This is a genomic window from Pseudomonas sp. PGPR N4 (assembly GCF_059693665.1).
In genome coordinates this window covers 1,998,369-2,054,498 of the sequence record NZ_JCAUKV010000001.1, presented here as the reverse complement: position 1 = coordinate 2,054,498, position 56,130 = coordinate 1,998,369, and the positions used below count along the sequence as shown (strand labels likewise).

Sequence of the window (56,130 nt, the reverse complement as noted above, 5' to 3'; positions counted from 1 at the left end):
ATGCCTTGCCCGATACGGCGACCATCTGCTCCTGCCACAACGTCAGCAAGGGCGCGGTCTGTGCGGCGATCGACAGCGGCTGCAGCGACCTCGCCGCGGTCAAGAGTTGCACCAAGGCGGCCAGCGGTTGCGGCGGTTGCGCGGCGCTGCTCAAGCAGGTCTTCGAGCACGAGTTGACTGCCCGTGGGGTCACCGTCGACAAGAGCCTGTGCGAGCACTTCGGCTATACCCGCCAGGAGCTTTATGGGCTGGTCCGGGTCGAGGGCATCCGCACTTTCACTGAGCTGCTCGAGCGTCACGGTAAAGGCCATGTCGGCTGTGACATCTGCAAACCGGCGGTGGGTTCGATCCTGGCCTCGTGCTGGAACCAGCCGATCATGGACGCCGCGCTGGTGCCGCTGCAGGACACCAACGACACCTTCATGGCCAACATGCAGAAAAACGGCACCTACTCGGTGGTGCCGCGCATTCCCGGTGGCGAGATAACACCGGACAAGCTGATCGTGATCGGCCAGGTGGCGAAAAAATACGACCTCTATACCAAGATCACCGGCGGTCAGCGCATCGACCTGTTCGGCGCGCAGTTGCACGAACTGCCGCTGATATGGGGCGAGCTGATCGCTGCAGGCTTCGAGACCGGTCACGCTTATGGCAAGTCGACGCGTACGGTCAAATCCTGCGTCGGCAGCACCTGGTGCCGCTACGGCGTGCAGGACAGCGTGGCCATGGCCCTGCGCCTGGAAGACCGCTACAAGGGCCTGCGCTCGCCGCACAAACTCAAGTTTGCCGTGTCCGGCTGCACCCGCGAGTGCGCCGAGGCGCAGAGCAAGGACATCGGCGTGATCGCCACCGACAAGGGCTGGAACCTCTACGTCTGCGGCAACGGCGGCATGCGCCCGCGGCACGCCGAGCTGTTTGCCACCGACCTCGATGACGACAGCCTGATCCGCATGATCGACCGCGTGCTGATGTTCTACATCCGCACTGCCGACAAGCTGCAGCGCACCTCGGTCTGGCGCGAGGGCCTGGAAGGTGGCCTGGATTACCTCAAGGCGGTGATCCTTGACGACAGCCTGCTGCTTGGCGCCGAGCTCGAAGCGCAGATGCAGCACGTGGTCGATCAGTATGAATGCGAGTGGGCCAACGCCCTCAACGATCCAGAAAAACTCAAACGGTTCCGCACCTTCGTCAACGACCAGCGCGCCGACCCGGACGTGCACTTTGTGCGTGAACGCGAACAACGCCGGCCGGTGGCCGCGCTGCACCTGATCCCAACTGTCGAGGAGGCTGTCTGATGAACTCATGCAATGTCGCAGTAGCGCAACAACCCAGCTGGCAAACGGTTTGCCAGCGCGGCGATCTGGTCGCCGATTCCGGTGTAGTGGTGTGGCTGGACGGCGAGCAGGTGGCGCTGTTCTACCTGCCTGGCCAGGCTCAGCCGCTTTATGCCGTGGCCAATCGCGACCCGCGCTCGGGCGCCAATATCATCGGCCGCGGCCTGATCGGTAGCATCGGTGGCGAGCTGACGGTGGCGGCGCCGTTGTACAAGCAGCACTTCAGCCTGCGCAGCGGGCGCTGCCTGGAAGACCCGCAGCAGGCGCTGCGGACCTGGCCGGTGCGCCTGGCAGGGGAGGCTGTCGAGGTGGCGATGCGCTAAGATGGCTGACCGACGCTGATCGCGGGCAGAGCTGCTCTTACGCATGAATCTCGACACTCGAATCAAGTACCGCCACTTGCTGTGCTTTCTGGAAATCGCCCGCCAGGGCAGCCTGGCGCGTGCGGCCGACGTTCTGGCGATCAGCCAGCCAGCGATTTCCAAGACCCTCAAGGAGCTTGAGCAGTTGCTCGAGACGCGGCTGTTCGAGCGCACTCGGTTGGGCGTCGAGCTGACCACCGCTGGCACGCGCTTCATGCGCTACGCTGGCCCCAGCGTGCAGGCCCTGCGCGATGGCGTGAGCAGTGTGCGCGGCGAGGCGCGGGCGCCGTCGCAGGTGCGCATTGGCGTGCTCTCGACCGTCGAAGGCCTGCTCATGCCGGAGGCGCTGTGCCGCCTGCATCAGCGCCATCAGGCGTTGCTGATCAGCGTGAGCACCGGGGTCAGTGCGCAGTTGCTCGGCCAATTGCGCCTGGGTGAGCTGGAGTTGGTAGTCGGGCGCATGACCGACAGCCCGCAGATTCAGGGCTTGTCATTCGAGCACCTGTACAGCGAATCGATGAGTCTGGTGGTGCGTCCGGGCCATCCGCTGCTGGCGCTACAGCCGCTCGAACGCAGCCGGGTTGGCGACTATCCGCTGGTGTTGCCTCCGCTTGGCACCACCATCCGCCAACACGCCGACAGCCTGTTTGTGCAGTGCGGCATCCACATGCCGGCGCAACGTCTGGAGACCTTGTCGCTGGCGCTGAGCCGGCGCTACCTGCTGGGCAGCGATGCAGTCTGGGTCGCCCCGCGTGACGCGGTGCTGATCGACCTGGGCCGCGGCGAGCTGGTCGAGCTGGACCTTGGCATCTACGAACCGGGTGGCTCGGTGGGCATCTGCCGCAATGCCGCGCTGCCGCAGAGCCTTCCGGCGCAGTGGGTGTGCGAGGTGCTGCGCGAGTTGGCCGGGGAGTACCGCGAAGGGCTTTATCCCTGACGGATCTGTCATGTTTCGCAGGGCAGACATAAATAGCCACAATACCCGCCGCAGGTAGCATCTGGGCTCAATACTGGCCAGTGGCTGCAGCGTTGCCATGAACAACCTTTCACCTACTGAACTTACTGCCCGCAAGCGGCTCCTATGCCGGTAGCCATTGGTAACGACCGCCTGCTAAGCTCGCGGCTTTACCCTGATTGCCCTTATGGCGCATGAACAAGGAACTAGCATGAAACAACATCGTTTGGCGGCTGCGGTTGCCCTGGTAAGTTTGGTTCTGGCGGGCTGCGACGCTCAGACCAGCGACGTCGAGCTGAAAACCCCGGCACAGAAAGCCTCCTACGGTATCGGCCTGAACATGGGCAAGAGCCTGGCTCAGGAAGGCATGGAAGACCTTGATTCGAAAGCAGTCGCCATGGGTATCGATGACGCTGTCAGCAAGAAAGAGCAGCGCATCAAGGATGACGAACTGGTCGAGGCCTTCACCGCGCTGCAAAAGCGTGCCGAGGAGCGCCTGACCAAAGCCAGCGAAGAAGCCGCATCGGCTGGCAAGAAGTTCCTCGAAGAAAACGCCAAGAAGCAGGGCGTCGTGACCACCGCTTCCGGCCTGCAGTACGAAGTCGTGAAGAAAGCCGATGGCCCACAGCCAAAAGCCTCTGACGTTGTGACCGTTCACTACGAAGGCAAGCTGATCGATGGCAAGGTGTTCGACAGCTCGGTCGAGCGCGGCAGCCCGATCGATCTGCCGGTCAGCGGTGTGATCCCAGGTTGGGTCGAAGGCCTGCAATTGATGCACGTCGGTGAGAAGTACAAGCTGTACATCCCGGCTGAGCTGGCTTACGGCGCACAGAGCCCGAGCCCGCTGATCCCGGCCAACTCGGTACTGGTGTTCGACCTGGAACTGCTGGCGATCAAAGATCCGAGCAAGCTCGAAGGCGCCGAGCCGCCAGCCGAAGCTCCGGCTCAGTAAGCCTTAGCGTGTCTACAACGCCCCGTCTCGACGGGGCGTTGTCGTTTTTGCGGGCACCTAGACGAACCTCGGCCGGCATTGCTTGTCCGAGATTGGGTGGCCGGTACATGTCTGCCCAATGACGCAAAACGTTTGCGCAGCTGTCACGATTGGGTAAAAAACGCCCGATCTAAGCGCGACCCTTGCCCTGTCGGCACGGGGCGGCGGAAACTGTGCCCTGTTCACAAGGTTATCCACAATAAATGTGGATAACCTCATCGCCCGGAGGCCCCATGAGTGCACCCTGGAATTTCAGCCGATTTCTGCCCCTCGCCGAGCGCCTGCTCAGCCGTGGCCGGTTGCCGGCGCTGTTGTTTGCGGTCGCGCGCAAAGGTCCCAAGCTTGGCCAACTGCGTGAAGACCTGCGCTTGATGCAGAGCCTGTGCCTGGCCTGGTGGCGCGGCGAGTACCGCGCCATCAGCCCGAAGGCGCTGGTGACCATCGTGGCCGGCCTGCTGTACTTCGTCAGCCCGCTGGATGCGATCCCCGACTGGCTGCTGGGCGTCGGCTTTCTCGATGACATCGCCGTGCTCGGCTGGGTATTGAAGACCGTGACTGACGAATTGGGCCGTTTCAAGGCCTGGCGCGACGCTCAGACGCCAGAGCGTTTGCGCGTGGTAGAGCGCCTGCCAGACACCCCCGAGGCCCTGCGCCTGGAGCGCGGTACGCCTTGAATTCAGCCTGATCCGCGCAGACCCTCGCGCTTGGTCATATAATTGGCATAAAGGTTATGCCTAAGGGCTACATGCAGTAGTCCTACGTGAGGGGTTTGCAATGGAAATTCAGGTCATCAGCCGGGACGATAAGCCCGAATACGCCGTCATTCCCTGGGAGCAGTATCAGGCCCTGCTGGTCGCTGCCGGCCAGGCGCCTGCGTCCAGCCCTGCCAAAGCAGAGCAGACGCTAGCAGAGCCTGCTGCGGCGCCTGCCAGCCTGCCGGCAATCAGCGAGCTGGCCCGCCTGCGTGAAGCTAAGGGCCTGGCCCCTGAAGCGCTGGCGCGCAGCGTCGGCATCAGTCCGGCCTACCTGGCCATGATCGAAGCGGGCGAGCGTGAAGCGGGTGCGCCGATCCTGCGCAGCCTGGCCTGGCACCTGGGTATTGCTGGCTGGAGCGAGCCGTCATGAGCGGCGTCAGGATCAGTCGCCAGCATTGGGATGGGCTGCTCGGCGAGCTGGACATGGCCCGCCGCCAGCGCCACCTGCTGACCTACCGTGCCCTGCTCGAGCGTCTGCAGCTGCCAACCCCGGCCATGCAGACGCTGACCGCGGCGCTGGAGCATCTGGCCGCTATCGACGCACGCGCAGAACAGCCGCTGCGCAGCTCGCTGGTGATCAGCCAGGGCGCTAGCCGCCTGCCGCGTACCGGCTTTTTCGAATGTGCCGAGCGCCTGGGCAGGTTTACCGGGCCGGTCGATGGCATGGAAGCAGCCTCCTGGCACGCCTCGGAAGTGGCCAGGGTATTCGAGCACCCCTATTCAGAAGAAGCCTGAGCGCCGCAGGGCGTTTGCCTGAGCAAACTGCAGACAAAGAAAAGGGGTGGACACCTAGGCGTCCACCCCCTTTTTTGCGACTGGCGTCAGCCGGCGATCACTTCTTGGCTACCGACGAGCTCAGGCTCAGGTAGTCAAGCAGGATACGCCCGGTTTCGGCCAGGTAGGCGTCGTCTTCCGGTTTGGTGTTTTCATCTTCCACCGGTAGCGCGTCTTCGTCTTCTTTCTTCAGTTCCTTGAGCGGCTCTTCACCCTTGGCCTTGCGGCGGATGTTTTCCAGGGCCAGTTGCTTGCCCTCGATCTCATCGTGGCGGGCGCGACGGGTCTGCTCGTTGAGGCTGACGCTCTTCTCGCTCATCAGCTTCTGGCTCAGGGCCAGGCGGTCACGGATGTAGGTGAACTCGGCATCCTTGGCGCTACGGGCGTCGTGGCGGGCCTTCAGCTCGGTGAGGAACGGCTTGAACGGGTCCACGGCAGGCTTGATCGCTGGCTTGATGGTGTCCCATGGCATGGCCTCGGGCAGGGCGCTCTCGCCGATTTCCTTGGTGTCGATGATCGACGGGTAGTCGATATCCGGCAGCACGCCCTGATGCTGGGTGCTCTGCCCGGAAACCCGGTAGAACTTGGCCAGGGTCAGTTTCAGCTCACCATGGTTGAGCGGCTGGATGGTCTGCACGGTGCCTTTGCCGAAGGTCTGGCCACCGATGATCAAGGCGCGGTGGTAGTCCTGCATGGCGCCGGCGAAAATCTCCGAAGCCGAGGCCGAGAGACGGTTGACCAGTAGCGTCAGCGGGCCTTTGTAGAAGGCGCCGCGGTTTTCATCTTCAAGCACATCGACGCGTCCGTCGCTGTTGCGTACCAGCACGGTCGGGCCTTTGTCGATGAACAGGCTGGTCAGCTCGGTGGCTTCCTGCAACGAGCCGCCGCCGTTGTTGCGCAGGTCGATGACCACGCCGTCGACTTTCTCGTTCTGCAGTTCGGTGAGCAGTTTCTTGACGTCGCGCGTGGTGCTCTTGTACTCAGGATCGCCGGCACGGTAGGCCTTGAAATCGAGGTAGAAGGCCGGGATCTCGATGATCCCCAGCTTGTAGTCACGGCCATCCTGCTTGAGCTTGAGCACCGACTTTTTCGCCGCCTGCTCTTCAAGCTTGACTGCTTCGCGGGTGATCGAAACGATTTTGCTGGTCTGGTCGCTCGGCGCATTGCTGGCCGGGATGACTTCAAGACGCACCACCGAACCTTTCGGGCCGCGGATCAGCTTGACCACTTCGTCCAGACGCCAGCCGACCACGTCGACCATTTCCTTGTTGCCCTGGGCCACACCGATGATCTTGTCGGCCGGGGCGACCTGTTTGGTCTTGGCGGCAGGGCCGGCCGGTACCAAACGGACGATCTTGACCTGATCGTTGTCATTCTGCAGCACCGCACCGATGCCTTCGAGCGACAGGCTCATGTTGATGTCGAAGTTTTCGGCGTTGTCCGGCGACAGGTAATTGGTGTGCGGGTCGTAGGACTGGGCGAAGGTGTTGATGTAGGCCTGGAAGATGTCTTCGGCACGGGTCTGGTCAAGCCGCGCAAGTTGGTTCTTGTAGCGCTTGATCAGGGTTTCCTGGATCTGCTTGAAGTCCTTGCCGGCGATCTTCTGGCGCAGCACTTCATCCTTGACCCGTTTGCGCCAGAGGTCGTCCAGCTCGGCGTCGTTTTTCAGCCATGGCGCGTCTTTGCGATCGACCAGCAGCGACTCGTCAACGGTGAAGTCGATCTTGTCGACGCCCTTGTTGAGTTCGGCCAGGGCAAAGTCCAGGCGGGCTTTGACGCGGTTCAAGTAACGCTTGTAGATGGTGAAGCCCGGATCGAGATTGCCGCTCTTGAGGAAATCGTCGAACTGGGTCTTCCACTTGTCGAACTCGGCGATGTCCGAGGCCGTGAAGTAACTGCGCGATGGATCGAGCAGCTTGATGTAGCTGTCGTAGATGATCACCGAACGGGCGTCATCCAGTGGCGGCTTGCTGTAGTGGTGGCGCTTGAGCAGCTCGACCACATTGAGACTGGCAACCACCTCATCCCGGTCTGGCTGCAGGCTTTCCCACTTGTTGGCGGCGGCCGCATTGCCGCCAAGCGTCAGGCTGCCAACGCCAATGAGCAGGGCGAGGGCGGTGCTGGGCAGAAAATGCTTCATGCTGATTCGACGTAAAGGCAATTGATCACGCATAGTAGGCCGTCTATTCCGTTCGCCGGTTCCATGGAGCCGGGCAAATACTGCAAAAAGCCCGGGACAAGGCGATCCCGGGCTCAGTCATGACTCAACTATGGAGGCACTGTGAAGGCATTGCAAGGCGTTGACGGACATGTGGAGTGGGTCGAGGCCGAGCGCCCGACCTGTGATGCCGGCCAGGTACGCATTCGCGTAGCCGCGGCAGGCCTGAATCGGGCGGATATGCTCCAGATCGCGGGCAATTACCCACCGCCGCCGGGCGCCAGCCCGTACCTGGGGCTGGAATGTTCCGGGATCATCAGTGAAGTCGGCCCCGGCACCGACTGGCGCGTCGGCGAGCGCGTCTGTGCGCTGCTGGCGGGCGGTGGCATGGCCGAGGAAGTGGTGGTCGATGCTCGCCACGTGCTGCCGGTGCCCGAGGGCCTGAGCCTGCACGAAGCGGCGGCGATCCCCGAGGTGTATGCCACGGCCTGGCTGAATATCTTCCAGCTCGGCGGGCTCAAGCCTGGGGAAAAGCTGCTGGTACATGCCGGCGCCAGTGGCGTCGGCTCGGCGGCGATTCAACTGTGCAAGGCGCTGGGTAATCCGGTCTGGGTCAGCGTCGGCTCGCCAGAGCGGCTGGCCTACTGCGAGGCGCTGGGCGCTGCCGGTGGGGTGGTGCGCAATGCCAACCTCGATGACCTCAAGCAACTGGGCCCGTTCGACGTGATCCTTGACCCGGTTGGCGCCAGCTACGGCCCGCTCAATGTCGAGCTGCTGGCCCGCGACGGGCGCTGGGTGATGATCGGCTTGATGGGCGGGCGCAAGGTCGAACTGGACCTGGCGCAGATTCTCGGCAAGCGCCTGCAGCTGACCGGCTCGACCTTGCGCAATCGCGATGATGACTTCAAGGCCGAACTGCTCAAGGAGCTCGGCCAGCAGGTCTGGCCGTTGTTCACCGATGGCCGGCTCAAGGCGCAACTGGTGGACACCTATCCGGTCGCGTTCGCCGAGGCCGCCTACGCCGAGCTTGCGACCAATCAGGTCTCCGGCAAGCTGGTGCTGGTGATCGACCAGACGCTGGCCTGAGTCAGCCATGCCGGGGCTCAGGCCCCGGCAGTTTCACTTCCAGGCGAGGATCGGCCAGCCCTGCTGCTCGGCATGGGCGCGCAGGACCGGGTCCGGGTTGACTGCCTTGGGATGATCGACCTTGAGCAGCAGCGGCAGGTCATTGCGCGAGTCAGAATAGAAACTCGCGCCCTCGAGGTTTTCCTGCTCCTGATCCAGCCATTCCAGCAGCCGTGTGATCTTGCCCTCGCGGTAGGTCAGCACGCCATGAGTGTTGCCGGTGTACACGCCATTGACCGCTTCCAGTTCGATCGCCAAGTACTCGTCTACACCCAAGCGGGCTGCGATCGGCCCGACCAGGTGGGTGCCAGAAGCCGAGATGATCAGCACCCGATCACCTTGCTTGCGGTGCTCGGCAATGCAGCGGCAGGCGTCGCCGTAGATGATCGGCTCGATCACATCTTCCACCCATGGCTCGACCAGGTGCGCCAACTCCTCCAGTGTGCGCCCGGCAACCGGCTCGAGGCTGAAGGCCATGTAGTCTTCCATGGCCATCTCACCCTTGCTGTACGCTTCCATCAGCTCGCGGTCACGGCGTAGAAACGACTCGCCATCGACCCAGCCCAGCCGCACCATGTGCTCACTCCACAGCGACGCGCAGTCGCCATGGATCAAGGTTTCATCGAGATCGAAAATTGCCAAAGCCATCGGTACTTCTCCTGAGCTACTTCTATGCCACTTCGCGTAGCGCCGTTGGGTCGATAGCCAAGGATACCCGTTGACCGTCCGCATGCAGATCCTCTGACGAGCGATTGAGCACGTCAACCACCAGTTCGACACCGCGCACCTCGACCCTGTAGCGGATGACGTTGCCGAGCAGGCTATGGCTGCGCACCAGGCCGTCCAGTTCGCCGGTGAGGCTCAGGCTGATCGACTCGGGGCGGATCGCCAGGCGGCTGCTGACCGGGCGTTGCAACAGGCGGCTGGCGCTGTCGGCATCGAGCAGGTTGTAGTTGCCGATAAAGCCTGCGGCAAACAGGTCCACCGGCGCGGTGTAGAGGGTTTCGGCGTCGCCACTCTGGACGATCCGGCCCTGGTTCATCAGGAAGATGCGGTCGGACATGGTCAGCGCCTCTTCCTGGTCGTGGGTGACGAAGATCGTGGTCAGCCCCAGCTCGCGCTGAATTGCCCGAATCTGCTCGCGCAGGTGCTTGCGAATACGTGCATCCAGTGCCGACAGTGGCTCATCCAGCAGCAACAGGCGCGGCCTGGTCACCAGCGATCGGGCCAGCGCCACCCGCTGGCACTGGCCGCCCGACAACTGATGCGGATAGCGCCCGGCAAAGCTGCCCAGCTCGACCAGCTCGAGCACTTCGCGCACCCGCGTGCGGCTTTCTTCAGCAGGGGTTTTCTGCATGCGCAAACCGAAGGCGACGTTTTGCTCGACGGTCATGTTGGGGAACAGTGCATAGCTCTGAAAGACCATGCCGATGCCGCGTTTTTGCGGGCTCAGCGGCACCAGGTCGTGGCCGTCGAGGAGGATCCGGCCGCTGTCGACCGGGGTCAGCCCGGCAATGCAGCGCAGCAAGGTCGACTTGCCGCAACCGGACGGGCCGAGCAGGGTGACGAATTCGCCGCGCTGGATCTGGCAGTCGATATCGTCAAACACCGGGCTGCCGGCGTAACTCTTTTGCAGTTTCTCTACGCTGACGAAGCTCATCTCAGGGTTTGTCCTTGTTCAAGCGATTGGCCACCCAGGTCAACACCAGGACGAAGGCGAAATAGGAAATCACCAGCGCGCTGTTGAAGTGGCCGCTGCTGTTGCGCATGTTGTTCAGGTACACCTGCAGCGTTTCGTAGCGGGTGCCGACCAGCAGGTTGGCGAACACGAATTCGCCGAACAAAAACGAGAACGACAGCAACAGCGCCACCATCAGGCCCTTGCGCAGGTTTGGCAGCACCACCAGAAACGCCGCCTGCCAGGTGCTGGCGCCGAGCAGTTGGGCAGCGTCCATCAGGTCGTGCAGGTTGATCGCCTGCAGGTTGTTGGTGATGGCCCGGTACATGAACGGCAGCGCTACGGTGAAGTAGCAGCCGATCAGAATCCACGGCGTACCGACCATCGCCATCGGCCCGCTGCCATACAGCTGCAGCAAGCCCACCGACGACACCACCGGCGGTACCGCAAACGGCAGCAGGATGAGGATGTTCATCAGCGCATCCAGCCGCGGGAAGTGGTAATGCACCACAAACAGCAACGGCAGGATCAGCACCACCGACAACAGCAGCGCGCCGACGCACACCAGCAGCGACTGGCCGAAGGCGGCCAGAAAGCGCGGCTCGCTCCACAGCGCCACGTACCATTTGAAAGTCAGGCCGCTGGGCAACAGGCTCGCCGACCAGCTGGTCGACAGCGAGTAGAGCAGGGTGCCGGCCAGCGGCAGCAGCAGGATCAGAAACAGCAGGTAGACCACGGCGCGGTGGTACCAGCCGCCAGGGCGGGATTCAGCGCGCATGGTAGCTCCTCTTCAACAGCCATTGATGAACCACCGTGACCAGCGTCATCAGCCCCACCAGCACCATCGCCAGGGCGCTGGCCAGGTTCGGGTCGAGGCTGATGTCGCCCGCCACCAGCGCCGCGATGCGGATCGGCAGCACGTTGAAATTGCCCGTAGTCAGTGCATAGACCGTGGCGTAGGCACCGAGGGCATTGGCCAGCAGAATCACGAAGGTGCCGAGCAGCGCCGGGGTCAGCACCGGCAGGCCGATGTGCCGCCAGAATTGCCAGTGGCTGGCGCCGAGCAGCGCCGCGGATTCGCGCCAGTCTTCACGCAGGGCGTCGAACGCCGGGTACAGCAGCAACACGCCGAGCGGGATCTGGAAGTAGGTGTACACCAGGATCAAGCCGGTCTTGGAATAGATGCTGAAGTCTTCGAGCAGGCCGACCTGCTTCAGCAGCAAGGTCAGTGCGCCGTTGAAGCCGAGCAGAATGATGAAAGCGAAGGCCAGCGGCACTCCGGCGAAGTTGCTGGTCATGTTGGCGAAGGCACTGACGAAGTCGCGCAGCTTCGAGTCGACCTGGCGCAGCGAATAGGCGCCAAGGGTGGCGATGATGATGCCGAACAGGCTCGACCAGAAGCTGATCTCCAGGCTGCGCTGCAGCGCCTGCAGATAAAACTTGGAGGCGAACACCTTGCTGAAGTTGTCCAGGCTCCAGCCGCCCTCGGCCTGCACGCTGTGAATCGCCACCCAGCCCAGCGGCGCGATCTGGAACACCAGAAAGAACAGCGCGAACGGCAGCAGGCAGAGCATGGCCAGGTAGCGCCCGCGGGTGCCGGCCTTCACGACAGCAGCTCGCGGCAAACGCTTTTGTCATGGGCGGCGCCGAGCAGCTCGCAGATCGTTCCGCACAGCTCGGTCTGTAGCGGCTTGGCATTCTGGTCGAGGCTGAAGGCGCTGCCGAAGACGAACAGCGGCACCTCGCGCTCCTCGGCCAGCAGGCCATTGTGCGAGCGGTCGTTGTTCATGCCATGGTCGGCGGTCACCAGCACCTGGTAACCCTCTTCGAGCCAGCGCGGCAGGTAGTCGGCCAAGAGGATGTCGGCACCGCGCGCGGCATTGCGGTACTGGCTGCTGTCGAGGCCATGACGATGGCCGGCATCGTCGATGTTCATCGGGTGTACCAGCAGGAAATTCGGGGCGTGGCGGCGGCGCAGGTACTCGGCGTCGGCCAGCAGGTGCGAGTCGGGGTAGTGATCGGCGTAGTAGAAAAGCCCGTGCTGGATCGGCAGCTTTGGCGCATGGGTATGGCGATCGCGCAGCGGGTCGAACGGCGAGCGATTGTACAGCTCGCTCATCCAGTGATAGGCCGCAGCCGCAGTGCCCAGGCCTGCCTCGCGGGCGTAGTGAAACACGCTGCGCTGGTTGGACAGGCGGTTGACGTTGTTGTGGACGATGCCGCTTTCCAGCGGTGGTACGCCGGTGAGAATACACTCGTAAAGCGGCCGCGACAGCGACGGCAGCTCGCACTGGACCCGGTACAGCGCAGCGCGGTCAGCCTCGACGTAAGCGTGCAGGTGGCCCATCGCATGGTGGGCGACCTCGTGGTTGAGGCCGTCGAGCAGGACCAGAATGACGTTGTGTTGCATGGAGACTCCACGGCAGGTGGATCACACGGTGGGGTTGCCCTCTGCCCCGCTGTTACGGTGCAGAGAGCTGTTCAGAGCATTACCCAAGCAAGCGTCATTCCATCTCGATGATGACCTGCTCCTGCCATTTTTGCGGCAGCGCCTTGGAGGTGGTCTCCCAGGCCGTGGCGTCCTTGATTGGCTGGGCCGGCGCGTACTGCTCATTGGGCAGCAGCTTGGCCTGTACATCAGCCGGCAGCTTCAGGTGCTCGGCACGGATCGGCCGCGCGTGGCCATTGGCCAGGTTGATCTGGCCGGCGTCGCTGAAGATGTATTCGCGAGCCAGCTTGGCCGCGTTGGGGTTTTTGGCGTACTTGTTGATGATGGTGGTGTAGCCCGAGGTAATCGAGCCGTCAGCCGGAATCAACACCTCGAAGCGCTCAGGGTCGATCTGCTGGCGGTAGCTCAGGCCATTGAAGTCCCAGACCACGCCGACTTCCACTTCGCCTTTCTCCAGGGTCTGGATGGTCGGGTTGGCCAGCGACAGGCGTTTCTGCTGAGCCAGTTTGGTGAACAGCTGCAGGCCTGGCTCGATGTTGCGTTCATCACCCTTGTAGGCGATGGCCGCGGCGAGCACGCCGTTGGCCGCTTGGGCTGCGGTGCCGACGTCACCGATGGCGACCTTGTACTTGCCCTTCTCGAGGTCGTGCCAGGTTTTCGGCCGCTCGCCTTCCTTGACCAGCTGCTTGTTGATGATGAAAGCAATGGTGCCGGTGTAGGCCAGCGCCCAGTGGCCGTCCTGGTCCTTGGCCCAGGTCGGTACCTGATCCCAGGTGCTTGGCTTGTACGGCTGGCTCACGCCCTTGGCCACGGCGATCGGGCCAAAGGCGGCACCGACGTCACCGATGTCGGCGCTAGCGTTGTCCTTTTCCGACTCGAACTTGGCGATTTCCTGCGCCGAGCTCATGTCGGTGTCCATGTGCTTGAGGCCGTACTTGCTGGCCAGGTCATCCCAGGTAGCTTTCCAGTTGGCCCACGCATCGGGCATGCCCACGCTATTCACCGCGCCTTCCTTGCGGGCTGCATCTTCCAGTGTCTTGAGGTCGTCGGCGGCCATTGCCGAGGTGCACAGGGCGATGGCCGAACCGAGCAATGACGCCATGAAAAACTGTTTCATCCGAAGCTCCTTGGGTGGAATGCCTTGCAGGCGATATGAGGATGCAAACCGTGCGCGTGACGTAAGTGGTCTAGGTCAGCAAACCTTGCGCCAAGGTAGGCCGCCAGCGTGACAGTTTGATGTAGGTCAGCGCCTTGGCCGGCCTACCGGGATGCCTGAAAATACAGCGTAGACCAGATCCCATGCCTTGATTCGCCTGGCCTGATGCATTTTCAATGTCACCCTTGAGGGGCTTCTGTAACCGGATGTTCATGGCCTGTGCCTAGGCTTGCACTATTCTCCAGTTGCCCTGTTGTGGGGCTGGACTAGTCCAGATAGGTAACCTTTGATGCAAGCGACGCCAGCGCGCGCGGTAACAGTCATCTGTCATGCCCTGCAGGAGCAGATCGAACACGGCCTGCTGGCGCCGGGCGGCAAACTGCCGGCCGAGCGCAAGCTCAGTGAAGTCTTCGCCACCACGCGCATCACTCTGCGCGAGGCACTGCTGCAGCTGGAGGCACAGGGCTTGATCTATCGCGAAGAGCGCCGTGGCTGGTTCGTTGCGCCGCAGCGGTTAAGCTATGACCTGATTGCCCGTAGCCACTTCCACGCGATGGTTCGCGAGCAGGGGCGGGTGCCGGCCACCGAGCTGTTGTCGGCGCGCCTGCAGCCGGCCTCGGCGGCGATCTGCGCGCGCTTGCGCCTGCCGGGGTTGTCCAGCGTGGTGCAGATCTGCCGGGTCCGGCGGATTGACGGGCGCGCGGTGCTGTATACCGAGCACTACCTGGCGCCAGCGTACTTCCCGCAGATTCTCGAGCAGGACCTCAGTCAGTCGCTGACCGAGATCTACGCTCGCGAGTATCAGATTGAATATGGCCGGGTCTGCTTCGAGATCCTGCCCACCGCGTTGCCTCTGGCCGCCGCCAGTGCGCTGAAGATCTCAGCGGGCAGTCCGGGCCTGCAGGTGACCCGGGTCAACTGCGATCAGCAGGGTCATCTGATCGACTGTGACCTGGAGTACTGGCGCCATGATGCCGTGCGGATCAGGGCCGAGGCGGGCTAGCCTGAACAGTCAACGGGTCGGCGGCGCTGTTGGTGCATCCTGGGCAACCGCTTCGCTCAGCCCGCCGCCACCGGCCGTGACCACCTGCACCGACAGCCGCGGCATCGCCAGGTCGAGGCCGGCTGCGTCAAGTTGGCGTTTGAGCGCCAGGTTGAACGCCCGCGACACTTCCCACTGCTTGATCGGCGCAGTCTTGAAGCGCGCCCGCAGGATCGCCTGGCCGGCCTCGAAGCTTTCCACCCCTTGCAACTCCAGTGGCGACCAGATGTTGCGGCGCATCAGCGGGTCGCTGCGCAGGGTCTGGCCGACCTCACGGATCAGGGTGATGGCCTTGTCGATGCTCATGCCGTGAGGCACGGCCACGCGGAAGATCGCGTAGCCGAACTCACGCGAGTAGTTCTTGATGCTCTTGATTTCGCTGAACGGGATGGTATGCACGATGCCATCGATATCGCGCAGGCGCACGGTGCGGATGGTCAGGCCCTCGACGGTGCCCAGGTGGCCGCCGACTTCGACATAATCGTCGATGGCCAGTGAGTCTTCGATGATGATGAACAGCCCGGTGATCAGGTCGGCGACCAGCGACTGCGCACCAAAGCCGATGGCCAGGCCGATGACACCGGCACCGGCCAGCAGCGGCGTGACGTTCATGCCCATGTTGGCCAGGGCGACAATCACCGCAATGATGAAGATAGCCACGAACATGACGTTGCGGATCAGCGGCATCATGGTCTGCGCGCGGGCGTTGGCCAGGCCACGGCGCGAGCGCACCAGCGCATGATGCACCGCCGTGTCGGCGAGGATCCACACCAGCCAGGCGGCGATCAGGGTACCGGCCAGGCCGAGCAGACGCAGGCTGACGTCATGCCCTTCGCCCTCGGCAAAGCCGATCATCGACAGGCCCCAGACGCGCAGGCCAAGCTCGATGAACACCAGCCAGATCAGCACATGAAGCAGGGCGTAGCCAAAGTTGCGCAAGCGCTCGGCATACACCGCCTGACGGCGATTGATCCGCTTCGGGTTGGCCGCGTGGCGGCGCACCAGGCCATTGACCACCATGCACACCACCACCAGCACGGTACACATCAGCGACTGGCGCAGGGCTGTGCTGGTATCGCCAGCGGAAACGAAGGTGGCCACCAGCGAGATCGCCACCAGAATCATCGCTGGAATGAACCAGAAGCTGCCGAGAATCTCGATGGTGTCACTCAGGGTGCGCCGGTTCAGCCGACGCGACAGTGGCTGGTTGCGAATCAGGTGGGCAATCGGGCGGCGGAAGCGCAGCACGAACAATCCGGTGCACAGCGCCGCCAGCACGTTGGCCAGGGTCGCCAGAGCGTGGGCCAGGTGGGTGCCCAGCGCTGCGGTCAGGCGCGGGTCGTTCATCGCTTCGCCAAACGCGGCGAAACTGCCGATCAGCCACAGCGGGCGAAACGCCTGATGCCGCAGAATATGCAGGGCGCGGTGGCGGTGCGGGCCATCGAGCAGGGAGAAGGCAATCACGCAGATCGCCGAGAAGCAGGTGCCCACTACCAACGCGTAAGCCAGCACCATCGCCATCGATTTGCCCAGCGAGGGGGGCAGGGCGAAGCTCAGGTAGACGGTGATGATCAGTGCCACCAGCCACGGCCCCAGTTTGCGCAAGGCAAACAACACCAGGTCACCGGTGCGCGGGTGTTGCGGCAGCTCAGCCTTGAGACCGAAGCGCAGGCGCACGCGCTGACCGATCCAGTTGAACAGCATGGCCAGCAAGCTCCACACCGCAATCACAGCCGCGAAGCCGAACAGAATCGCCGGCCACTGCTGCACCGGCACGATCAGCGCGCTGAGCTCATCCTGGGCCTGATTGATTTCCAGCGACCAGCGCCGAAACGGGCTTTCATCGCCGCTGAACTGCTTTTCAATGTCATGCAGGGCGCCGCTGATGAGCCCGAGCACGCCTTGTTCCGGGTTGGCCTGGGTCTGTTTGCTGGCATCACGGAGTTTTTTCAGGTCGGCCAGCAGCTTGCTGCGTTGCTGGTCGTTTTCGAGGTTCTTGATCACCTCGTCCAGCGACTTGGCCAGCGGCTCGCTGGCTTGCGGTTGTGCCGGCGCGTTCGAGCCGAGCAGGCCGGGAATGCCGGCGGCATAGCTCGGCGTGATGAACAGCAACAGCAGCAGGGTCAGGCAACGCAGGAAGACAGGCACCGGAAAAACTACCTCAGGACAATCGATCGACCGAGTGTAGAGGTTTATGTGGGCAGTTTCTCGAGGATCTTCCAGCACATGATGCCGAAAATGCCCAATGTGCCGATCCACATCATCAGCACCCCGGCGTTGCGCTCGCGCAGACTGAAGCCGATGGTCAGCAGCATCAGGAACAGAAATACCGGAACGAACAACGAGAGAAAGGGCGACATGCGACAGAATCCTTCTGCGGGGTAACTGGATAGCCACTATGCATCCAGCATAGCGGCTGCGCCGAGGGTGGCCATTGACCCTCGGCAGGTTGCCTTCAAGGCAGTTCGCGGGTGCGGTAGAACGCGCTCAGAACCTTGACCAGGTGAGCCAGGTCATGGCTGCCGCACAGCTCGCGGATCGAGTGCATGGCAAAGGTCGGCAAGCCGATGTCGACCGTGCGCACACCCAGGTGGCTGGCGGTGATCGGGCCAATGGTCGAACCACAACCCATGTCGCTGCGCACCACAAAGCTCTGCACTGGTACTTCTTCAGCCATGCACAGGTGGCGGAAGAACCCGGCGGTTTCGCTGTTGGTGGCGTAGCGCTGATTGTTGTTGACCTTGATCACCGGCCCGGCATTGAGCTTGGGCCCATGATTACCGTCGTGCTTGTCGGCGTAGTTGGGGTGCACGCCGTGGGCGTTGTCGGCCGAGATCATCAGCGAACGCTGGATCACGCGAACGTACTCGTCGCCATCCGGCAGCAGGCGCTGCAGGGTTTGTTCGAGCATTGGGCCGTCGGCGCCGCAGGCCGAGCTGGACCCGACTTCTTCATGGTCGGTGCAGACCAGCACGCAGGTCTCGTCGCTGTCGGTTGCCAGCATCGCCTGCAGGCCGGCATAGCACGACAGCAGGTTGTCGAGGCGGGCGCCGGCGATGAAGTCACCATTGAGGCCGATCAGGGCCGCGTCCTGGGTGTCGTAGAAGCTCAGCTCGTAGTCGAGCACCACGTCGGCATTCAGTTCGTGTTCGCGGGCCAACTGCTCGGTGAGCACAGCGCGGAAATCGACCCGCTCGTCACCGGCCACCTGGGCGATGATTGGCGGCAGTTCGAGCTGGGCATTGATCGGCCAGCCTTCGTTGGCGGTGCGATTGAGATGGATCGCCAGGTTGGGGATCACCGCGATCGGCAGCTTGAAGTCGACCAACTGGCTTTCGACCTTGCCATCACGGCGGAAGGTCACCCGCCCGGCCAGCGACAGGTCGCGGTCGAACCACGGCGCCAGCAGCGCGCCGCCGTAGACTTCGACGCCCAGCTGCAAAAAGCCGTGGCGCTGCAGTTCAGGCTGCGGCTTGACTCGCAGGCACGGGCTGTCGGTGTGCGCGCCAACCATGCGGATACCGCTCAGCAGCGGTGATAGCGAACCGAGCTTGATCGCGATCAGCGACGAGTCGTTGCGGGTCAGGTAGTAACGCCCGCCAGGCACGGTGGCCCAGCTGTCACGCTCGTCGAGGCGCTGAAATCCAGCGGCCTCGAGGCGCTGGACCAGGCTTGCCGTGGCGTGGAAGGGCGTCGGGGAGGCCTTGAGGAATTCGATCAGGCCCTGGTTCAAAACATCGCGCATAGTTCACTCCAGACAGCAATGGCGCGAGTTTAACGCAGTTCTGCGACGTTTTGTGTCGGCGCACAGCGACTTCAGAACGGAGCCGGGCACTCGAACTTCAAGCGCTCACCGCTGACCGGATGGGTAAAGCTGAGCATGCTCGCGTGCAGGCATAGCCGCTCATGGGCGGCCAGCGCCTCCGGGTTGGCGTACAGCCGGTCGCCGAGCAGCGGATGGCCGATCGACAGCATGTGCACGCGCAGTTGATGCGAGCGGCCGGTGATCGGCGTCAGCTCGACCCTGCAATAGTCGCCACAGCGCTCGACGATGCGCCAGAAGGTCAGTGCATGCTTGCCTTGCTCATGGTCGACCACATGCCGCGGTTTGGTCGGCGGGTCATAGCGCAGTGGCAGGTCGATGCTGCCGCTGTCCAACGCCGGCTGGCCCCAGCACAGTGCGGTGTAGGCCTTTTCGGTTTCGCGATCATGAAACTGGCGCGACAGTTCTCGATGACTGTCGGCATCCCGAGCGAGCAGGATGATCCCCGAGGTTTCCCAATCGAGGCGATGCACGATCAGCGCTTCCGGGTAGCCGTTTTCCTGCAGGCGGGTGATCAGGCAGTCCTTGTTGTCGTCGGCGCGGCCCGGCACCGAAAGCAGCAGGGTCGGCTTGTTGATGACCAGGACAGCGTCGTCCTGATGAAGGATGTGCACGTTCGACAGGGGCATTGTTGCGTCTTCTCTGGAAAAACTGACAAAAGCGGCCCTGAACCGCAAAACAGCCACGGGCGGCACCAGATGTTCTGGTTGCGTCAGTGGCTGCTTCGCGGTTCAGGGCCGCTCCTGCAGGTGTGCCTGCAGCGTTGATTAACGCTCGGGCAGGGTGATGTTCAGCTCGAGGATCGAGCAGCTGCCTTGGTTCTCCAGGGCAACCACCACGTCATCGTTGCCGATATTGACGTACTTGCGGATCACCTCGACCAGCTCTTTCTGCAGCGCCGGCAGGTAGTCCGGCGTGGTGCGCTGACCGCGCTCGTGCGCCACGATGATCTGTAGACGCTCTTTCGCTACCGACGCACTGCTCTGTTTCTGTCTGCCACGAAAGAAGTCAAAAAGGTTCATGGTTTACTTGCCTCCAAACAGGCGCGCGAAGAATCCTTGCTTCGGCATTTCGATGAACCGCAACGGAAGGTTTTTCCCGAGCAGGCGGTCGATGGTGTCGCTGTAGGCCTGGCCTGCATCGCTCTGATCGTCGAGGATGACCGGCACGCCTTGGTTCGAGGCTTTGAGTACGGCTTCGGACTCCGGAATCACGCCGATCAGATCTACCGAAAGGATGTCCTTGACGTCGTCGACCCCGAGCATCTCGCCTTTGCTTACGCGCTCTGGGTGGTAGCGGGTGATCAGCAAGTGTTCCTTGATCGGGTCTTCATTACGCTCGGCGCGGCGCGACTTGCTCGCCAGCAGACCGAGCATACGATCCGAGTCACGTACCGAAGACACTTCCGGGTTGGTCACAATGATCGCTTCGTCAGCGAAGTACATGGCCAGGTGGGCGCCCTTTTCGATACCGGCAGGGGAGTCGCAGACCACGTATTCGAAGTCTTTCTTCAAGTCCATCAGGACCTTCTCGACGCCTTCCTGAGTCAGCGCGTCCTTGTCGCGGGTCTGGCTGGCAGCCAGCACGAACAGGTTCTCAAGGCGCTTGTCCTTGATCAGTGCTTGCTGCAGGTTGGCTTCGCCATTGACCACGTTGACGAAGTCATACACCACGCGACGCTCGCAGCCCATGATCAGGTCGAGGTTACGCAGGCCGACGTCGAAGTCGACGATGACAGTCTTGTGCCCGCGCAGGGCCAGGCCGGTACCGATGGCGGCGCTGGTGGTGGTCTTGCCCACACCCCCTTTGCCGGAAGTAACCACGAGAATCTTGGCCAAGGTGTTTCACCCCTAAATAAAATAGTCGGGACAGCAGTCCCTGAAAAAGCACAAAACGGCAACGATGAAAAAGTTGCTCTAAAAATGCCGCAAGTATCCGTTAAAGCCGGGTGATGTTCAACACATCGCCAGACAGGCTGACCTGTACCCCCGAACCCCATAGTGGGTCGCGGCGCAGGTCTTCGCAGACCCGGTACTGACCGGCAATCGAGACCAGCTCTGCGGTCATCTGCTGGCAGAAGATGCGCGCCTTGGTGTTGCCCTTGATCCCCGCCAGGGCCCGACCACGCATTGCGCCGTAGACATGGATGTTGCCATCGGCAAGAAGTTCCGCACCCGGGCTGACCGATGTGGTCACCACCAGGTCACCGCCCTGGGCGTAGATCTGCTGGCCACCGCGCACCGGCGTGGTGATGATCCGGGTCGGCCGCACTTCCGGCTCGGCGGGTACCACGGGCGCCGGTTCTGGCTCGGGCTTCTTGACTTCCGGCTCAGGCTCCAATGGCCGCTCGCGGGCACCGGACGGCGGCAGCACGGGCAGGTCGATGGCAATCGCCGCAGCGATGTCTTCGATACGGTTGGCGCGGATCGCCAGAGTGCGCAGGCCATGGTGGCGGCAGATGCGCATCAGCCCGGGCAAATCGATGGCGCCTTCGCCGGCCGGCAGTTTGTCCAGCGCCAGCACCAGTGGTGTATTGCTGAAGAAATTCGGTGCCAGGGCGACTTTTGCCGCCAGCTGGCGGTCCAGCGATTCAAGGTCGTTGCGCGCCAGTTCCAGAACGGTAATGGCAAGCATGCTGCCCTTGAGCTGGAACGCGGGGGCGTGTTCGGGGGTGTGGTTTGGGCTCATGGTCTGCATAGACGGCTTGTAACGGAAAAAGTGCCCTGACTTATAACGAGAACGCGGGTTGCCCGCAACCGGCGGCGATCCGTTGTAGAATGCGCGGCCTTTGTCTTTCCGGAAGCTTGAATGGAACGCCCGCGTTTTCGTCGTTATTTTCTCCACCCGCGATTCTGGGGCCTGTGGTTGGGCCTGGGGCTGCTGTGGCTGACTGTGCAACTACCGTATCGGGCACTGCTGGCGCTGGGCCGTGCGCTGGGCGCGGTGATGTATCGCTTTGCCGGCGAGCGTCGGCGCATCGCTGCGCGCAACCTCGAGCTGTGCTTCCCTGAGCTTTCCGCCGACCAACGGCTGCGGTTGCTCAAAGAAAACTTCGCCTCCACCGGCATCGCCTTCTTCGAAATGGCCATGAGCTGGTGGTGGCCAAAGGCCCGGCTGGCGCAGCTTGCGCATATCGAAGGCATCGAGCACCTGCAGGCCGCCCAGCGCGATGGCCAGGGCGCGATTCTGATGGCGGTGCACTTCACCACCCTGGAAATCGGCGCCGCACTGCTCGGCCAGGTGCACACCATCGACGGCATGTACCGCGAGCATGGCAATCCGCTGTTCGACTTCATCCAGCGCAGTGGCCGCGAGCGGCATAACCTCGATTCGCTGGCGATCGAGCGCGAGGACGTGCGCGGCATGCTCAAGCTGCTGCGCAGCGGCCGCGCGATCTGGTACGCACCGGATCAGGACTACGGCGCCAAGCAGAGTGTGTTCGTGCCGCTGTTCGGTATCCCGGCGGCAACGGTTACCGCCACCACCAAGTTTGCCCGTCTGGGCAAGGCGCGGGTGATTCCGTTCACTCAGCGCCGGCTTGAGGATGGCAGCGGTTACCGTTTGGTTGTGCATCCACCGCTGCAGGACTTCCCGGGCGAGACCGAGGAGGCCGACTGCCTGCGCATCAACCAGTGGGTCGAGAGCGTGCTGCGTGAATGCCCGGAGCAGTATCTGTGGGCGCATCGCCGCTTCAAGTCGCGCCCTGAAGGCGCGCCACGGCTGTACGACAAGAAGCAGCGCTGACGCCAGCGCATCCAGGGAGGATCACATGACTGCAACCACGGGCCTGATTCTCTCTGGCGGCGGTGCCCGCGCGGCTTATCAGGTGGGGGTGCTGGCAGGTATTGCCGAGTTGCTGCCGCCTGGCGCGGCCAACCCGTTCCCGGTGATCGTCGGTACCTCGGCCGGGGCCATCAATGCGGTGACGCTGGCCAGCGGTGCAACTCGTTTTGCCGAATCGGTGCAGCGCCTGACCGCCTTCTGGCAGAACTTCAGCAGCCATCTGGTGCTGCGCAGCGACTGGCCCGGGGTGATTCGCCAGGCCAGTCGCTTCGTCAGCCACAGCTTGCTGGGTGTGGGCGGCGACGTGCCGGTGGCGTTGCTCGATAGCAGCCCGCTGCGTGGCCTGTTGCAAGCGCACCTGCATCTTGACGGCATTGACGAGGCGCTGGCCAGCGAGCAATTGCGGGCGGTGGCCGTCACCGCCTTTGGCTACGACTCGGGCCAGGCAGTGACCTTCTATCAAGGCGGCGAGACCATTCAGCCATGGCTGCGCCACCGCCGGATTGGCGTGCCAACCGCGCTCAGCATCGAGCACTTGCTGGCCAGCTCGGCGATCCCTTTGCTGTTTGCCCCGGTCAAGCTTGGCGACGAATACTTTGGCGATGGTGCGGTGCGCCAGTCGGCGCCGATCAGCCCAGCCTTGCACCTGGGCGCAAGCCGGGTGCTGGTGGTCGGCGTCAGCGGCAACCCGCAACGACCGGCGCCGCCATTGCCCAGCCAGCGCCTGTTCAGTGGGCGCCAGCCAAGCCTGGCGCAGATCGGCGGGCACATGCTCAACAGCACCTTCATCGACAGCCTGGAAGACGACATCGAGCTGTTGCAACGGCTCAATCACCTCAGCCACCTGCTGCCGGCGCATTTGAATGCGCGGGCGCTGGGCCTGGCACCGATCGAGGTACTGGTGGTTGCGCCGAGCCAGCCGCTGGATGAAATCGCCGCTCGCCATCGACGCCAGCTGCCGGCGGCCTTGCGCATGTTCCTGCGTGGGCCGGGGGCGACTCGTACCAGTGGGGCAGGGGTGTTGAGCTATTTGCTGTTCGAGGCGAGTTATTGCAGCGAGCTGATCGAACTTGGCCGGCGCGATGCCCTGGCCAAGCGTGGGGCGCTGAGTCGTTTTCTCGGCTTGTGAGTTTTGGGGCCGCAAAGCGGCCCCAAATATGCTGATTACTCGGCGATCTGCAGTTTGCGCGCCTGGGTGTAGACGTAGCGCACCTTCTCGTATTCGAACGGCGAATTCAGCTGGCCATAACGGAAGGCAGTGGTGTAGCGCTTGTCCACAGCCCGTAGGAACAGGATCTCCGGGTGATCGCTGGTGAAATTGGCCATGTCCAGGTAGTTGATCGACTGTTCGCCGGCGTAGTCCACCACCACCCCGGTGGTGTCGCGCAGGTTCGATGGGCCGAGGATCGGCAGCATGATGTACGGCCCGTCGGGTACACCATAGAAGCCCAGGGTCTGGCCGAAGTCTTCACTCTGGCGCGGCAGGCCCATCTTGGTCGCCGGGTCCCACAGGCCGCCGACACCGATGATGGTGTTGAACATCAGCCTTGCAGTGATCTTCGCCGACCGCTCGGCCTTGAGCTGCAACACGCTGTTGAACAGGTTAGGCACATCGCCAAGGTTGCTGAAGAAGTTGCTCACCCCGGTACGCACGAAGCGCGGCGTGATCGCGGTATAACCGTCGACGGCAGGCAGCAGCACCCACTGATCGAAGCGATAGTTGAAGTGGTAGATGCGCCGGTTCACCGACTCCAGCGGATCGTAGACATTCAGCGCGGTCAGGGTCGAGCGTTCGAACTCACGCTGGTCCAGCCCAGGGTTGAATTTGAGCGAGCGCAACGGGTCGAGAAAGCCATCGCTTTGCTCGACCGGCGCATCGGCCACGTTGGCATCGATCACGCTGGTACGCGGCGCGATCTCCTCGGCCTGGGCATACCCGGCGGCGAGCAAAGCGGTGACGAGCAGCAGTCGTTTAACCACGGAAGAACTCCAGCATGGCGTCGCTGTTGACGCGGTAATTGAGGTTGCCGCAATGGCCGCCGTGCGGGTACAGGGTCAGCCGATCGCCAAATACTTTACGCAGAAAACCGATATCGCCAGGGCCGAGGATCAGGTCGTCGGCATTGTGCATGACGGCAATCTTCGGGCTTTTGCTCAGGTAGCCTTCAAGGGCGTACAGGCTGGCTTGATCGACCAGTTGCAGCACGCTGCCACCGTCGGTGCGCACGCGCCACATCGGGATCACCTGCTCGGTCAGGTAGCACTCGAAGTCGCACTGCAGGGCGCGCTTGAACGCCGGGGTCAAGCTGGTGCCTTCGGTGATCGGCTGCTTTGGCGGGGTAATCAGGCCGCGGCGGTTGATCAGGTCGGAGGTAAAGGCAATGTCGGCCGCCGAGAAGCGGAACGAAGTGCCGATCAGCATCGCCATCTGCTCGTTGGACAGGTGCTCGCGCGAGCGCTGGAAGTCATACAGCAGCGCGTCGTTGAGGTCGATGTAGCCCTTGTCCTGGAAGTAACGGGTGAGCTTTTCCAGCATCAGTTCGTAGAACGTGGTGCTGCGGTCGATGCCCTTGACCTGGGTCTGCACCAGCTTGTCGAGGTTGCTCACCGAGGTGTAGAGGTTGACCGGCGGGTTGAGCAGCAGCACGCGCTTGAAGTTGAAGCTGCGCCGGGTTTCGTCCAGATGGCTGACAAACGCCGCATCGAGGGCGCCGAGGCTGTAGCCGGTGAGGTAAAAGTCCTTGATCGGCAGGCGCGGGTGCTGCGCGCGCACCGCCTGCATGACCCGGTACAGGTCCTCGGCATCTTCTTTGGTCACGCCTGGGGTGGCGAAGCGCGAGGCGGCGCTCATGAAGTCCCAGCTGGTCGGCGACGACAGCTGCACGACATGGAAGCCAGCCTGGTAGTAGAGCTTTTTCAGGTATTCGTTGGTCGAGCTGCTGTAGGGCGCGCCGGTGCCGGCAATGATGAAGATCAGCGGCGCTTGGTGGTCCTGGCGGGCCATGCGGTACTTGAGCTTTTTTACCGGCCAGAAGTTGTCCGGCAGGGTGAACTCACGCTCCGGACGCAGGGTGAGGCTGTAGTCGGCCTGGGTGATGTCATCATCACTGGGCAGCGTCGGCCGCAGTTCAGGCGGGGTGGTGGCAATCGTCGCCTCGAACGGGTTGGTCAAGGGAAAGCCATAGCTGGCGGCGTCGATATCCCGCGCCGAGGCGGCCGCAGCCATAAGCAAGCCACCCAGAAGGGCAGCGAGGCGCAGTGATCGAAGCATTGAATCCCCCAGAATATTCGGCAAGGCATGACGGTACGCAGGCTCTGACCACGGCCCAGCAGGCAAAGTTGCCGGGTGTATGGCCATTTGTTATGCCAGTTTTTACCGCGCCAGTGAATAGTGCGGTAACAATCGCTCTGTGCAACATAGCGGCTGCCGGGAAATCTTGCCTTGCACAGATGTCGCCAGTGATTATGCTGGCGTTTGTTTACATTTGCCCGGAGATCTTCATGCCTCGTTCATTGCCCGTCATTGTCCTGCTGCTGTGCCTGCCGTTGTGGCTGGCGGCCAGCTATGGCGTGCGCTACGGGCTGATGGAGGACGGCCAGTGGGTTGGCCTGTGCGGCGTACCTGCGCAGTATTGGCAATGCCAGGTGCGCTCGCTGCTGGGCCTGGCGATTCATTTTCAGCTGATTGCCTGGCTGGCTGTGGCCCTGAGCGTGCTCGCGCAACTGCTCAAAGGCCGCGCCGGCTGGTATCTGGCCGCAGTCGGCTTGCTGTTCGGGCTCAGCGCGCTGGTGCTGTATACCGCCAGTATCGCCGTGTTCGCGGTGGTCCTGGCCGGCTTGCGCCTGGTGCGTCAGGCACAAGGCGCCAGGCAGGCATGAAGGTCAGCGCTTACGCAAACTGCGCCACAACGCGCCGACCATCAGTACGCTGACCACTGCCCAGGCCCAGGCTTGCTGGTTGGCCAGCCCTTCACGGTACAGCTGTGGCAGCACCCCGGCGCCGATGATGAATGCCAGCAAGGCCACCTCGGCCCGACGCGCCACGACTGGTCGCAGCAAGTACACCAGCGCCGGCAACAGCAACGAGGCAGTCGGGAAGCTGCGATAGCGCGGCTCGAAGACCATCGCCAGCATGCTCACTGCAGCGGCAAAACCCGCCGCCAGCAGCAGCCAGCCGGCGCGCGCTTCAAACCAGGCAAACAGCCGCTCACGCCAACCCTGGCGCTGCGCCAAGGCCAGCAGGGCGTGGGCCAGCACCAGCAGGTTCAGGCCTGCCAGCAACACTGCCCACAGCCATTCGCCGGCAAAGCGTGCGTTGGTCCGCATCAATTCGCCCCATAAGCCAAGGCTGGCAGCACCAATCGCTGCAAGCAACGGCAGCAGCAGTGCGGCCCGGGCATTGACCGGGCGCCCGGCAAACAGCAGTGCCGCCAGCAGCAACAGCGCACTCGCCGCCAACCACTGTGGCCACAGAGCCAGGTTGCTGACCGGCCCTTCGAGAATGCCTTTATCCTGCCGGTCGGCGTCGTACAACCCCCAGTAACCGCCCACCGCACCTTCGCTGGCACGCTTCCAGGGCTGGTCGAAGGCTTCGATCAGGTTATAGCTCCAGTCGTTCTGCTCTGCCATCGCTACAAAACCGCGAATGAAGCGTGCCTCGTTGACCCGGCTGGGCAGCGCGGTTTCACGCTGGCGGCCTTCGCTGGGCCAGCCGGTCTCGCCGATCATGATCTGCTTGGGCGCAAAACGGGCGCCGAATACCTGGCGCACCTCGGCGACATGGGCCAATGCCTGGTCGATGCTGCGTGGGTCATCTTCCCAGTACGGCAGCAGGTGAATGGTCAGGAAGTCTACTGCCGGCGCGATCTGTGGATGCTGCAGCCAGAATTCCCAGACATCGGCGTAGGTCACTGGCACCGTGACCTGTGCCTTGACCCGCTTGATCAGCTCGGCCAGGCGCTCGCCGGTGACTTCCTTGCGCAGCAGGGTCTCGTTGCCGACGATAACCGCACTGACCACATCGGGGTTGGCATTGGCGGCGGCAATAAGCAATGCGACTTCCTTGTCACTGTCGACCGGATTGGCATTCACCCAGGCGCCGAGCATGACTTTCAGGCCATGCTTGCGCGCCAGCGCCGGGATCGCCTCAAGACCGGTCATCGAATAGGTGCGGATGCACTGAAAACGTTCGGCCAGCAGGGCCAGGTCGGCGTCCATCCGCGCCGGGCGCAGGCGAAACGGCTGGTCGAACGGCGATTGGTCCTTGTCGAACGGGGTGTACGAGGCGCACTGCAGTTTATGCGTCGGGCTGGCGGCGTCGGGCAGCAGCACCGGCTTGCCCAGCCCGTACCAGAGCGCGCCCAGCCCGGCGAGGGCGAGCAGGCAGGCGAATACAAAGAGCGGCAGCAGATTGCGGGCGGAGCGGGGCATGGGGCGGTCCATCGTCAGGCGCAAAGGGCTAGATGATAGCCGCAAATCGCCGGCGCCAACGCATTGGCATGCAAGGATCGCGCAGGCCAATGTCGGCCGATGGCGCTAATGGCCAAGTGCTGTCGCATCTGGTTAAGGTAGAGGTCGCGGCTGGAGCAGGTCGCGCTTTGTTGCAGGTTGATGATGCTATCTCCGAGACCTGACGAGGGGATGCATTGATGAACATGCGACGTATGCTGGGGGTGGGGTCCGCCCTGTTGTTGGCCATGAGCGCTGGGCAGGCCATGGCTAAAGAAGTAAGCATCGGTTATGTCGATGGCTGGGCCGACAGTGTTGCGACCACCAACGTCGCCGCCGAGGTTATCAAGGAAAAGCTCGGCTATGACGTCAAGCTGCAGGCAGTGGCGGCCGGGATCATGTGGCAAGGGGTTGCCACCGGCAAACTCGATGCGATCCTCTCGGCCTGGCTGCCGGTGACCCATGGTGAATACTGGGCCAAGAACAAGGACAAGGTGGTCGACTTCGGGCCTAACTTCAAAGACGCCAAGATTGGCTTGATCGTGCCTGAGTACGTCAAGGCCAACAGCATCGCAGACCTCAAGACCGACACCAGCTTCAAACAGAAGATCGTCGGCATCGACGCAGGTTCGGGCGTGATGATCAAGACCGAGCAGGCGATCAAGGATTACGACCTGACCGGTTACAAGCTGCAGGCCAGTTCCGGCGCCGGCATGACCGCCGAACTGGGCCGCGCCGAGAAAAAGCAGGAGTCGATTGCTGTTACCGGTTGGGTGCCGCACTGGATGTTCGCCAAGTGGAAACTGAAGTTCCTCGAAGACCCGAAAGGCGTGTTTGGGGCGGCTGAAACCGTCAACAGCATCGGCAGCAAGGACCTGGAGAAAAAGGCCCCGGAAGTTGCAGCTTTCCTGAAGAAGTTCCAGTGGCAGTCCAAGGATGAGATCGGCGAAGTCATGCTGGCCATTCAGGATGGCGCCAAGCCAGAACAAGCGGCCAAGGATTGGGTCGCCAAACACCCTGAGCGCGTGGCGGAGTGGACTGCCAAGTAACGCGTTGAACGAGCCATAGCAGCATCGCCGCCCAAGGTTGAGTCGTCACCTTGGGCGCGCTGTTTTCAGCTGAAAAAGCGCTGCGCTGCCTGAGGTTTGTTACCAAAACCGCAAAACACTCTTGCATCTAAGACTAAGGTCGTCTGGTTGGCGTCCAACAGCAGCATAAAGTTACAGGTGGGTTATCCATAATCTGTGCTGCTAGGACAAAAACAATGAACGACAGCATTTACCTCTCGATACAGAACAGTCCGCGCTTCAAGGAACTGGTCAGCAAACGCGAGCGATTCGCCTGGATTCTTTCGGCAATCATGCTCGGCCTCTATTGCGGATTCATCTTGCTCATCGCCTATGGCCCGCACCTGCTCGGCGCCAAGATCAGCCCAGAGTCGTCCATCACCTGGGGTATCCCCCTGGGCGTCGGCCTGATCCTTTCAGCCTTTGTGCTGACCGCCATCTATGTGCGTCGCGCCAACGGCGAGTTCGACGAACTGAACAAGGCAATTCTGGCGGAGGCCAAGCAATGATGCGACCTACCAAAACTTTGGCCGTATTGGCCTGCGGTGTCTTCGCACCCGCTGTGTGGGCGGCTGACGCGCTCACTGGCGAGGTGCAGAAACAGCCCCTGAACATGGCTGCCATTCTGATGTTCCTGGCCTTTGTGTTGTTCACCCTGGGGATTACCTACTGGGCTTCGAAGCGCAACAAGTCAGCCTCGGACTACTACGCAGCCGGCGGCAAGATCACCGGTTTCCAGAACGGCCTGGCGATTGCCGGTGACTACATGTCTGCGGCGTCCTTTCTGGGTATTTCCGCGCTGGTGTTCACCTCCGGTTACGACGGCCTGATCTACTCGATCGGCTTCCTGGTCGGCTGGCCGATCATTCTGTTCCTGATCGCCGAGCGCCTGCGTAACCTGGGCAAGTACACCTTTGCCGACGTGGCGTCCTATCGCCTCGGGCAAAAACAGATCCGCACCCTGTCGGCCTCCGGTTCGCTGGTGGTGGTAGCGTTCTACCTGATCGCGCAGATGGTCGGTGCCGGCAAGCTGATCGAGCTGCTGTTCGGCCTGGACTATCACGTTGCGGTGATTCTGGTCGGCATCCTGATGTGCATGTACGTGCTGTTCGGCGGCATGCTGGCGACCACCTGGGTGCAGATCATCAAGGCAGTGCTGCTGCTGTCCGGTGCCAGCTTCATGGCGCTGATGGTGATGAAACACGTCAACTTCGACTTCAACACGCTGTTCTCCGAAGCGATCAAGGTACACGCCAAGGGTGAAGCGATCATGAGCCCGGGTGGCCTGGTCAAAGACCCGATTTCGGCGTTCTCGCTGGGCCTGGCACTGATGTTCGGTACCGCCGGCCTGCCGCACATCCTGATGCGCTTCTTCACCGTCAGCGATGCCAAGGAAGCGCGCAAGAGCGTGCTGTACGCCACCGGCTTCATTGGTTACTTCTACATCCTGACCTTCATCATCGGCTTCGGCGCGATCCTGTTGGTCAGCACCAACCCGGACTTCAAGGACGCCGCCGGCGCACTGCTGGGTGGCAACAACATGGCTGCGGTGCACCTGGCTGACGCTGTGGGTGGCAGTATCTTCCTCGGCTTCATCTCGGCAGTCGCTTTCGCCACCATCCTGGCAGTGGTTGCCGGCCTGACCCTGGCCGGTGCCTCGGCGGTGTCGCATGACCTGTATGCCAGCGTCTGGCGCAAAGGCAAGGCCAACGACAAGGATGAGATCCGGGTGTCGAAGATCACCACGATCTTCCTCGGCGTGCTGGCGATCGGGCTGGGCATTCTGTTCGAGAAGCAGAACATTGCCTTCATGGTTGGCCTGGCGTTCTCCATTGCTGCCAGCTGTAACTTCCCGGTACTGCTGCTCTCGATGTACTGGAAGAAGCTGACCACCCGCGGTGCAATGATTGGCGGCTGGCTGGGCCTTATCAGTGCCGTTGGCCTGATGATCCTTGGCCCGACCATCTGGGTGCAGATCCTCGGTCATGAAAAGGCCATCTACCCGTACGAATACCCAGCACTGTTCTCGATGCTGATTGCCTTCGTCGGTATCTGGTTCTTCTCGGTCACCGACAAGTCCAAGGAAGCGGTCAACGAGCGTGCGCTGTTCTTCCCACAGTTCGTCCGTTCGCAAACCGGCCTGGGCGCCAGTGGTGCGGTTTCTCACTAACCGCTTGACCCAATAAAAAACGCCCCGCATTGCGGGGCGTTTTTTTATTGTGCGGCTGGCAGGTCAAGCTGCCAGCGCCGGGTCATATCATGCCAAGCAGCAACAGCACCAACAGAACCACCAGGACCGCACCAATGATGCCGGACGGGCCATAGCCCCAGCTGCGCGAGTGAGGGAAGACTGGCAAGCCGCCAACCAGCAGCAGAATCAGGATGATGATGAGGATCGTGGTCATGGGCAGAATCCTTGCGTGTTTTCGTGGGGGAAGGGGCCGGGCAATCCTGGCCGCTTACATTTCCGACCTCGGCTGTTACAAGAAAATTCAATTGATTATCTGCCTTGGCGGCATGTTCGCTCATTCAGCATTTCGATAGCGCACCAGGCCCTGGCCGGCCTTGGCTAGACTCGCGCTATTGCCCACCAAACAAGGCCTGCAGCATGCACAAGCGAATGATGATTACCGGCGCCGGGTCTGGCCTCGGCCGTGAAATTGCCCTGCGTTGGGCGCGCGAGGGTTGGCGCCTGGCGCTGGCCGATGTCAACGAGGCCGGTCTGCGCGAGACTCTTGAGCTGGTGCAGGCGGCTGGTGGCGAAGGTTTTGTGCAACGTTGTGACGTGCGCGACTACAGCCAGCTGACGGCGCTGGCCCAGGCCTGCGAGGAACGCTTTGCCGGCATCGACATGATCGTCAACAATGCCGGGGTTGCTTCGGGCGGGTTTTTTGCCGAGTTGTCGCTGGAGGACTGGGACTGGCAACTGGCGGTCAACCTGATGGGCGTGGTCAAAGGCTGCAAGGCGTTTTTGCCATTGCTCGAGCGCAGCCAGGGACGAATCGTCAACATCGCCTCGATGGCAGCATTGATGCAGGGGCCGGGCATGAGCAACTACAACGTGGCCAAGGCTGGGGTGTTGGCGTTGTCGGAGAGCCTGCTGGTCGAGCTGCGTCAGGTGCAGGTAGCGGTGCATGTGGTGTGCCCGTCGTTCTTCCAGACCAACCTGCTGGATTCTTTCCGCGGGCCGGACCCAGCGATGAAAGCTCAGGTGGGCAAGTTGCTCGAAGGCTCGCCAATCAGTGCTGCCGAAATTGCCGACTACATGCATGAGCGGATTGCTGCTGATGAGTTTTTGATCCTGCCGCATGAGGCGGGTCGTGCTGCCTGGAAACTCAAGTGCCAGACGCCGGAATTGTTGTATGCCGAGATGGCGGGGATGGCGGTGAAGATGCGGGCCAAGGCGCGGCAGTAGTCGGCGAGTGAGGTATGCTCGGCAGCTTTGAATCTGCACGGGCGTGGGCTGTGGTCAATTACTTCTGGTTCTTTCTTGCGGCGTTGTTCGAGATTGGCGGGTGCTATGCGTTTTACCTGTGGCTGCGGTTGGGCAAGAGTGCCTGGTGGGTGGTGCCGGCGCTGGTCAGCCTGAGTGTTTTTGGGTTGATATTGACCCGGGTCGAGGCCGCCTACGCGGGACGGGCTTATGCGGCTTATGGCGGGATCTATATTGTTTCTTCGCTGCTTTGGCTGGCACTGGTTGAGCGGGTTCGGCCGTTGGGCAGCGATTGGCTTGGGGCGCTGTTGTGTCTGGTTGGGGCCACGATTATTGTGTTTGGGCCGCGGTTGCAGCAGGGGTGATGGGGCTTATCCGGTTGTGGGCTTATCCATTTGATTTGTATGCAGTTCTGGCCCCTTTCGCCCTTACGGCGAGTCACTTTTTTGGCAGACGCCCCAAAAAAGTAACCAAAAAAGGGCTTGGCTCCACATCCGGCCCCTTCGCTGCGCTGCGGGGTTCCCTCGCTTCGGTCTTGCTCCCGGGAGGACCGCGCTGTACGGCCCCTCCTGGGCCGCAGCGCTTGCCGGCCATCCATGGCCGTCACCTCCCTCCGCAAAACCTGCGCTCGGCCTCCTGAGTCGCCGGTAGATCAAGAGCAAGATCAAGAGCACGCCTCGCTGCGCTGGCGCAGATCAAGAGCGGGGGCCGCTTTGCGGCCCTTCGCGGGTGAACCCGCTCCCACAGGGTTCGCGTTGGCCGGGGGTGTGTGGTCATTGTGGAGACGAGGCTGCTGCAGCGCTGGACCAAAGGGATCAATGCTGACCTGAGACCCCTCAGATCCCTGTGGGAGCGGGTTCACCCGCGAAGGGCCGCAAAGCGGCCCCGGTTTTTGACTGTCGCTTTTGATCTGCCCCAGCGCAGCGCAGGGGGCATATGTGGGAGCCAGGCCTTTTTGGTTACTTTTTGGGGCGTTTGCCAAAAAGTAACTCGCCGTAAGGGCGAAAGGGGCCAGTCCCACCCATCGATAAACCGGATAAGCCCACAATAACCCTGAAACACCCACCCCAAACTTGTAGGGATTTTTACCCTCAAGCGTAGGACCGATCTATTTAGCAGGAGCAACGTTGTGTAGGCGAATGTACCCGGTGCAGTCTCCAATCTTCCCTGGAACGAGGAGGATCAAAGCATGCTGGTACTGACTCGCGAAGTTGGCCAGGTCATCGCCATCAACGATGACATCCAGATCGTGGTAGTAGCGATCGACCACGGCATCGTCCGCCTGGGCATCGACGCCCCACGCGACCTACCCGTACACCGCTGTGAAATCTACAAGCGAATCAAAGCCCGCGAAGTGCGGGAGCAGTAAAAAAAGGGGGACCGGCTCGCAGCCCCCACAGCATTACTCGAACAGCTCCTTGGGCACATCATGCTTGGCCAGCAGCTGGCACTGCTGGCTTTCCAGATCAAACAGGATAAACGCCTGACCCTTGGCCAACGCCTGGCGCACCCGCAGCACACGGGTTTCCAGCGGCGTGTCATCGCCGTTATCGGTGCCTTCGCGAGTCACGAAGTCCTCGATCAGGCGGGTCAGGGTTTCAGCTTCGAGTTGGTCGTAAGGGATCAGCATGGGCAACTTCGTAGATTGATCGACAATCCCGCCATGCTACGCGATTCGCGCACCACAGGCGTCACAGCTTGTTACCCAAAAGGCTGTCGACCGGCGGCACACGGGTATCGCTCTCCATCTGCGCGTCATGCTCTATCTGGTGACTGAAGCGCTCCAGCGAAGCATTGGTCGGGTTCGAATCGCTGGCAAACACCGGTGGGCTGAGCAGATAACCCGAGAGCAGCCGGCTGAGGGTTGCCAGGCTGTCGATATGGGTCCGCTCATACCCGTGGGTGGCATCGCAACCAAACGCCACCAGCGCCGTGCGGATGTCATGGCCCGCCGTAACCGCCGAGTGCGCATCGCTGAAGTAGTAGCGGAACAGATCGCGGCGTACCGGCAGTTGCTGGTCGTTGGCAAGCTTGAGCAGGTGCCTCGACAGGTGGTAATCGTACGGCCCCGACGAATCCTGCATCGCCACGCTCACCGCATGCTCGCTGGAGGCCTGCCCAGGTGCCACCGGCGCAATGTCGATGCCGACAAATTCACTGACGTCCCACGGCAATGCACCTGCAGCACCAGAGCCAGTCTCTTCGGTGATGGTGAACAGCGGGTGGCAGTCGATCAGCGGCTGCTGGCCGCTTTCCACCACCGCCTTGAGCGCAGCAAGCAGCGCTGCCACACCGGCCTTGTCGTCGAGGTGGCGGGCGCTGATATGGCCGCTTTCGGTGAACTCGGGCAGGGGATCGAAGGCGACGAAGTCACCAATCGAGATCCCCAACGCCTCGCAGTCGGCGCGGGTCGCGCAGTAGGCGTCCAGGCGCACTTCAACGTGGTCCCAGCTGATCGGCATCTGGTCGATGGCGGTGTTGAATGCATGCCCGCTGGCCATCAGCGGCAACACGCTGCCGCGGAACACACCGGTGTCGGTAAAGACGCTGACCCGGCTGCCCTCGGCAAACCGGCTCGACCAGCAGCCGACCGGCGCCAGGGCCAGGCGGCCGTTGTCCTGCAACTGGCGCACGCTGGCGCCGATGGTGTCGAGGTGGGCTGATACAGCGCGGTCAGGCGAACTTTGCCGACCTTTGAGGGTGGCGCGGATAGTCCCGCGGCGGGTCAGCTCGAAAGGAATGCCCAGCTCATCCAGACGTTCGGCGACATAGCGCACGATGGTATCGGTAAAGCCGGTCGGGCTGGGGATGGCGAGCATTTCCAGCAGGACACGTTTCAGGTAGTCCAGATCCGGTTCGGGGTGGGTTACAGACATAGTCACTCCTCGGCGGTGGGGCAGGGTGGCCTGACGCGGTTACCGCGCAGGCCCCCTGGGTGATTCAGGCTGGCGCCCGGCTGTGCGGAAACAGCAGATCGACAAAGCGCTCGGCCGTGGGTTGCGGTTCATGGTTGGCCAGGCCAACGCGCTCGTTGGCTTCGATGATCACGTAGTCGGGCTGGCTGGCATCGCCCACCATGAAGTCCAGGCCGACCACTGGAATATCCAGCGCCCGCGCCGCGCGCACGGCGGCATCGGCCAGGGCCGGATGCAAACGTTCGGTGACATCTTCAAGAATGCCGCCGGTGTGCAGATTAGCCGCACGGCGTACCGCCAGGCGCTCGCCTGCCGGCAGAATATCGCCGTACTCATAACCTGCCGCACGCACGGTGCGCTCGGTTTCTTCGTCCATGGGGATGCGGCTTTCGCCGGCCGTGGCAGCCTCGCGGCGGCGGCTCTGGGCTTCGATCAGCGCCTTGACGCTGTGCGTACCGTCACCGATAACCTGTGCCGGGTGGCGAATGGCTGCGGCCACCACTTCGTGGCCAATGACCACGATGCGCAGGTCATACCCCGGATGGAAGCTCTCGAGCAGTACACGGCTATCAAAACGCTGGGCGTGTGCGACGGCCTGGGAAACCTCCTCAAGCGTGGTCAGATTGACCGCTACCCCCTGGCCTTGCTCGCCATCGACCGGCTTGACCACTACCGCGCCGTGCTCTTCCAGAAACGCCAGGTTGTCGTCGGCATTGCCCGCCAGCTGTTGCACCGGCACCTTCAGCCCGGCCTTTTCCAGCGCGTGCTGGGTCAGGCGCTTGTCCTGGCAGAGGGTCATGCTGACGGCGCTGGTGAGGTCGCTGAGCGACTCGCGGCAGCGTACCCGGCGCCCGCCCAGGCTGAGGGTGAACAAGCCGGCCTTGGCGTCGTCGACCTGCACTTCGATGCCGCGGCGGTGGGCTTCGTCAACAATGATGCGCGCGTACGGGTTGAGCTCGGCCTCAGGCCCAGGCCCGAGGAACAAGGTCTGGTTGATGCCGTTCTTGCGCTTGACGGCAAAGGTCGGCAAGTTGCGAAAGCCGAGCTTTTCATAAAGGCGCTTGGCCTGGCGGTTGTCATGCATCACCGACAAATCCAGATAGGCCAGCTCGCGGCTCATGAAGTGCTCGATCAAATGCCGTACCAGCACCTCGCCAACTCCAGGCCGGCTGCAGCGCGGGTCGACGGCCAGGCACCAGAGGCTGCTGCCATGCTCGGGGTCATCGAACGACTTGCTGTGATTGAGGCCCATCACGCTGCCGATCACAGCATGGGTGTCTTCATCCTCGGCCAGCCAGTACACCGGCCCGCCTTGATGGCGCGGGGTGAGCAGCTCGGCGTTGACCGGGAGCATGCCGCGCGCCTGGTACAGTGCATTGATCGCCTGCCAGTCGCTTTCGCTCTGTGCCCGGCGAATACGAAAACCGCGGAACACCCGCTGCGCCGGGCGGTAGTCGCTGAACCACAGGCGCAGGGTGTCCGAGGGGTCGAGAAACAGCTGTTGCGGAGCGTGCGCCAGTACCTGATGCGGCGCCGCCACGTAGAGGGCAATGTCGCGTTCACCGGCGGCTTCTTCCAGCAGCGCCTGTGCCAGGCAGCTGGGGTCCGGGTAGGTATGGCCGATCAGCAGCCGGCCCCAGCCGCAGTGGACTGCTCGCGGCTGGTCGTGCGGCTCGCTGCCGTCTTCGGCCAGGCGCGCCTGCAGCCGCGCGTAGGAGGGGGCCTGGCCGCGCAGCAAGCGCTGGCCGTAGGCTGTTTCGTGGGCTTTCATCGATCAGATTCCTTGTTCACTGAGCCACAGGTTCAGTGCCGCCAACTGCCACAGCTTGGAGCCGCGCAGTGGGGTCAACTGGCCATGCGGATTGCTCAGCAGCTTGTCGATCATGGCCGGGTTGAACAGGCCACGGTCCTGGCTTGGGTCGGTCAGCAGGTCGCGCACCCAACCCAGGGTGGCGCCTTCCAGGTGCTTGAGGCCAGGGACCGGGAAGTAACCCTTCTTGCGGTCGATCACCTCATGCGGGATGACCCGACGTGCGGCCGATTTGAGCACCTGCTTGCCGCCATCGGGCAGCTTGAAGCGTGCCGGGATCCGCGCCGAGAGTTCCGCCAGGCGATAATCGAGGAACGGCGTGCGCGCCTCCAGGCCCCAGGCCATGGTCATGTTGTCGACGCGTTTGACCGGGTCATCGACCAGCATCACCGTGCTGTCCAGACGCAACGCTTTGTCTACCGCATCGGCCGCGCCAGGGCGGGCGAAATGCTCGCGAACAAAATCACCGGCTGCGTCGTTGTCCAGCAGCCACGGTGCTTGCACCGTCTCGCGGTATTCGGCATGGCTGCGGTCAAAGAACGCATCGCGGTAGGCCGAGTACGGGTCCGCTGCGCCATCGACCTGCGGGTACCAGTGGTAACCGGCAAACAGCTCATCGGCACCCTGGCCGCTCTGTACGCCCTTGCAGTGCTTGGCGACTTCACGCGATAGCAGATAGAAAGCGATGCAGTCGTGGCTGACCATCGGTTCGCTCATGGCGCGGAACGCCGCCGGCAACTGGTCGATGATTTCGTGTTCATCGATGCGCAGTTGGTGGTGACGAGTGCCATAGTGACGGGCGATCAGGTCGGAAAATTCGAACTCGTCGCCGCGCTCGCCGCCAGCATCCTGGAAGCCGATCGAGAAGGTCGACAGATCGTCCACGCCAACGTCGCGCAGCAGACCGACCAACAGGCTCGAATCGACACCACCTGACAGCAGTACACCGACATCCACCGCAGCGCGTTGGCGAATCGCCACAGCATCGCGGGTGGCATCGAGGACGCGGGTGGTCCAATCCTCCAGGTCGAGCTTCTGCTCGTCGGCATTCGGCCCGTACTTGAGCTGCCACCAGGTCTGACGTTCGACTTCGCCGTGGCGGTCGACACGCATCCAGGTGCCAGGTTCGAGCTTTTGCACATTGGCCAGCAAGGTGCGCGGCGCCGGCACCACAGCGTGGAAGTTGAGGTAGTGATTGAGTGCGACCGGGTCGATCACCGGGTCGATATCGCCGCCTTTGAGCAGTGCCGGCAGGGTCGAGGCAAAGCGCAGGCGCTCACCGTTGCGCGACAGGTACAGCGGCTTCACGCCAAGGCGGTCACGGGCCAGGAACAGGCGCTGGGTGTCGCGCTCCCAAATGGCCAGCGCGAACATGCCGTTGAGCTTGGGCAGCAGCGCGGCGCCCCAGGCGTGATAGCCCTTGAGCAGCACTTCGGTGTCGCCGTCGGACCAGAACGTATAACCCAGGTCGAGCAGCTCCTGGCGCAGTTCCGGGAAGTTGTAGATGGCGCCGTTGAACGCCAGCGACAGGCCGAGGTTGTTGTCGACCATCGGCTGCGCCGAGCCGTCGGACAAGTCCATGATCTTCAAGCGCCGATGGCCGAGGGCAATCGGCCCTTGGCTATGGAAGCCCCAGGCATCCGGGCCGCGTGGGGCCAGATGGTGGGTGATGCGCTCAACCGCAGCCAGATCCGCGGGGCGCGGGGCCTGATTGATCGGGGTAAAACGTAACTCTCCAGCTAATCCGCACATAAGTCCTTACCGGTTTTGCCGTTGGGGAAGGTGCCTCGCCGGATGACGGGCACTTAGGTAGTGACCGGAGCGGTTTCTGAGAGTTTTATATCAATCGGTTATAAGGGATGAATGGTCGGTGGGCTGCAAGCAGCCCGTTGCTCAGGCCTTGCCGCGAATCAGGGCGCGTAATGCAAAGCGATTCGGGTGGCACGCTTCAGCTACCGACCGCGGCACCGGCAAGGGTTCGCCACAGATCCAGGCCGCCAGCAACTCACCGCTGAGCGGGGCGGTGATCAGGCCTCGCGAGCCATGCCCGGTGTTTACATACAGGCCATCCAGCCACGGGCAATCGACTGCAGGCAATTGCCGAGCATCCTTGCGCAACATGGCATAGGCCTCGTTGAAGCCTTGAGCGTCAGCAATCGGCCCGACGATCGGCAGATAGTCCGGGCTGGTGCAGCGAAACGCCGCGCGCCCTTGCAGCAGTGCCGGGTCCAGTGTGGCCAGCTGCAGACGTTGACCGAGGTCGGTAGAGATTTCTTCAAGCAGCTCGAGGTTGCCTTGGTGCTCGGCCACGGTCGGGGTCAGGTCGTCGCTGTGGAAGTCAAAGCTGGCGCCAAGCGTGTGTTCGTCTTCACGCACCGGCGCCACATAGCCTTCAGCACAGACCACTGTGCTCAATGCACGGCTCTCGGCAGTGGCCGGCAAGCGGGTGATCTGCCCACGGATGCGTTTGAGCGGCAGCTCGGCGCACGGCGCAAAAGCGCGCACGTCGGCCGCGCCGGCCAGCACCACCACCGGCGCAGTGGCCAGCAGACGCGCGCCCGTCCAGGCTTGCCAGAGGCCATCGACCTGGCGCAGCTCGAGCACTTCCTGATGCACCTTTACTTCAATGCGCGGGTGCTGCAATTGCGCAGCGCACAGCGCCGGCGGGTGCACCCAGCCACCCTGTGGATAAAACAGGCCGCCACTGGCCAGGCTGACCCCTGCCACCTGCTCGGCCTCGAGCTGGCTCAGCGGGCGCAGCAGGCTGCTGTCGAAGGCGCCAGCGAGCTTGGCCTGACGCGCGGCTTCCTTGTCATCGAAGGCCAGTTGCAGCACGCCGCAAGCATCCCAGTCGCGTCCGCGCTGCATGCGCTCCAGATAACGGCGGGTGTAGCCGAAGCCGGCGACGATCATCTGCGACAGCGCTGTGCCATGGGCAGACAGCTTCAAATACAGCACGCCTTGCGGGTTGCCCGAGGCTTCCTGTGCAGGCGCAGCATGGCGCTCCAGCACAGTGACCTGCCAACCTCGTGTGGCCAGGCTGGCGGCGCTGGCGCTGCCAGCCAGCCCGGCGCCGATCACCAGCGCCTGGCGCGGGCCGCTGGTGGCTGTTGGGCGGGCGTACCACGGTGCCGTGGCGGTCACCGCCGGCTGGCCGCTGTAGTGGCCGTGCATCACCTCCCACTTGGTGCCCAGCCCAGGCACCTTCTTCATGCTGAAGCCGGCCTCGATCAGGCTCCGGCGGACCCAGCCGGTGGTGGTGAAGGTGCCGATGCTGGTGCCTGCATGCGACAGCCGCGCCAGTTGCGCGAACAGCTCGGGGGTCCACATGTCGGGGTTTTTCGCCGGCGCGAAACCGTCGAGGAACCATGCGTCGATGCGCGCATCGAGCAGCGGCAGTTGCTCGAGTACATCACCGATCAGCAAGGTCAGGGTCACCCGGCCGCCGTCGAAACTGAACTGCTGAAAGCCCGGATGCACTGCCACGTACTGGTCCAGCAGCGGCTGCCAGTAAGCCGCCAGCTCCGGCCACAGCTTAACGGCGCGGCTCAGGTCGGCAAGGCTCAACGGGTACTTTTCGACGCTGACGAAATGCAGGCGGGCGCCGCCCGTGGCCTGCTCGGCAAACAGCTGCCAGGCGCAGTAGAAGTTCATCCCGGTGCCAAACCCGGTCTCGCCGATCACCAGGCAGCCATCGGCTGGCAGCTCGGCAAAGCGCTGGCGCAGGCGGTTGCCTTCGATGAACACGTATTGGGTTTCGAGGCTGCCTTCAGTGGTGGAGAAGTACACGTCGTCGTATTGCCGCGAGTGCGGGCGGCCCTGATCGTCCCAGTCAATCTGGGCGTGCTGGGGGAGGGTAGGGTCTGGCATGGTCGGCTCGGCGGCAGCGGAAGCGGGATTTTAAGCCATTGCGCAGGTCTTAGGCTGCACGCAAGCGCATAAATCGCTGCCGATCCGCTAGTCTTGTCATTCCAATGAAGGAGCCACGCCAGCATGTTCGAATCTGCGCAAATCGGTCACCACATCGACAAGGACACCTTTGATGCTGCAGTGCCGGCGCTGCGCGAGGCGCTGCTCGACGCTCAGTACGAGCTCAAGCAGCAGTCTCGCCTACCGGTGATCATCCTCATCAATGGCATCGAAGGCGCCGGCAAGGGTGAGACGGTCAAGTTGCTCAACGAATGGATGGATCCGCGCCTGATCGACGTGCTGACCTTCGACCAGCAGACCGACGAAGAACTGGCCCGGCCGCCCGCCTGGCGCTATTGGCGGGCGCTGCCACCGAAGGGCCGGATGGGGGTGTTTTTCGGCAACTGGTACAGCCAGATGCTGCAAGGCCGGGTGCATGGCCAATTCAAGGACGCCGTGCTCGATCAAGCGATTGCCGGCGCCGAGCGGCTGGAACAGATGCTCTGCGATGAAGGCGCGTTGATCATCAAGTTCTGGTTTCACTTGTCCAAGAAGCAGATGAAGGTGCGCCTCAAGACCCTGCGCGACGACCCGCTGCACAGCTGGCGGATCAGCCCGTTGGACTGGCAACAGTCGCAGACCTACGACCGCTTCGTGCGCTTCGGCGAGCGCGTGCTGCGCCGCACCAGCCGCGACTATGCGCCCTGGCACGTGATCGAAGGCGCCGACCCGCATTACCGCAGCCTGGCCGTCGGCCAGATCCTGCTGGAGAGCATGCAGGCCGCGCTGGCCGTGGACCCCAAGGCCAAGCACAAGGGCAACGTCGCCCCGCTGGGCCGCAGCATCGACGACCTCAACCTGATCAACGCGCTGGATTTGAGCCAGCGCCTGGACAAGAAGGACTACGAGCAGCAACTGGTCAGCGAACAAGCGCGCCTGGCCGGTTTGCTGCGTCACAAACACATGCGCAAGCATGCTCTGGTCGCGGTGTTCGAAGGCAACGATGCGGCCGGCAAGGGCGGCGCGATCCGCCGTGTGGCCGCTGCGCTCGACCCACGCCAGTACCGCATCGTGCCGATTGCCGCACCCACTGAAGACGAGCGCGCCCAGCCTTATCTGTGGCGGTTCTGGCGGCATGTGCCGGCGCGCGGCAAGTTCACCATCTTCGACCGTTCGTGGTATGGCCGGGTGCTGGTGGAGCGGGTGGAGGGTTTTTGCACGCCTGCCGACTGGATGCGCGCCTACGGTGAAATCAATGACTTTGAAGAGCAACTGAGCAACGCCGGCGTGGTAGTGGTCAAGTTCTGGTTGGCGATCGATCAGCAGACCCAATTGGAGCGCTTTGAAGAGCGCGAGCAAATACCCTTCAAACGCTACAAGATCACCGAAGATGACTGGCGCAACCGCGAAAAATGGGACGTCTATACCGAAGCTGTCAGCGATATGGTCGACCGCACCAGCACCGAGATTGCACCCTGGACGCTGGTCGAGGCCAATGACAAGCGCTGGGCGCGGGTCAAGGTCCTGCGCACCATCAACGAGGCGTTGGAAGCAGCCTTCGCCAAGCACAAGAAGTAACCGCAAACGGCCTGCCTGCGGCGTCGCGCCCAGCGCGCAGCAGGTAGGCATGCCGCCAGGGAATGACCTGATGCATTTTTTTCCAGTCATTTTAGACCTGTCACACCCGCCAAGCCCTTAGACTGCAATCACCCCCACCACGGGCTTTGATCGAGGACGTTATGCACACCACTTCCGGACGCTGGGTCCATGGCCTGCTATTGGCACTGTTGACCGCGCTGCTCTGGGGCATCCTGCCGATCAAGTTGAAGCAGGTCCTGCAGGTGATGGATCCGGTCACGGTGACCTGGTATCGCCTGCTGGTATCCGGTGGTCTGTTGTTCATCTGGCTGTCGGCCAAGCGCCGCCTGCCGCCATTTGCCGGCCTGGGCCGCAAGCGTACCGGCCTGGTAGCGCTGGCCATCTTCGGCCTGCTCGGCAACTACGTGCTGTACCTGATCGGTCTCAAGCTGCTCAGCCCCGGCACTGCCCAGCTGGTGGTGCAGATCGGCCCGGTGCTGTTGTTGGTGGCCAGCGTATTCGTATTCAGGGAGCGCTTCAGTTGGGGCCAGGGCATGGGTCTGGTCGTGCTGCTGATGGGCTTTGGGCTGTTTTTCAATCAGCGCCTGGCCGAGCTGCTGGGGTCGTTGGGCACCTACACCACGGGTGTCTTGACCATTTTGCTGGCGACCAGCATCTGGGTGTTTTATGCGCTTAGCCAAAAACAGCTGCTGACCGTATGGAATTCGCAGCAGGTGATGATGGTGATCTACCTGGGGTGCGCGGCGCTGCTGACGCCCTGGGTGCATCCGCTCGAGGCGCTGCAGTTGAGCCCCTTGCAAGGCTGGCTGCTGTTGGCCTGCTGTTTGAATACCTTGGTGGCTTACGGCGCGTTCGCCGAGGCGCTGGCGCACTGGGAGGCGTCGCGGGTCAGTGCGACATTGGCGTTGACGCCCTTGGTGACGTTTGTCGCTGTAGCGCTGGCTGCGTGGCTGTGGCCGGAGTATGTGCATGCCGAACAGATCAATGCGCTGGGTTATATCGGCGCGGTGACGGTAGTGCTGGGTTCGGCGCTGGTGGCGTTGGGGCCGTCGCTGCTGGCCAGTTGGCGAGCGCGGCGTGCGCGGTTGCAGGTTGGTTGAGGATTGTTGGCCGCTAATAATGATGGGGGGCGCTGCGCACCCCTTCGCGGGTAAACCCGCTCCCACAGAGGACTGAGCTTGACCTGCTGGCCAGTGTCCTGTGGGAGCGGGTTTACCCGCGAAGGGCTGCTTTGTAGCCCCCGACTCACTCAGCCCTTGGCGCCAGGCGCCAACATGTTTTCCGGGCGCACCCACTGATCGAATTGCTCATTGGTCAAGTACTGCAACGCCAGGGCAGCTTCGCGCAAGGTCGTTCCTTCGCTGTAAGCCTTCTTGGCAATCTCTGCCGCCTTGTCATAACCAATATGCGGGTTCAGCGCAGTCACCAGCATCAAACCACGCTCAAGGTGCTCGGCCATCTGCTCGGCATCCGGCTCGATGCCGGCCACGCAGTGCTGCTGGAAGTTGCTGCAGCCGTCGGCGAGCAGGTTGATCGACTGCAGCAGGTTGTGAATGATCACCGGCTTGTACACGTTTAGCTGCAGATGCCCCTGGCTGGCGGCAAAGCCAATGGTGACGTCGTTGCCCAGCACCTGGCAGGCGAGCATCGACAACGCCTCGCACTGAGTTGGGTTGACCTTGCCGGGCATGATTGAGCTGCCCGGTTCGTTGGCCGGCAGGCGCACCTCGGCCAGCCCTGCACGTGGGCCGGAGCCTAACAGGCGCAAGTCGTTGGCGATTTTCATCAGGGCTACGGCGAGTGATTTCAGCGCGCCGGCCAGGTTGACCAGCGGCTCATGCCCGGCCAGGGCGGCAAACTTGTTCGGCGCAGTGACGAAGGGCAGCCCGGACAATGCCGCCAGCTCGGCGGCGACGGCTTCGGCAAAGCCATGCGGTGCGTTCAGGCCGGTGCCCACAGCCGTGCCGCCCTGGGCCAGTTCATAAACTGCCGGCAGCGCTGCGCGAATCGCTCGCTGGGCGTAGTCGAGCTGGGCGACGAACGCCGAGATCTCCTGGCCGAAAGTGATCGGCGTGGCGTCCATCATGTGCGTGCGGCCAGTCTTGACCAGTTTGTGATGGCGCGCAGACAGCTCGGCCAGCCCCGACGACAGCTCGGCAATCGCTGGCAGCAGCTTGTCGTGCACTGCCTGCGCCGCGGCAATGTTCATCGCGGTGGGGAAGCAATCGTTCGAGCTCTGCGAGCGGTTGACGTGATCATTCGGGTGTACCGGCGACTTGCCGCCGCGGCCCTGGCCGGCCAGCTCGTTGGCGCGCCCGGCGATCACTTCATTGACGTTCATGTTGCTTTGGGTGCCGCTGCCGGTCTGCCACACGACCAACGGGAACTGCTCGTCCAGCTGGCCATCGAGCACTTCGTCGGCGGCCTGTTCGATCAGCCGGGCGATATCCGCCGGCAGGTCACCGTTGCGGTCGTTGACCCGTGCGGCGGCCTTCTTGATCAGCGCCAAGGCGTGCGAAACGGCCAGCGGCATGCGCTCCTGGCCGATGGCGAAGTTGATCAGCGAGCGCTGGGTTTGCGCGCCCCAGTAGGCGTCCTGAGGAACTTCGACCGGGCCCAGGCTGTCTGTTTCGATACGGCTCATGCGGCGTTCACTCCATAATCGTCTGAATCCGCAGTTTAGGCCCCGATTCGACCGAGCGGTTCAATCGCTCATCGTGCTACTTGAGTAGAGCGCCCGGCGCGGCGCAGAATGCTCGTCTCTGAGGTACTCGCCTCCCTTTCCTGAAGGATTTGCAATGACCCGTCTCCGTGTCCTTTGTGCCGCCGTCGCCCTGGCCTGCGCCAGCGGTTCGGTTCTTGCCGCAACCCCTGCGCACAACCAAGCCGCCGAGAAGTTCCTGACCCTGGCCAATGCCGACAAGCTGGGCACTCCGGTGTACATGCAGGTGCAGCAGATGTTTGCCCAGCGCTTCGAGCAGACCAAGGCGCCAGCCTCCAAGAAAGCCGTGCTCGACAGCTACCAGGCCAAGGCCAACGCTGCTCTGGACAACGCCATTGGCTGGAAAAAGCTCAAGCCGCAGATGGTCAACCTGTACACCGCGACCTTCACCGAAGGCGAGCTGCAGGACCTGGTCAAGTTCTACGAGTCGCCATTGGGCAAGAAAGTCCTGCGCGAAATGCCCAAGGTCACTCAGCAGTCGGCCCAGCTGACCCAGCAGAGCCTGGAGCCAGCGGTACCGGTGGTCAACAAGCTGCTTGAAGACATGACCAAAGAGCTCGACCCGAACGCTGGCAAAGCCGCTCCTGCGAAGAAGTGAGCCAACGCTGATGAACATGCAGCAACGCATCGAACAGCAACTGGCGGCATTGGCCAACGTGCACCTTGAGGTGCTCGACGAAAGCCACATGCACAGCCGTGGGCTGGAGACGCACTACAAGGCGGTGCTGGTCAGCGAGCAGTTCGCTGGCCTCAACAGCGTCAAGCGCCACCAGCGGGTGTACGCGACCATGGCCGATCTGATGGGGCAGATTCATGCCCTGGCCATTCACACCTACACCCCTGAGGAGTGGGCCAAGGTTGGCGCAGCACCGGCATCGCCGGTGTGTGCTGGCGGCGGTCACTGAAACCTCCCAGGCATTCTGGTAAACTGCGCAACATCCCCGTGGGAGCGGTGGTGCGTTGACCCGAGCTGTTTTCAGCCTGGGTCAGCGCATCGCCGCTCCCATGTGTGTTTCAAGGCCACCCGCTCAAACTGTCATTCCGGTCCGCCCCTTACGAGGGTGACCACCTGGAGAACTCGTTACATGTCACAAGCTATCGTCGTCGCGGCGCTGTACAAATTCGTCACCCTGGAAGACTACCTCGAACTGCGCGAGCCGCTGCTCAAGGCCATGCTCGACAACGGCGTCAAAGGCACTCTGCTGCTGGCGCTGGAAGGCATCAACGGTACCGTCTCGGGCACCCGCGAAGGGATCGACGGCCTGCTCCAGTGGTTGCGCAGCGACCCGCGCATGGTCGACATCGATCATAAAGAGTCGTACTGCGACGAGCAGCCGTTCTACCGCACCAAGGTCAAGCTGAAAAAAGAGATCGTGACCCTTGGCGTGCCTGGCGTGGACCCAAACCACAAGGTGGGCACCTACGTTGAGCCCAAGGACTGGAACGCCCTGATCAGCGACCCTGAGGTGCTGTTGATCGACACCCGCAACGACTACGAAGTGGCGATCGGCACCTTCAAGGGCGCGGTCGACCCCAAGACCGAGACCTTCCGCGAGTTTCCCGAGTACATCAAGGCCAACTTCGACCCGAGCAAGCACAAGAAGGTGGCAATGTTCTGCACCGGCGGCATCCGCTGTGAAAAAGCCTCCAGCTATATGCTCGGTGAGGGCTTCGAGGAGGTCTATCATCTCAAGGGAGGCGTGCTGAAGTACTTCGAAGAAGTGCCTCAGGAAGAGAGCCTGTGGGATGGTGACTGCTTCGTCTTCGACAACCGCGTCACGGTGCGTCACGACTTGACCGAGGGCGAGTACGACCAGTGCCATGCCTGCCGCCACCCGATCAACGCCGAAGAGCGTGCGTCCGAGCATTATTCGCCAGGCGTCAGTTGCCCGCATTGCTGGGACAGCCTGAGCGAGAAGACTCGCCGCAGCGCCATCGACCGGCAGAAACAGATCGAACTGGCCAAGGCGCGCAACCAGCCACACCCGATTGGTTTCAACTACAAAGCCGAGGCCTGAGGCATGTCTGCACGCCTGCTGTATGTGATGGACCCGATGTGCTCCTGGTGCTGGGGGTTCGCCCCGGTGGCCGCGGCGCTCATCGCCCAGGCAGCCGATGCCGGCGTGCCGACGCGGCTGGTGGTGGGCGGCCTGCGCTCGGCCAGCAGCGCCTTGGATCTCTCTACTCGGCGCTACATCCTCGAGCATTGGCAGGCGGTCGCCGAAGCCACCGGTCAGCCGTTTCGATTCGACGACGCGCTGCCCGATGGTTTTGTCTATGACACCGAGCCGGCCTGCCGTGCGCTGGTTGCTGCGCGCGAACTCGACGCCGCACGCGCCTGGTCGTTGCTGGCGCTGATTCAGGCGGGTTTCTACGAGCAAGGCCTGGACGTAACCCGCCCGCCGCAACTGGTCGACCTGGCCGAGCAGGCCGGCTTTGACCGCGCGCAATTCGCTGAAGCGCTGATTCGCAGCGAAACCCGCAGTGCTACCGCCGCTGATTTCAGCTGGGTGCAAGACCTGGGTATTGCCGGTTTCCCGACCCTGCTGGCCGAACGTAACGGTCAACTGGCCTTGCTGACCAACGGCTATCAGCCGCTGACCAGCTTGCAGCCTTTGCTCGGCCGCTGGCTGCAGCAGGCCGCGTGTGCTTGACCTGCCGGGGTCGCCCGACCCTGTTCCGGGGAAGCCTCATGGCGCCCCTGATCGGCTGAGTTGGGCAGAAATCCGCCGGCTGGCACTGCATCACCGCAAGGCCTTGTGGGGCGCCAACCTGGTGGCGATGCTGGCGGTGCTGTCCAGCGTGCCGATTCCGTTGCTGCTGCCACTGCTGGTCGATGAGGTGCTGCTGGGCCACGGCGACGCTGCACTCAAGTGGATGAATCATCTCCTGCCTAGCCACTGGCAGCAGGCAACCGGCTATATCGGCTTGATGCTCGCGGTGACCTTCTGCCTGCGGGTTTGCGCGCTGGCCTTCAACGTGGTTCAGGCCAAGCTGTTTGCCGGCCTGGCCAAAGACATCGTCTACCGCCTGAGGATTCGCCTGATCGAGCGCCTCAAGCGTATCTCGCTCAAGGAATACGAAAGCCTGGGCAGCGGCACCGTGGCCACTCACTTGGTCACTGACCTCGACACCCTGGACAAGTTTGTCGGCGAAACCCTCAGTCGCTTCCTGGTGGCGATGCTGACCCTGACCGGCACTGCGGCAATCCTGCTGTGGATGCACTGGCAGTTGGCGTTGTTGATTTTGCTGTTCAACCCGCTGGTGATCTACTTCACCGTGCAGCTGGGCAAGCGCGTCAAACACCTGAAGAAACTCGAGAACGACAGCACTGGCCGCTTTACCCAGGCGCTGACCGAGACGCTGGATGCCATTCAGGAAATCCGCGCCGGCAACCGTCAGGGTTATTTCCTCGGTCGGCTTGGCCTGCGCGCCCGTGAAGTGCGTGACTACGCCGTGGCCTCGCAGTGGAAAAGCGATGCCAGCGGGCGCGCCAGCGGCTTGTTGTTCCAGTTCGGCATCGACATCTTCCGCGCTGCGGCGATGCTCACCGTGTTGTTCTCCGACCTGTCGATCGGGCAGATGCTCGCTGTGTTCAGCTACCTGTGGTTCATGATCGGCCCGGTCGAGCAGCTGCTCAACCTGCAATACGCCTACTACGCCGCCGGTGGCGCGCTGAGCCGCCTCAACGAGCTGCTGGCGCGCGAGGACGAGCCGCAGTACGCCGCTGCCAGCGATCCGTTTGCCGGGCGCGACACGGTTGGCATCGAGGTGCGCGACTTGCGTTTCTCCTACGCTGACGAGCCGGTGCTGGAGCACCTCGATCTGTCGATTGCGCCAGGCGAAAAGGTCGCGATTGTCGGCGCCAGCGGCGGCGGCAAGAGCACCCTCGTTCAGTTGCTGCTGGGTCTTTACACCGCTCAGGCCGGGACCATTCGTTTCGGCGGCGCCAGCCTGCAGGAGATTGGCCTGGAGACCCTGCGCGAAAACGTTGCGGTGGTGCTGCAGCATCCGGCCTTGTTCAACGACAGCGTGCGCGCCAACCTGACCATGGGCCGCGAATGCAGTGACGAAGCCTGTTGGCAGGCGCTGCGCATCGCCCAGCTCGACAGCACCATCAGTGCCTTGCCGCAGGGCCTTGATAGCGTCGTTGGCCGCTCTGGTGTGCGCCTGTCCGGCGGCCAGCGTCAGCGCCTGGCGATTGCCCGGATGGTCCTCGCAGAGCCTAAGGTGGTGATCCTCGACGAAGCCACCTCGGCCCTCGATGCCGCCACTGAATACAACCTGCATCAGGCCCTGGCGCGGTTTCTCAGTGGCCGTACCACGCTGATCATCGCCCACCGGCTTTCGGCGGTTAAGCAGGCCGACCGGGTCCTGGTATTTGACGGCGGGCATGTGGCCGAAGACGGTGATCATCAGCAATTGATTGCTGACGGTGGGCTTTACGCCAAGTTGTACGGCCATCTGCAGCAAACCTGAGCAGTGGCTGGCGCCGGCGGCGGTGCATGAGCAGGAAAATCCTGCACTTTTTGCAATGCGAACGTCTAGCTAGTAGCGGTTTCTCGCCTACGCTCTGCTTGTCTGGTTTGATTAGTGCTTTATCTGCCGCCGTGACAGGGACTCCATGAAGGGAACTCATATTCATCAAGCGCCTAGGCTGCTGGGTATCATCTGGCCGTTTGTCGCCGTGGTGATCCTGCAGGTCTTGCTGGCCGGCCTGAGCCTGTACACGCTTTCGGCCGTGCGCGCTTATGTCGCCGGCGAGAGCCTCTGGTCGAAGGCGCAGAAAGACGCCATCTATTACCTCAATTTGTACGCCGAGCGGCCTGAACCGCGCTTTCTGCAGCGTTTTCACCAAGCCATCGCCGTGCCCCAGGGCGATCACGAACTGCGCATCGCGCTGGACCAGCCCACACCCGACTACGCTGCAGCTCGCACCGGCATCCTGCAGGGCGGCAACCACCCTGAAGACGTCAGTCGGATCATCTGGTTCTACAGCTACTTTCGTAACATCAGCTTCATGCAGAAGGCCATCGCCTATTGGGATATCGGCGACGACTACCTGCGCCAGCTCGACCTGCTCGCGACTGAAATCCACAGCAGCTTCAGCAGCGGCCAGCCGACCCCGGAGCAGGTCAATGAGTGGAAGGCGCGCATCGCCACCATCAACGAAGGCGTGACGCCGGCCGCCAAGGCCTTCAGCGACGCCCTGGGCGAAGGCTCACGGGTGCTGCTCAAGGTGTTGCTGATCAGTAACCTGCTGACGGCGATCTTCCTCATTACCATGGCCTGGCGCCGTTCGAGCAAGTTGCTGTCCCAACGCCAGGCGTTTGCCAGCGCACTGCAGGCCGAAAAGGACCGTGCGCAGATCACCCTCGCCTCGATTGGCGATGCGGTGATCACCACCGACGTCGACGGCAATATCCTCTACATGAACGCCGCCGCCGAGCAGCTGACCCACTGGCAAGCTGCATCAGCTCAGGGGCTGCCGTTGTCGGCGCTGTTCAGCCTGCTCGACGAGCACAGCGACGAAGATGCGCGCACCTTGATCGAGCAGGTGCTGGCCGGCAGCCTGCGCGGCGGCGCCGAGCATGCACGGTTGATCCAGCGCCTGGATGGCAGCACGGTCTCGGTCAACCTGGTGGGCTCACCGATCCTCAGCGATGGCCAGGCCACTGGCATCGTCCTAGTGCTGCATGACATGACCCAGGAGCGGCAGTACATCGCCAACCTGTCGTGGCAGGCCACCCATGACGCCCTGACCGGGCTGGCCAACCGCCGCGAGTTTGAGTACCGCCTTGAACAGGCGCTCAACGGCTTGGCGCGTCAGCCTGGCCGGCATGCGTTGATGTTTCTCGATCTGGACCAGTTCAAGCTGGTCAACGACACCTGTGGCCACGCCGCGGGTGACGAGCTGCTGCGCCATATCTGTGCGGTGCTGCAGTCCGGCCTGCGCGAGGGCGACACCCTGGCGCGGCTGGGGGGAGACGAATTTGGGGTACTACTCGAGAACTGTCCGCAGGAGCAAGCCGAGCGCATCGCCGAGCAACTGCGCCAGGCGGTGCAGAGCCTGCATTTTGTCTGGAAGGGGCGGCCGTTCATTACCACTGTGAGCATTGGCCTGGTGAGCATGGCACAAGCGCCCGGCACCCTTGAGGCCTCCTTGCGCGCTGCCGACATGGCCTGCTACATGGCCAAGGAGAAGGGCCGCAATCGGGTCCAGGTGTACCACGCTGACGACAGCGAGCTGTCCATGCGCTTTGGCGAAATGGCCTGGATTCAGCGTCTGCATGTGGCGCTCGAGGAAAACCGCTTCTGCTTGTACGCTCAGGAGATTGCCGCCCTCAGTGATCAGGGAGGGCCGGGGCATATCGAGATCCTGCTGCGCCTGCACGACGAAAGCGGGCGGACCATTCTGCCCGACAGCTTCATCCCCGCCGCCGAGCGTTATGGCTTGATGACCGCGTTGGATCGTTGGGTTGTGCGCAACGTGTTCCAGGTTATCCGTCAGTGCCTGAACGAGGGGCGCCCGGGGCCGTTGGCACTGGTTGCGATCAACCTGTCCGGTTCGAGCATCGGCGACGATAAATTTCTCGATTATTTGCAACGTCTGTTCAGCGAGTTTGAAATCCCGCCACGGATGATTTGCTTCGAAATTACCGAAACCAGCGCCATTGCCAACCTGGGCAGTGCCATTCGCTTCATCAATGAATTGAAAGGGCTGGGCTGCAAATTCTCGCTGGATGACTTCTGCGCCGGAATGTCGTCATTCGCTTATTTGAAGCATTTGCCGGTGGACTACCTGAAGATCGACGGAAGTTTTGTAAAAGACATGCTGGATGATCCGATTAATCGCGCTATGGTTGAGGTGATCAACCACATCGGCCACGTCATGGGCAAACGCACCATTGCCGAATTTGTTGAAACGCCGTTGATCGAGCAGGCCCTGCAGGAAATCGGCGTGGACTACGCCCAGGGCTACCTGATCGAGCGGCCGCAGGTGTTTACCTGCGATAGCCTGCAACGCCAACGAATTGCAGCACGGCCTTTGCTGCAGCGCGCGCCAGGGACGTTTCGCTGAGAGTGGACGGCTAAATCACAGGGAATCAAGGAGCTGACAGTGAGTGACGCATTCGTTCGGATTGGGCCGCTGATGGATCCCGCCAGCTACCCGCAGTGGGCGCAACAAATGATCGAAGACTGCCGCGAGAGCAAGCGCCGGGTAGTCGAGCACGAGTTCTACCAGCGCCTGCGCGATGGTCAACTGCGTCAAGCGACCATTCGCCAGTACCTGATTGGTGGCTGGCCAGTGGTTGAGCAGTTTTCCCTGTACATGGCGCACAATCTGACCAAGACCCGCTTTGCCCGCCACCCTGGTGAGGACATGGCCCGGCGCTGGCTGATGCGCAATATCCGCGTCGAACTCAACCATGCTGATTACTGGGTGCACTGGTGCCATGCCCACGGCGTGACCTTGGGCGATCTGCAGGCGCAGGACGTGCCAGCCGAACTTAATGGCTTGAATGACTGGTGCTGGCGGGTGTGCTCGACCGAGTCGCTGGCGATTGCCATGGCGGCCACCAACTATGCGATTGAAGGCGCTACCGGCGAATGGTCGGCGGTGGTCTGTGCGGATGGCGCGTATGCCGAGGGCTTCCCGGAAGAGACCCGCAAGCGCGCCATGAAGTGGCTGAAGATGCATGCCCAGTATGACGATGCGCACCCTTGGGAGGCGCTGGAGATCATCTGCACACTGGTGGGGGAGAGCCCGACGCCGTTGCTGCGCGCCGAGTTGCGCAAGGCGGTATGCAAGAGCTACGACTGCATGTACCTGTTCCTCGAGCGCTGCATGCAGCTGGAGCAGCGTCAGGCTGGGCGTACGCGGCTGGGCTTGGCAGCCGGTTGATCACGGTACAGGACCGCCATTACCTACGTGCGCGGTCCCCTGTAGGAGCGGCCTTGTGTCGCGAAAGGGGCGCGCAGCGGCCCCAGGATTTGTGCAGCACCACAAAATGCCGGGGCCGCTGCGCGCCCCTTTCGCGACACAAGGCCGCTCCTACAAGGGACCGCGTTACGACTGGGCTACCTTTACTGGGCGTTGAACGCTTGCCCATTCACCGCCTTGCTGTCCGGCCCCATCAAATACACGTAAACCGGCATGATTTCTTCAGGCAACGGATTGTCCTGCGGATTTTCGCTCGGATACGCCGCCGCACGCATGGCAGTGCGGGTCGCGCCCGGGTTGATGCTGTTGGAGCGCACCGGTGCCACGCCTTCCAGCTCGTCGGCCAGGGTTTGCATCAAGCCCTCGGTGGCAAACTTCGACACCCCATAGGCACCCCAGTAAGCCCGGCCCTTGCGCCCGACACTACTGGAGGTGAACACCACCGACGCATCCTCGGACAACTTCAGCAGCGGCAACAGGGTGCTGGTAAGCATGAACGTGGCATTCACGTTGATGTGCATCACGCGCATGAAATTGTCGCCCGAGAGTTGCTCCACCGGCGTGCGCGGGCCAATGATCGAAGCGTTGTTGAGCAGCCCGTCAAGCCGACCGAAGTCGTTCTCGATCATTACTGCCAGCTCGTCATACTGGTGCGCCAAGGCAGTTTCCAGGTTGAACGGGATCACCACCGGTTGCGGGTGGCCAGCGGCTTCGATCTCGTCATAGACCTCATTGAGGTTGGCTTCGGTCTTGCCCAGCAGCAACACGGTCGCGCCCAGCGCGGCGTAGGCCTTGGCCGCCGCAGCGCCAATGCCGCGGCCGGCGCCAGTCACCATGATCACTCGGCCAGCGAGCAGGCCGGGGCGGGCGGTGTAATCGAACATAGGTCTATCCTTTGCAAGCCAGGGCGCGGCGGGCGCGCCCTCAGCGATTGATCAGCAGCCGCACAGCGCGCTGTCGAGCACCTTGCGCAGCTCCAACGGGTGGTCCACCACCACGTCTGCACCCCAGTTGTTGGGGTTGTCCTGCGGATGAATATAGCCATAGCGCACCGCTGCGGTACGGGTCCCGGCGTCGCGCCCAGACTCGATATCACGCAGGTCGTCACCGACGAACAGCACGCTGGCCGGGTCCAGATCCAGGGTCTTGCAGGCCAGAATCAGTGGCTCGGGGTCAGGCTTGCTGTTCTTGACATGATCCGGGCAGATCAACAGCGCAGAGCGCTCGGCCAGGCCCAGGCGCTGCATGATCGGCTCGGCGAAGCGCACTGGCTTGTTGGTCACCACGCCCCAGATCAGGCCGCCTTTTTCGATATCGTCGAGCAGCTCGGGCATGCCCTCGAACAGCTTGCTGTGCACTGCACAGTCACGCTGGTAGCGCTCGAGAAACTCCAGGCGCAATGCCTCGAAGCCTTCGTCTTCAGGGTTCATGGCAAAGGTCGCGGCAACCATCGCCCGCGCGCCGCCGGAGATCTCGTCGCGGATCAGCTTGTCGGCGATCGGCGCCATGCCGCGCTCGGCCAGCATCGCGTGGCAGATGGCGATGAAGTCAGGCGCGGTGTCCAGCAGCGTGCCGTCCATGTCGAAAAGTACTGCTCGCAAACGCATGCTCACACCTCGCGCAGGGTCTGGATCATGTAGTTGACGTCGACGTCGCTGCTCAGCTTGTAGTGCTTGGTCAGCGGGTTGTAGGTCAGGCCGATGATGTCTTTGACTTCAAGCCCGGCAACCCGGCTCCAGGCGCCCAGCTCGGACGGGCGGATGAATTTCTTGAAGTCATGAGTGCCGCGCGGCAGCATCTTGAGGATGTACTCGGCGCCGATGATCGCCAGCAGGTAGGCCTTGGGGTTGCGGTTGATGGTCGAGAAGAACACCTGGCCACCCGGCTTGACCATGCGGTAGCAGGCGCGGATCACCGACGATGGGTCAGGCACGTGCTCGAGCATCTCAAGGCAGGTGACCACGTCGAACTGCTCGGGCATTTCTTCGGCCAGGGCCTCAGCGGTGATCTGCCGGTACTCGACCTCGACGCCCGACTCGAGCTGGTGCAAGCGGGCTACCGCCAGCGGCGCTTCGCCCATGTCGATGCCGGTCACGGTGGCACCGCGTTGCGCCATCGCTTCGCTGAGGATGCCACCGCCGCAGCCGACATCGAGGACTTTCTTGCCGGCCAGACTGACGCGCTCGTCAATCCAGTTGACCCGCAGCGGGTTGATGTCATGCAGGGGCTTGAACTCGCTTTCGCGGTCCCACCAACGGTGGGCGAGGGCCTCGAACTTGGCGATTTCGGCGTGGTCGACGTTGCTCATTGAACAGATCCTCTGAAACTTGAATAAAAGGTGTCACTAAGCGCCAGCCGCAGCTGGCGCGTGGTCATTCCTGCCTGCGATGCGCGCGCCCCAGGCGCGGGCCATGGCGGTCAGTGCTGCCTCGTCCATGCGGGTCAGGCGGCGCTCTTCGAGCAGCTGCTCGCCGGCAACCCAGACATGCCGCGCGCAGTCGCGGCTGGTGGCATAGATCAATTGTGACACAGGGTCGTGTACCGGCTGCTGGGCCAGGCCAGACAAGTCGAACGCCACCAGGTCGGCGGCCTTGCCCAGTTCCAGCGAGCCGATCTGGGTGTCCAGACCCAGGGCGCGGGCGCCATTAAGGGTCGCCATGCGCAAGGCTCGATGGGCGTCCAGTGCCGACGCCGAGCCGGCCACCGCTTTCGCCAGCAGGGCGGCGGTGCGGGTTTCGCCGAGCAGGTCGAGGTCGTTGTTGCTGGCCGCGCCATCGGTGCCTATAGCGACATTGACCCCGGCCTGCCACAAACGCTCAACCGGGCAGAAGCCGCTGGCCAGTTTCAGGTTGGATTCCGGGCAGTGGATCACGCTGGTGTTGCTTTCTACCAGCAGG

General features: G+C 62.7%; 55 protein-coding genes (2 of these 55 running past the window's edge). 27 read left to right on the top strand and 28 right to left on the bottom strand.

Translation table 11 applies throughout. The features are described 5' to 3' along the window. The 7 genes from nirB to AC58X1_RS09190 all read left to right on the top strand — a co-directional run. Window positions 1–1,295: the 3' portion of a nitrite reductase large subunit NirB gene (gene nirB, locus AC58X1_RS09220; RefSeq protein ID WP_497428723.1), read on the top strand. The gene continues 1,258 nt to the left of window position 1, outside the view; the window shows 1,295 of its 2,553 coding nt (coding positions 1,259–2,553); its start codon lies off the left edge, out of view; the stop codon is at window positions 1,293–1,295. Continuing rightward, a complete protein-coding gene (nirD, locus tag AC58X1_RS09215) occupies window positions 1,295–1,657 on the top strand; it encodes a nitrite reductase small subunit NirD (RefSeq protein ID WP_188035388.1) in 363 nt (120 codons plus the stop codon). The genes nirB and nirD overlap by 1 nt, the downstream gene beginning before the upstream one ends. Window positions 1,658–1,700: 43 nt before the next feature. Then, window positions 1,701–2,633, top strand: coding sequence for a pca operon transcription factor PcaQ (gene pcaQ / locus AC58X1_RS09210; protein ID WP_101321705.1), 933 nt, complete (start codon window positions 1,701–1,703; stop codon window positions 2,631–2,633). Between the two features lie 229 nt (window positions 2,634–2,862). Then, window positions 2,863–3,603 carry a BamJ family beta-barrel-assembly machinery protein gene (bamJ, locus tag AC58X1_RS09205; RefSeq protein ID WP_101321704.1) on the top strand — a complete coding sequence of 247 codons (741 nt, stop codon included), beginning with the start codon at window positions 2,863–2,865 and terminating at the stop codon, window positions 3,601–3,603. A 272-nt stretch (window positions 3,604–3,875) separates the two neighbouring features. Continuing rightward, the gene (locus tag AC58X1_RS09200) at window positions 3,876–4,316 is read left to right on the top strand and encodes a YkvA family protein (RefSeq protein ID WP_150572540.1); all 441 of its coding nucleotides are present in this window, start codon (window positions 3,876–3,878) and stop codon (window positions 4,314–4,316) included. Window positions 4,317–4,416: 100 nt separating this feature from the next. After that, window positions 4,417–4,767, top strand: a complete 351-nt coding sequence (locus AC58X1_RS09195; RefSeq protein WP_103438248.1) for a helix-turn-helix domain-containing protein — start codon at window positions 4,417–4,419, stop codon at window positions 4,765–4,767. Beyond that, a complete protein-coding gene (locus AC58X1_RS09190) occupies window positions 4,764–5,132 on the top strand; it encodes a hypothetical protein (RefSeq protein WP_150572542.1) in 369 nt (122 codons plus the stop codon). The genes AC58X1_RS09195 and AC58X1_RS09190 overlap by 4 nt, the downstream gene beginning before the upstream one ends. A 97-nt stretch (window positions 5,133–5,229) precedes the next feature. Here AC58X1_RS09190 and AC58X1_RS09185 read toward each other — a convergent pair whose 3' ends face one another. After that, window positions 5,230–7,311, bottom strand: a complete 2,082-nt coding sequence (locus AC58X1_RS09185; RefSeq protein ID WP_178080788.1) for a carboxy terminal-processing peptidase — start codon at window positions 7,309–7,311, stop codon at window positions 5,230–5,232. A gap of 141 nt (window positions 7,312–7,452) precedes the next feature. Between AC58X1_RS09185 and AC58X1_RS09180 the strand changes: the two genes are divergently transcribed. Then, entirely contained in the window at window positions 7,453–8,415 is a 963-nt protein-coding gene (locus tag AC58X1_RS09180; RefSeq protein ID WP_150572543.1) for an NAD(P)H-quinone oxidoreductase, read from the top strand. 33 nt (window positions 8,416–8,448) lie between these two features. On the opposite strand, the gene AC58X1_RS09175 is transcribed toward AC58X1_RS09180, so the two are convergent. The 6 genes from AC58X1_RS09175 to AC58X1_RS09150 form a co-directional block, all read right to left on the bottom strand. Then, a complete protein-coding gene (locus AC58X1_RS09175) occupies window positions 8,449–9,102 on the bottom strand; it encodes an HAD family hydrolase (protein WP_150572544.1) in 654 nt (217 codons plus the stop codon). Between the two features lie 22 nt (window positions 9,103–9,124). Next, window positions 9,125–10,114, bottom strand: coding sequence for an ABC transporter ATP-binding protein (locus AC58X1_RS09170; protein ID WP_497428722.1), 990 nt, complete (start codon window positions 10,112–10,114; stop codon window positions 9,125–9,127). A gap of 1 nt (window position 10,115) precedes the next feature. Continuing rightward, a complete protein-coding gene (locus AC58X1_RS09165) occupies window positions 10,116–10,910 on the bottom strand; it encodes an ABC transporter permease (RefSeq protein ID WP_497428721.1) in 795 nt (264 codons plus the stop codon). Then, window positions 10,900–11,706, bottom strand: a complete 807-nt coding sequence (locus AC58X1_RS09160) for an ABC transporter permease (protein ID WP_497428788.1) — start codon at window positions 11,704–11,706, stop codon at window positions 10,900–10,902. Before AC58X1_RS09160 ends, AC58X1_RS09165 begins: the two co-directional genes overlap by 11 nt. A 29-nt stretch (window positions 11,707–11,735) precedes the next feature. Beyond that, window positions 11,736–12,542, bottom strand: coding sequence for an alkaline phosphatase family protein (locus AC58X1_RS09155; protein WP_101321694.1), 807 nt, complete (start codon window positions 12,540–12,542; stop codon window positions 11,736–11,738). A gap of 94 nt (window positions 12,543–12,636) precedes the next feature. Next, on the bottom strand, window positions 12,637–13,698 hold the full coding sequence (locus tag AC58X1_RS09150) for an ABC transporter substrate-binding protein (protein ID WP_101321693.1): 1,062 nt from the start codon (window positions 13,696–13,698) through the stop codon (window positions 12,637–12,639). Window positions 13,699–14,026: 328 nt separating this feature from the next. On the opposite strand from AC58X1_RS09150, the gene AC58X1_RS09145 reads away from it, so the two are divergent. Beyond that, window positions 14,027–14,740, top strand: a complete 714-nt coding sequence (locus tag AC58X1_RS09145) for a UTRA domain-containing protein (RefSeq protein ID WP_101321692.1) — start codon at window positions 14,027–14,029, stop codon at window positions 14,738–14,740. Window positions 14,741–14,749: 9 nt separating this feature from the next. On the opposite strand, the gene AC58X1_RS09140 is transcribed toward AC58X1_RS09145, so the two are convergent. From AC58X1_RS09140 to minC, 7 genes are all read right to left on the bottom strand, one after another. Next, window positions 14,750–16,927 (bottom strand): mechanosensitive ion channel family protein, encoded by a 2,178-nt coding sequence (locus AC58X1_RS09140; RefSeq protein ID WP_150572546.1) that lies wholly within the window; start codon window positions 16,925–16,927, stop codon window positions 14,750–14,752. Window positions 16,928–16,971: 44 nt separating this feature from the next. Further along, a complete protein-coding gene (locus tag AC58X1_RS09135) occupies window positions 16,972–17,139 on the bottom strand; it encodes a hypothetical protein (RefSeq protein ID WP_178080787.1) in 168 nt (55 codons plus the stop codon). Window positions 17,140–17,234: 95 nt separating this feature from the next. After that, the gene (locus AC58X1_RS09130) at window positions 17,235–18,524 is read right to left on the bottom strand and encodes a M18 family aminopeptidase (RefSeq protein WP_101321690.1); all 1,290 of its coding nucleotides are present in this window, start codon (window positions 18,522–18,524) and stop codon (window positions 17,235–17,237) included. A 71-nt stretch (window positions 18,525–18,595) separates the two neighbouring features. Next, a complete protein-coding gene (locus tag AC58X1_RS09125) occupies window positions 18,596–19,231 on the bottom strand; it encodes an RluA family pseudouridine synthase (protein WP_101321689.1) in 636 nt (211 codons plus the stop codon). Between the two features lie 138 nt (window positions 19,232–19,369). After that, window positions 19,370–19,624, bottom strand: a complete 255-nt coding sequence (gene minE, locus AC58X1_RS09120; RefSeq protein ID WP_101321688.1) for a cell division topological specificity factor MinE — start codon at window positions 19,622–19,624, stop codon at window positions 19,370–19,372. Between the two features lie 3 nt (window positions 19,625–19,627). Next, entirely contained in the window at window positions 19,628–20,440 is an 813-nt protein-coding gene (gene minD / locus AC58X1_RS09115) for a septum site-determining protein MinD (RefSeq protein WP_101321687.1), read from the bottom strand. 100 nt (window positions 20,441–20,540) lie between these two features. Further along, window positions 20,541–21,299 carry a septum site-determining protein MinC gene (gene minC, locus AC58X1_RS09110; protein WP_150572547.1) on the bottom strand — a complete coding sequence of 253 codons (759 nt, stop codon included), beginning with the start codon at window positions 21,297–21,299 and terminating at the stop codon, window positions 20,541–20,543. A gap of 111 nt (window positions 21,300–21,410) precedes the next feature. Here minC and AC58X1_RS09105 point away from each other — a divergent pair, with 111 nt between their 5' ends. Then, entirely contained in the window at window positions 21,411–22,346 is a 936-nt protein-coding gene (locus AC58X1_RS09105) for a lipid A biosynthesis lauroyl acyltransferase (protein WP_101321685.1), read from the top strand. Window positions 22,347–22,371: 25 nt separating this feature from the next. Continuing rightward, the gene (locus AC58X1_RS09100; protein WP_497428720.1) at window positions 22,372–23,514 is read left to right on the top strand and encodes a patatin-like phospholipase family protein; all 1,143 of its coding nucleotides are present in this window, start codon (window positions 22,372–22,374) and stop codon (window positions 23,512–23,514) included. Window positions 23,515–23,549: 35 nt separating this feature from the next. Here AC58X1_RS09100 and AC58X1_RS09095 read toward each other — a convergent pair whose 3' ends face one another. Together AC58X1_RS09095 and AC58X1_RS09090 are read right to left on the bottom strand one after the other, a co-directional pair. Next, the gene (locus AC58X1_RS09095; protein WP_101321683.1) at window positions 23,550–24,365 is read right to left on the bottom strand and encodes an MlaA family lipoprotein; all 816 of its coding nucleotides are present in this window, start codon (window positions 24,363–24,365) and stop codon (window positions 23,550–23,552) included. Further along, window positions 24,358–25,656 (bottom strand): alpha/beta fold hydrolase family protein, encoded by a 1,299-nt coding sequence (locus tag AC58X1_RS09090; RefSeq protein ID WP_447732830.1) that lies wholly within the window; start codon window positions 25,654–25,656, stop codon window positions 24,358–24,360. Before AC58X1_RS09090 ends, AC58X1_RS09095 begins: the two co-directional genes overlap by 8 nt. A 230-nt stretch (window positions 25,657–25,886) precedes the next feature. Here AC58X1_RS09090 and AC58X1_RS09085 point away from each other — a divergent pair, with 230 nt between their 5' ends. Beyond that, complete coding sequence (locus AC58X1_RS09085; RefSeq protein ID WP_312391633.1) at window positions 25,887–26,264, top strand: hypothetical protein; 378 nt, start codon at window positions 25,887–25,889, stop codon at window positions 26,262–26,264. A gap of 3 nt (window positions 26,265–26,267) precedes the next feature. Here the strand turns inward: AC58X1_RS09085 and AC58X1_RS09080 are convergent, their stop codons facing one another. Next, window positions 26,268–27,827 (bottom strand): glycoside hydrolase family 17 protein, encoded by a 1,560-nt coding sequence (locus tag AC58X1_RS09080; protein ID WP_150572548.1) that lies wholly within the window; start codon window positions 27,825–27,827, stop codon window positions 26,268–26,270. A gap of 206 nt (window positions 27,828–28,033) precedes the next feature. On the opposite strand from AC58X1_RS09080, the gene AC58X1_RS09075 reads away from it, so the two are divergent. The 3 genes from AC58X1_RS09075 to AC58X1_RS09065 all read left to right on the top strand — a co-directional run bounded on the left by AC58X1_RS09075 (window position 28,034) and on the right by AC58X1_RS09065 (window position 31,070). Continuing rightward, window positions 28,034–28,882 carry a glycine betaine ABC transporter substrate-binding protein gene (locus AC58X1_RS09075; protein WP_150572549.1) on the top strand — a complete coding sequence of 283 codons (849 nt, stop codon included), beginning with the start codon at window positions 28,034–28,036 and terminating at the stop codon, window positions 28,880–28,882. Between the two features lie 215 nt (window positions 28,883–29,097). Then, window positions 29,098–29,409, top strand: coding sequence for a DUF485 domain-containing protein (locus AC58X1_RS09070; RefSeq protein WP_101321679.1), 312 nt, complete (start codon window positions 29,098–29,100; stop codon window positions 29,407–29,409). Next, a complete protein-coding gene (locus AC58X1_RS09065) occupies window positions 29,406–31,070 on the top strand; it encodes a cation acetate symporter (protein ID WP_259078944.1) in 1,665 nt (554 codons plus the stop codon). The genes AC58X1_RS09070 and AC58X1_RS09065 overlap by 4 nt, the downstream gene beginning before the upstream one ends. Before the next feature lie 82 nt (window positions 31,071–31,152). Here AC58X1_RS09065 and AC58X1_RS09060 read toward each other — a convergent pair whose 3' ends face one another. Then, window positions 31,153–31,311, bottom strand: a complete 159-nt coding sequence (locus tag AC58X1_RS09060) for a DUF3309 family protein (RefSeq protein ID WP_178080836.1) — start codon at window positions 31,309–31,311, stop codon at window positions 31,153–31,155. Window positions 31,312–31,508: 197 nt separating this feature from the next. Here AC58X1_RS09060 and AC58X1_RS09055 point away from each other — a divergent pair, with 197 nt between their 5' ends. From AC58X1_RS09055 to csrA, 3 genes are all read left to right on the top strand, one after another. Then, window positions 31,509–32,315, top strand: a complete 807-nt coding sequence (locus tag AC58X1_RS09055; protein ID WP_101321676.1) for an SDR family oxidoreductase — start codon at window positions 31,509–31,511, stop codon at window positions 32,313–32,315. 50 nt (window positions 32,316–32,365) lie between these two features. Then, a complete protein-coding gene (locus tag AC58X1_RS09050) occupies window positions 32,366–32,698 on the top strand; it encodes a YnfA family protein (protein ID WP_188035424.1) in 333 nt (110 codons plus the stop codon). Window positions 32,699–33,522: 824 nt separating this feature from the next. Next, a complete protein-coding gene (gene csrA / locus AC58X1_RS09045; protein WP_101321675.1) occupies window positions 33,523–33,702 on the top strand; it encodes a carbon storage regulator CsrA in 180 nt (59 codons plus the stop codon). Window positions 33,703–33,735: 33 nt separating this feature from the next. Here the strand turns inward: csrA and AC58X1_RS09040 are convergent, their stop codons facing one another. From AC58X1_RS09040 to mnmC, 5 genes are all read right to left on the bottom strand, one after another. Then, window positions 33,736–33,963 (bottom strand): YheU family protein, encoded by a 228-nt coding sequence (locus AC58X1_RS09040; RefSeq protein WP_101321674.1) that lies wholly within the window; start codon window positions 33,961–33,963, stop codon window positions 33,736–33,738. Between the two features lie 61 nt (window positions 33,964–34,024). Next, window positions 34,025–35,209 (bottom strand): osmoprotectant NAGGN system M42 family peptidase, encoded by a 1,185-nt coding sequence (locus AC58X1_RS09035; protein ID WP_101321673.1) that lies wholly within the window; start codon window positions 35,207–35,209, stop codon window positions 34,025–34,027. A gap of 64 nt (window positions 35,210–35,273) precedes the next feature. Then, complete coding sequence (gene ngg / locus AC58X1_RS09030; RefSeq protein WP_497428719.1) at window positions 35,274–37,019, bottom strand: N-acetylglutaminylglutamine synthetase; 1,746 nt, start codon at window positions 37,017–37,019, stop codon at window positions 35,274–35,276. Between the two features lie 3 nt (window positions 37,020–37,022). Further along, entirely contained in the window at window positions 37,023–38,810 is a 1,788-nt protein-coding gene (locus AC58X1_RS09025; RefSeq protein ID WP_103438222.1) for an N-acetylglutaminylglutamine amidotransferase, read from the bottom strand. 141 nt (window positions 38,811–38,951) lie between these two features. Beyond that, window positions 38,952–40,928 carry a bifunctional tRNA (5-methylaminomethyl-2-thiouridine)(34)-methyltransferase MnmC2/FAD-dependent 5-carboxymethylaminomethyl-2-thiouridine(34) oxidoreductase MnmC1 gene (mnmC, locus tag AC58X1_RS09020; protein WP_497428718.1) on the bottom strand — a complete coding sequence of 659 codons (1,977 nt, stop codon included), beginning with the start codon at window positions 40,926–40,928 and terminating at the stop codon, window positions 38,952–38,954. 123 nt (window positions 40,929–41,051) lie between these two features. Here mnmC and pap point away from each other — a divergent pair, with 123 nt between their 5' ends. Both pap and AC58X1_RS09010 read left to right on the top strand, forming a co-directional pair. After that, the gene (gene pap / locus AC58X1_RS09015; protein WP_401181997.1) at window positions 41,052–42,545 is read left to right on the top strand and encodes a polyphosphate:AMP phosphotransferase; all 1,494 of its coding nucleotides are present in this window, start codon (window positions 41,052–41,054) and stop codon (window positions 42,543–42,545) included. A 161-nt stretch (window positions 42,546–42,706) separates the two neighbouring features. Further along, window positions 42,707–43,666, top strand: a complete 960-nt coding sequence (locus AC58X1_RS09010; protein ID WP_150570905.1) for a DMT family transporter — start codon at window positions 42,707–42,709, stop codon at window positions 43,664–43,666. A gap of 149 nt (window positions 43,667–43,815) precedes the next feature. Here AC58X1_RS09010 and AC58X1_RS09005 read toward each other — a convergent pair whose 3' ends face one another. Then, window positions 43,816–45,210, bottom strand: a complete 1,395-nt coding sequence (locus AC58X1_RS09005) for a class II fumarate hydratase (protein ID WP_101321667.1) — start codon at window positions 45,208–45,210, stop codon at window positions 43,816–43,818. A gap of 154 nt (window positions 45,211–45,364) precedes the next feature. On the opposite strand from AC58X1_RS09005, the gene AC58X1_RS09000 reads away from it, so the two are divergent. From AC58X1_RS09000 to AC58X1_RS08970, 7 genes are all read left to right on the top strand, one after another. Beyond that, window positions 45,365–45,886, top strand: coding sequence for a DUF2059 domain-containing protein (locus AC58X1_RS09000; RefSeq protein WP_101321666.1), 522 nt, complete (start codon window positions 45,365–45,367; stop codon window positions 45,884–45,886). Window positions 45,887–45,896: 10 nt separating this feature from the next. After that, on the top strand, window positions 45,897–46,193 hold the full coding sequence (locus AC58X1_RS08995; protein ID WP_101321665.1) for a BolA family protein: 297 nt from the start codon (window positions 45,897–45,899) through the stop codon (window positions 46,191–46,193). A gap of 180 nt (window positions 46,194–46,373) precedes the next feature. Beyond that, a complete protein-coding gene (gene trhO / locus AC58X1_RS08990; protein ID WP_101321664.1) occupies window positions 46,374–47,306 on the top strand; it encodes an oxygen-dependent tRNA uridine(34) hydroxylase TrhO in 933 nt (310 codons plus the stop codon). Window positions 47,307–47,309: 3 nt separating this feature from the next. Continuing rightward, window positions 47,310–47,942: a DsbA family protein gene (locus tag AC58X1_RS08985; protein ID WP_497428717.1), complete on the top strand. Its 633-nt coding sequence runs from the start codon at window positions 47,310–47,312 to the stop codon at window positions 47,940–47,942. Continuing rightward, on the top strand, window positions 47,935–49,767 hold the full coding sequence (locus AC58X1_RS08980; protein ID WP_150571406.1) for an ABC transporter ATP-binding protein: 1,833 nt from the start codon (window positions 47,935–47,937) through the stop codon (window positions 49,765–49,767). Before AC58X1_RS08985 ends, AC58X1_RS08980 begins: the two co-directional genes overlap by 8 nt. A gap of 145 nt (window positions 49,768–49,912) precedes the next feature. Next, complete coding sequence (locus AC58X1_RS08975; RefSeq protein WP_101321661.1) at window positions 49,913–52,369, top strand: EAL domain-containing protein; 2,457 nt, start codon at window positions 49,913–49,915, stop codon at window positions 52,367–52,369. A 39-nt stretch (window positions 52,370–52,408) separates the two neighbouring features. Further along, window positions 52,409–53,194: an iron-containing redox enzyme family protein gene (locus tag AC58X1_RS08970; RefSeq protein ID WP_150573786.1), complete on the top strand. Its 786-nt coding sequence runs from the start codon at window positions 52,409–52,411 to the stop codon at window positions 53,192–53,194. A gap of 182 nt (window positions 53,195–53,376) precedes the next feature. Here the strand turns inward: AC58X1_RS08970 and AC58X1_RS08965 are convergent, their stop codons facing one another. The 4 genes in view from AC58X1_RS08965 to AC58X1_RS08950 are tightly spaced (at most 51 nt apart) and all read right to left on the bottom strand, a layout consistent with a single transcriptional unit that may run on beyond the window. Then, entirely contained in the window at window positions 53,377–54,117 is a 741-nt protein-coding gene (locus AC58X1_RS08965; RefSeq protein WP_101321659.1) for a YciK family oxidoreductase, read from the bottom strand. Window positions 54,118–54,168: 51 nt separating this feature from the next. Then, complete coding sequence (gene mupP, locus AC58X1_RS08960; RefSeq protein ID WP_497428716.1) at window positions 54,169–54,840, bottom strand: N-acetylmuramic acid 6-phosphate phosphatase MupP; 672 nt, start codon at window positions 54,838–54,840, stop codon at window positions 54,169–54,171. Window positions 54,841–54,842: 2 nt separating this feature from the next. Further along, the gene (gene ubiG / locus AC58X1_RS08955; RefSeq protein ID WP_101321657.1) at window positions 54,843–55,541 is read right to left on the bottom strand and encodes a bifunctional 2-polyprenyl-6-hydroxyphenol methylase/3-demethylubiquinol 3-O-methyltransferase UbiG; all 699 of its coding nucleotides are present in this window, start codon (window positions 55,539–55,541) and stop codon (window positions 54,843–54,845) included. A 36-nt stretch (window positions 55,542–55,577) separates the two neighbouring features. Next, window positions 55,578–56,130, bottom strand: partial view of a TRZ/ATZ family hydrolase gene (locus AC58X1_RS08950; protein WP_497428715.1) — the end only. 797 nt of this gene lie beyond the right edge of the window; 553 of the gene's 1,350 nt are visible here — the last part of the coding sequence; its start codon lies off the right edge, out of view — the gene reads right to left on this strand; its stop codon occupies window positions 55,578–55,580.

Coding starts and splice junctions, on each gene's coding strand:
- nirD (WP_188035388.1), top strand. CDS start 1,295: ATGAACTCATGCAATGTCGCAGTAGCGCAACAACCCAGCTGGCAAACG.
- pcaQ (WP_101321705.1), top strand. CDS start 1,701: ATGAATCTCGACACTCGAATCAAGTACCGCCACTTGCTGTGCTTTCTG.
- bamJ (WP_101321704.1), top strand. CDS start 2,863: ATGAAACAACATCGTTTGGCGGCTGCGGTTGCCCTGGTAAGTTTGGTT.
- AC58X1_RS09200 (WP_150572540.1), top strand. CDS start 3,876: ATGAGTGCACCCTGGAATTTCAGCCGATTTCTGCCCCTCGCCGAGCGC.
- AC58X1_RS09195 (WP_103438248.1), top strand. CDS start 4,417: ATGGAAATTCAGGTCATCAGCCGGGACGATAAGCCCGAATACGCCGTC.
- AC58X1_RS09190 (WP_150572542.1), top strand. CDS start 4,764: ATGAGCGGCGTCAGGATCAGTCGCCAGCATTGGGATGGGCTGCTCGGC.
- AC58X1_RS09185 (WP_178080788.1), bottom strand. CDS start 7,311: ATGAAGCATTTTCTGCCCAGCACCGCCCTCGCCCTGCTCATTGGCGTT.
- AC58X1_RS09175 (WP_150572544.1), bottom strand. CDS start 9,102: ATGGCTTTGGCAATTTTCGATCTCGATGAAACCTTGATCCATGGCGAC.
- AC58X1_RS09170 (WP_497428722.1), bottom strand. CDS start 10,114: ATGAGCTTCGTCAGCGTAGAGAAACTGCAAAAGAGTTACGCCGGCAGC.
- AC58X1_RS09165 (WP_497428721.1), bottom strand. CDS start 10,910: ATGCGCGCTGAATCCCGCCCTGGCGGCTGGTACCACCGCGCCGTGGTC.
- AC58X1_RS09160 (WP_497428788.1), bottom strand. CDS start 11,706: ATGCTCTGCCTGCTGCCGTTCGCGCTGTTCTTTCTGGTGTTCCAGATC.
- AC58X1_RS09155 (WP_101321694.1), bottom strand. CDS start 12,542: ATGCAACACAACGTCATTCTGGTCCTGCTCGACGGCCTCAACCACGAG.
- AC58X1_RS09150 (WP_101321693.1), bottom strand. CDS start 13,698: ATGAAACAGTTTTTCATGGCGTCATTGCTCGGTTCGGCCATCGCCCTG.
- AC58X1_RS09145 (WP_101321692.1), top strand. CDS start 14,027: ATGCAAGCGACGCCAGCGCGCGCGGTAACAGTCATCTGTCATGCCCTG.
- AC58X1_RS09135 (WP_178080787.1), bottom strand. CDS start 17,139: ATGTCGCCCTTTCTCTCGTTGTTCGTTCCGGTATTTCTGTTCCTGATG.
- AC58X1_RS09130 (WP_101321690.1), bottom strand. CDS start 18,524: ATGCGCGATGTTTTGAACCAGGGCCTGATCGAATTCCTCAAGGCCTCC.
- AC58X1_RS09125 (WP_101321689.1), bottom strand. CDS start 19,231: ATGCCCCTGTCGAACGTGCACATCCTTCATCAGGACGACGCTGTCCTG.
- minE (WP_101321688.1), bottom strand. CDS start 19,624: ATGAACCTTTTTGACTTCTTTCGTGGCAGACAGAAACAGAGCAGTGCG.
- minC (WP_150572547.1), bottom strand. CDS start 21,299: ATGCAGACCATGAGCCCAAACCACACCCCCGAACACGCCCCCGCGTTC.
- AC58X1_RS09105 (WP_101321685.1), top strand. CDS start 21,411: ATGGAACGCCCGCGTTTTCGTCGTTATTTTCTCCACCCGCGATTCTGG.
- AC58X1_RS09100 (WP_497428720.1), top strand. CDS start 22,372: ATGACTGCAACCACGGGCCTGATTCTCTCTGGCGGCGGTGCCCGCGCG.
- AC58X1_RS09090 (WP_447732830.1), bottom strand. CDS start 25,656: ATGCTTCGATCACTGCGCCTCGCTGCCCTTCTGGGTGGCTTGCTTATG.
- AC58X1_RS09085 (WP_312391633.1), top strand. CDS start 25,887: ATGCCTCGTTCATTGCCCGTCATTGTCCTGCTGCTGTGCCTGCCGTTG.
- AC58X1_RS09080 (WP_150572548.1), bottom strand. CDS start 27,827: ATGGACCGCCCCATGCCCCGCTCCGCCCGCAATCTGCTGCCGCTCTTT.
- AC58X1_RS09075 (WP_150572549.1), top strand. CDS start 28,034: ATGAACATGCGACGTATGCTGGGGGTGGGGTCCGCCCTGTTGTTGGCC.
- AC58X1_RS09070 (WP_101321679.1), top strand. CDS start 29,098: ATGAACGACAGCATTTACCTCTCGATACAGAACAGTCCGCGCTTCAAG.
- AC58X1_RS09065 (WP_259078944.1), top strand. CDS start 29,406: ATGATGCGACCTACCAAAACTTTGGCCGTATTGGCCTGCGGTGTCTTC.
- AC58X1_RS09055 (WP_101321676.1), top strand. CDS start 31,509: ATGCACAAGCGAATGATGATTACCGGCGCCGGGTCTGGCCTCGGCCGT.
- csrA (WP_101321675.1), top strand. CDS start 33,523: ATGCTGGTACTGACTCGCGAAGTTGGCCAGGTCATCGCCATCAACGAT.
- AC58X1_RS09040 (WP_101321674.1), bottom strand. CDS start 33,963: ATGCTGATCCCTTACGACCAACTCGAAGCTGAAACCCTGACCCGCCTG.
- AC58X1_RS09035 (WP_101321673.1), bottom strand. CDS start 35,209: ATGTCTGTAACCCACCCCGAACCGGATCTGGACTACCTGAAACGTGTC.
- ngg (WP_497428719.1), bottom strand. CDS start 37,019: ATGAAAGCCCACGAAACAGCCTACGGCCAGCGCTTGCTGCGCGGCCAG.
- AC58X1_RS09025 (WP_103438222.1), bottom strand. CDS start 38,810: ATGTGCGGATTAGCTGGAGAGTTACGTTTTACCCCGATCAATCAGGCC.
- mnmC (WP_497428718.1), bottom strand. CDS start 40,928: ATGCCAGACCCTACCCTCCCCCAGCACGCCCAGATTGACTGGGACGAT.
- pap (WP_401181997.1), top strand. CDS start 41,052: ATGTTCGAATCTGCGCAAATCGGTCACCACATCGACAAGGACACCTTT.
- AC58X1_RS09010 (WP_150570905.1), top strand. CDS start 42,707: ATGCACACCACTTCCGGACGCTGGGTCCATGGCCTGCTATTGGCACTG.
- AC58X1_RS09005 (WP_101321667.1), bottom strand. CDS start 45,210: ATGAGCCGTATCGAAACAGACAGCCTGGGCCCGGTCGAAGTTCCTCAG.
- AC58X1_RS09000 (WP_101321666.1), top strand. CDS start 45,365: ATGACCCGTCTCCGTGTCCTTTGTGCCGCCGTCGCCCTGGCCTGCGCC.
- AC58X1_RS08995 (WP_101321665.1), top strand. CDS start 45,897: ATGAACATGCAGCAACGCATCGAACAGCAACTGGCGGCATTGGCCAAC.
- trhO (WP_101321664.1), top strand. CDS start 46,374: ATGTCACAAGCTATCGTCGTCGCGGCGCTGTACAAATTCGTCACCCTG.
- AC58X1_RS08985 (WP_497428717.1), top strand. CDS start 47,310: ATGTCTGCACGCCTGCTGTATGTGATGGACCCGATGTGCTCCTGGTGC.
- AC58X1_RS08975 (WP_101321661.1), top strand. CDS start 49,913: ATGAAGGGAACTCATATTCATCAAGCGCCTAGGCTGCTGGGTATCATC.
- AC58X1_RS08965 (WP_101321659.1), bottom strand. CDS start 54,117: ATGTTCGATTACACCGCCCGCCCCGGCCTGCTCGCTGGCCGAGTGATC.
- mupP (WP_497428716.1), bottom strand. CDS start 54,840: ATGCGTTTGCGAGCAGTACTTTTCGACATGGACGGCACGCTGCTGGAC.
- ubiG (WP_101321657.1), bottom strand. CDS start 55,541: ATGAGCAACGTCGACCACGCCGAAATCGCCAAGTTCGAGGCCCTCGCC.